This is a genomic window from Mycobacterium sp. NGS54 (genome assembly GCF_059812465.1).
In genome coordinates, this window is sequence record NZ_JCALCS010000002.1 from 570953 (window position 1) to 625541 (window position 54589).

Here is a 54589-nt window from a genome sequence, read left to right on the forward strand (position 1 = left end):
CTCGGTACCGTCTTTGGCCGACACAGCGATCGGGTCGATGTAGGCGACCAGCCGCTGCCTCGCGGTGCGCACCATCCGTTCGGCGACGACGGGCGAAGCCAACATGCACTCGAAGGCGTCGTTGTATCCGACGTAGCCGCGGACGTCATCTTTGGCGATTACGGTCGCCGTTCTGGGTTCGCCTCGCAGCAAAGCGATTTCGCCGATAATCGTCCCCGGTGACAGCTCGGTCACCGTCACCTGGCCGTCAGCGGCGAGGTGCCGGATCTCCACCCGGCCCGATGTGATGATGGAGAACGACAGCGCCTGTTCACCCTGGCGCATCAGAACCTCGCCGGCGGCGGCGCGCAGCGGCTTCAGGCGTGAGGCCAAGGCCGTAAGATCCTGCGCCGGCACGCCGGCGAACACGTCCAGCGCCGACAACTCCTCGACGCTGACAGCACTCATACCGGCCGGCACGGCGCGCCCAGAACCGGCTTCCCCGCAATCGGTCATCCCGAAGAACGGTACGCGGCCGGCCCCTAAACCGCCGGGGCAATTCGCTGGTGAGCGCAGTGACAAAAGTCCCTGTCGGGCCGGGACTTCGGCGGGTCCAACGCGAGACCAAAGCATCCCGGTAGACGTGCTCTTGGCCTCTACGACGCGGCCGGCGGCTTTGGTCGGATGGAACGATCCGGCTACCCGGGAGACGACGATGTACTCAGCGACATGGCGGCCTCATTGGCCACAGCGGCGGCCGACAGCGGCCGTGTATCAGTTGACCGATTGCCTGCACGAGGGTCATACGGCCCGGGTGGCGGCTCACCAGATCACTGCGACAGTTTCCGCGTGGCTCGCCGAGCTGGGCGCCCAAAGCCCGTTGGTCGGCGACCTCGAGCGCGCGGTGTGCGGCGGCGATTGGACCGCGGCGTACGCCATCGGCGAGTGCTTGTCCGTTCGGGTGGCGGTTGCCAGCTGACCGCGCCAGCAGAAACCTGTGATCGCGGGGACTTTCGACACTATTTCCGACGTAACGCCGGCAGCAGGATCGAGGGATTAACACTATGAACCAGCCACCCGCCCCAATGGAGACGCCCGACTTCGCCAAGATCGAGAGTCGCGCACCATCAGTGGCGCACATGTTCCTGAACCGCGTCGCCGCCACGCCGCACGCGGAGGCCTTTCGGTACCCACTGGACCACACCTGGGAGAGCGTGACCTGGCAGCAGGTCGGCGAACGCGTCTACCACATTGCCGGCGGGCTGATCTCGCTGGGCATCGCCCCGGAGGATCGCGTCGCGCTGGCATCGTCGACGCGCTACGAGTGGGTGCTGGTCGATTTCGCCATCATGTGCTCCGGCGCGGCGACCACCACCGTGTACCCGACGACGAACGCGGGCGACGTCTCCTACATCATCGCCAACTCTGGAAGCCGACTGGTGGTCGCCGAAGATCAGACTCAGGTCGACAAACTGCTCGAACACCGCACCGACCTGCCCGAGGTGAGCAAGGTCGTCATCATCGACGGCAACGGCGACGGCGACTGGGTGATCACGCTCGCCGAGCTGGAGCAGTTGGGCAAGCAGGTGCTGGCAGACTCACCGAATGCCATCAGGGAGCGCGTCGCGTCCGTCGGCCCGGCCCAGCTCGCCAGCCTCATCTACACCTCCGGAACCACCGGTCGGCCGAAGGGCGTGCGACTGACCCACGGGGCATGGACGTACACCGCCGCGGCCATCGACTCGCTCGGCATCCTCGGGCCCGATGACGTCAACTTCTTGTGGCTGCCCCTGGCACACGCCTTCGGCAAGGTGATGCTGGCGCTGCCCCTGCAGATCGGCTTCCCGACCGCGATCGACGGCCGTCCCGAGCGGATCGTCGACAACCTTGCGACGCTGCGTCCCACCATCATGGGGGCGGCGCCCCGCATCTTCGAGAAGGCGCACGCCCGCATCGAGGGCATGGTCGCCGAGCAGGGCAGGCTCAACAAGAAAATCTTCGACTGGGCGATCGGCGTCGGCACAAAGATGTCCCAAACCCGGCAAGCCGGCAAGAAACCTTCGTTGGCCTCGTTGCTCGCGTACAAGGTGGCCGACCGGATGGTGTTCTCCACCATCCGGGAACGGTTCGGTGGACGATTGCGGTTCTTCGTCTCCGCTGCCGCCGCCCTGGACCACGACGTCGCCCAGTGGTTCGACGCCGTCGGCATCATCGTGCTCGAGGGCTACGGGCTGACCGAGACCGCGGCCGCGTCATTTATCAATCGCCCCGGGGCCTACCGGTTCGGCACGGTCGGGTTGCCGTTCCCCGCGACGGAAGCCAAGATCGCCGACGACGGCGAAATCCTGCTCAAGGGGCCGGGTTTGATGACCTCCTATCATGATCTTCCCGACGCCACGGCCGAGGCGCTCGATTCGGACGGTTGGTTCCACACCGGTGACATCGGCGAAATCGACGGCGACGGCTTCCTGCGGATCACCGACCGCAAGAAGGACATGTTCAAGACCTCGCAGGGCAAGTACGTGGCGCCGTCGGCGATCGATGCGAAATTCAAGGGCCTCTGCCCGTACGCGAGCGAGCTCCTCGTTTATGGGGAGGGCAAGCCGTACTGCGTGGCGCTGGTCAGCCTCGACAGCGAGGCGATCACCGACTGGGCCACCAAACAGGGCCTCGCGGGTAAGTCGTTCGCCGAGATAGCACGCGACGAGCAGACACAGGGACTGATCGCCGGATACATCGATGCGCTCAACGTGGAACTCAATCGCTGGGAGCAGATCAAGAGATTCGCGATCCTCGACCGTGAACTCTCCGTCGAATCCGGCGATCTCACGCCGAGCCTGAAGCTTCGCCGCAAGGTGGTGATCGAGGAGTTCTCGGATCGCCTCTCGGCGCTCTACGAACAATCGTCAGCGTGAAAGACGGTGACCTAAGGCCCGAATTCCGGGGCTAACGACCCTCCCGCCGCCACGGTCGTCCTCCATACGGTTGCCAACATCAATGGTGCAAAAGGAGAGGGACGGCATGCGATCAGATCGCCTAAGGTGGTTGGCCGACACGGAAGGCCCGTTCGCCTCGGTCTATTTCGACGACACACACGACACCGCGGATGCCGTCAAGCAGCTGGAAGCGAGATGGAGCGATATCCGCAAGTATCTCGACGGCCTGGGGGCGGACACGGAAGTTCTCGGCACGGTCGAGCAGGCCGTACTGAACCATCGCCCGGCGATCGGTCGGCGCGGCCGCGCCGTGATCGCCACCCGAGACCGGGTGCTGATCAACGAGCCCCTTACCGAGCCACCACCGGCGCTGGTGGTTCGCCTGTCGGACTACCCGTACGTGGTGCCGTTGATCGAACTTGAGATGCGCCGGCCGACCTATGTTTTCGCCGCGGTCGACCACGTCGGCGCCGACGTCACCGTCTTTCAGGGCGGCGTGGCCAGCTCCACCACCATCGACGGCGGACATCCGGTGCACAAGCCGGCGACTGCCGGCTTCAACGGCTACGGCGACTTTCAGCACACCACCGACGAAGCCATCCGCATGAACTGCCGCGCGGTTGCCGACGAGATCACCCGGCTCGTGGACAAGGCGGACCCCGAGGTGGTGTTCGTGTGCGGCGAGGTCCGTGCGCGGGCGGACGTGGTTTCAGAATTGCCGCGGCGCGCGGCCCGCCGGGTGTCGGAGTTACACGGCGGGCCACGCAAGAGTGGTTTCGATGAGGAAGAGATCCGCCGGCTGACGCAAGAAGAGTTCGACAGGCTCCATCGCATCGAGACGGCCGAGATCGCGGACCAATTCGAAGCCGAAAAAGGGCGCGGCTCGGGCTTGGCGGCCCAGGGCGTCGCCGCCGTATGCGCCGCGCTGCGTGAGGGCGACGTCGACACACTGTTCGTCGGCGAGTTGGGCGACACGACCGTCGTTACCGGCAACGCGCCCACCATGGTCGCGCCGGATGCCGACGTGCTGTCCGACTTCGGCCAACCGGTGAAAGGCGTAGCACGGGCCGACGAGGCGTTGCCGTTCGCCGCGATCGCGGTGGGCGCGTCATTGGTACGGGCCAACGACCTGATCACACCGGCCGACGGGGTCGGCGCATTGTTGCGGTACGCCGCGACCGACGGGGCCAATCGCCGTGGTGCGTAACATACTTCGGGCGCAGCAGCCGCCGCTGCGCGACGAGGAGATCCAGGTGATCTCGGGACGGGCCTCGGTGGCTGGACGCCTGACGATCCCACAACACCCCACGGGCGTCGTCGTGTTCGCGCACGGCAGCGGAAGCAGCCGGCACAGCCCACGGAATCGATTCGTCGCCGAGGTTCTGAACGGGGCAGGGCTCGCCACGGTGCTCTTCGACCTGCTCACACCCGACGAAGAGCGCAACCGGGCCAACGTCTTCGACATCGGCTTGCTCGCCCGTCGTTTGGTTGACGTAACCGGCTGGCTGGCCGGCCAACCCGACACCGCGTCACTGCCGGTCGGTTACTTCGGCGCCAGCACCGGTGCCGGCGCAGCGCTCGCGGCCGCCGCCCATCCCGGCGTCAAGGTGGCGGCAGTCGTATCCCGCGGCGGACGACCCGACCTCGCCGGCGAGTCGCTGCGCGCCGTGCACTCCCCGACCCTGCTGATAGTGGGCGAACGCGACGAAATGGTCCTCAAGCTCAACCGGCTCGCACAAACGTTGATCCCGGCCGAGTGTCAGATCGCGGTCGTCCCCGGTGCCACCCATGTGTTCGAGGAACCCGGCGCCCTCGAGCAGGTGGCCGCTCTGGCGCGCGACTGGTTCACCGGCCATCTAACGACGGAGTAAGGGGCCGCTCAGCTCGCGGGCGTGATGAGCCCGTAGTGCCCGTCGTAGCGGTGATACAGGACGCTGCCGCGGTCGACGGCGGCGTCGACGAAGAACAGGAACGGCAGGCCGATCAGCCCGATCCGCCCGATCGCCTCGTCCACGGTGAGCCGCGGCGCGGGTTGGGGACTGATGCTCAGCGACATCTCGACCGGAGCCAGCTCGTCCGCGAGATCCGGATTGACCTGTGCGAGGCGGTATTCCGCGGGAGATTGGCGATACAGCACGCTGTCCTGACCGGTGCCCGCCTCGGTGAAGAGGTGGAAGTCGTAGTCGAGCAGCTCCATCTCGAACGCGGCCTCGTCGACGGTGCAGGTGGGCAGGCTGTATGACTTGTGCCGCATGACGCGGCGTTCGCCCTCGGGTCTCGGGAAGTAGTCCGGCCGGTGACTGGGCTCGGACTGATGCCGCCATTCGTGCGGGTCGGTCCCGGGAATGCGCCCGCGCCGGGCCTCCCAGTGTTCGGCGCCGCGTTCCAGCTGTCGACGCAGCCGCGCCTCGAGGCGATCGACGGCCTCTGCCGCGGTGATGCCGTCAACCTGCGCGCGCACCGGCCGGCCGTTGACGTCGAGGTTGGCTTGTGCGACCACCCGGCGGGCCACCGCGGGGTCGCCGTGCTGGGTCAGCCTCACCCGGGCGTGCAACACCGGCGCGTCGGTGAGGTGGCCGAGCTCACCAATCTTTTTGCGCGCGTAGTCCGCGGCACCGGGCAGCCGCCCGTGCGTCGTCACCTCGACGTCGAGGACGGTCGGGAAATCCTGTTTCTGTGCCATGATTCGCTTTCCTGGTCGCGGTCAGTGGTGCAGACCCGTGACCGGCTCGTGGGTGCTGGCCTGGATATCGGTTGAGGTCAAGGCGAACAGCTGATTCGACAGATCGGACAGCGCGCGGGCGATGGCCAGTTCGTCGCCGATCCGGGCCACCGGTTGGTCGGCGGGATCGAGTCGCGCCAAACCAATCCCGACGTAGTCCTTGCCCGCCCACGACAGCCGGGCCTTCGCCCGCGTGCGCTCTTCGTGCTCTTCGATCGATAGGTCGATTTGGCAGGTCTTGGTGCCGTCATCCTTGCCCGTCATCGCCGGTCTCCTTGTCTAGCCGGGTGTTTACCCACCTAGATGCGACCACCACCGGGCGCGACGAAGTAGGGGCGAAAGTCACCAGTGATCGACGGGCCGACGACGATTCAACAAATTGGTCGATAAACAAACCGTCGATATTAATCGACAATATTGTTGGTTGTAATCAACAATTCGTTGACTTATATCGAAGCGTCCATAAAGTAACGTTCGTGTCCGACCTCAGGCAGGCCGAGTAGATGCACGCGTCCCGGGGCCGCCGTTCTGCGCATCATTTGGGCGACGACCGGGAACGAGCCATTCTGGCCACCGCCGAGCGCCTGCTGCAGGAGCGGCCGCTGGCCGATTTCTCGGTCGACGACCTGGCCAAGGGCGCGGGCATCTCCCGTCCCACTTTCTACTTTTATTTCCAGTCGAAGAATGCCGTGTTGTTGTCGCTGCTCGACCAGATGAACGGCAAGGCGCACGTGGCGCTTACGGCGCTGGGCGGCAAGCTGTTCGGCGACCCCGCCGCGCTGTGGCGGGCGCGCATCGAGGCGTTCTTCGAGGTGTCGGGCTCGCACCGGGCGGTCGCCGTGGCGGGTGCCGCGGCGAAGGCCACCAACCCCGAGGTGCGGCAGCTGTGGTCGACGCTGATGCAGAAGTGGATTTCCCACACCACCGCGGCGATCAAGGCCGAGCGCCGGCGCGGCGCCGCCCCCGACACCTACCCGGCCGAGGATCTCTCCGTCGCGCTGAACATGTTGAGCGAGCGGGTGATGGCCGCGACGTTCACCGCCGAGGAGCCGGCGATCCCCGAGGACCGGGTGATCGACATGCTGGTGCACATCTGGCTGGCCAGCATTTACAAGGCCGACGCCGAGGCGTTGGCGACTAGCGGTTTTTGACGATCCGCCCGGCGCGGTCCAGGCTCTGGTCGATCAGCCGGTCGACGTCACCGAAGTAGGTCGGCGACGGGGCCTTGCCCGCCAATTCCGAGATCGCGCGCTGTTCGCCGTAAACGTCCGTCAGGCGCAGGTTTTCGGTCATCCGCGCCGAGAGCACCGCCAGCCCGGCCAGCAGTTCGCCGCACTGCGAGCCCGCGACGACGGTCCGCCGGGTCAGCGTGCGCAGGGTGTCCCATTCGGCGTGCCATGGGCCGTCGGGCCGTTCGTCGTTGGCCAACGCGGCGGCGGTGTGCAGCGTCGCCGCCAATTGCGGCGCCGCGACGGCGGCCCGCCGGATCAGGATGGACAGCACCGGGTTGCGCTTGTGCGGCATCGAGGACGACCCGCCGCGGTTTTCGGCCGCCGGCTCGCCCAGTTCGCCGATCTCCGGGCGGACCAGGGTGACGACGTCCGAGGCGATGCGGCCCCAGCCGTCGGTGCACCCGACGAAGGCGTCGCCGGCCGCGGTGACCGGCGTCCGCGTCGTGTGCCAGGGCGGCCGGTTGCTCAGCCCCAAAGACGTTGCGACGCTTTGCGCCAGGCGATCGGGGTCGGCCGACCCGCCGAGCAGCGCCGCCAGTTCGGTGGCCGCGGCCCGCGTTCCGGCGGCGCCGCCGATCTGGATCGGGGTGACCAGCCCGGCGAGCCGCTCGTAGGCGTCGACGACTCCGTCCAGCCACCCCGCCGCCTTGGCGCCGAACGTGGTGGGCGCCGCGTGCTGCGTGAGGGTGCGCGCCACCATGGGCGTGCCGCGGTGCGCGGCGGCGAGGTCGGACAGCGCCGAAATCTGTCGTGCGAGTTGGGCTACGAGCTCATCGGCGGCGGCCCGCACGCCCAGCATCAAGGCGGTGTCCAGCACATCCTGGCTGGTGAGGCCCCGGTGGATCCATGGTGCGACGGCCGGGGCGGCCCGCCCGCGCAGCAGGTCGACCAGGCCGATGACCGGGTTGCCGCCGTCCTCGGCACCGGCCGCGAGCGACTCGCGGTCGCCGTCGCGCAGCAGGGCCGCCAGGTCGGCTCCGGCGCAGTCGGCGGGCGCCAGGCCGGCGGCGGCCAGGGCCGCCAGCCAGGCGGATTCGACCGCGACCATCGCCTCCAGCAGCGCGGCGTCCGTCATGTGCGCGCCCGCCCGCTGGTCGCCGGGCCACAGCAGGTTGGTCATCGCCGATACTCCAAAAAGACGGTCTCGTTCGGGCCCTGCAGGTGGATGTCGAAACGGTATCCCGCGCAGCCGCTTTCGGGGATACACACCAGGCCGGCCAACGCCGGGTCGACGGCGTCGTGGGGCAGGTAGGCGCGGGTGAACAGCCGGTCCAGCAGGCCGCGCGCGAAGACGGAAAGCGCGAAGAACGGGGCGCCGCCGGGTTCATGCGGGCCGGGCGCCACCGTGGTGAAGCTGTAGTGCCCGGCCTCGTCGGTCGCGCACCGGCCCCACCCGGTGAACGACGTGTCGTCGCGCCGCAGCGAGCCGGCCAGTCGCGGGATGCGCCCGGCGCCGTCCGGCTGCCACAGTTCGACCAGCGCGTCGGGCACCGCGTGGCCGGCACCGTCGTAGACCGTGCCGTGCAGCCGGACCGCCTGCGGATGCCCGTCGGCGACCAGTCGGCCGTCACCGGGATACGGCAGCCCCAGCCCGAGAAAGGGGCCGACCGTTTGCCCTGGGGTGCACGCCAATTCAGCCATCGTCCGCGGTCCAGGTCCGGTGGGCACCGCAGACCACGATGTCCCAGCGGTAGCCCGTCGCGTACTCCGGCTGGGTGAGGTCGTGGTCGTAACGGGCGATCAGCCGCCCCCTGGCGGCGGGATCGAGGACCGATTGGAAGATCGGGTCCAGGTCGAACAGCGGGTCGCCCGGGAAGTACATCTGGGTGACGAAGGCGTTGGGTGAAAGCCGTTCCGAAGACCGAGAAGTGGATGTGCGCGGGGCGCCACGCGTTGCGGTGGTTGCGCCACGGGTACGGGCCGGGCTTGATGGTCAGGAACCGGAACGAGCCGTCGGGCCCGGTGAGGCAACGGCCGGCGCCGACGAAGTTCGGATCCAGCGGGGCCGGGTGCTGGTCGAGCCGGTGGCGGTAGCGGCCGGCGGCGTTGGCCTGCCAGATCTCGATCAGCTGCCCCGCCACCGGCTTACCCGAGTCGTCGAGCACCCGCCCGGCCACGACGATCCGCTGTCCGATCGGCTCACCGGGATGGCCCGCCGTCAGGTCGGCGTCGCGAGGGTCGACGTCCTGGGCGCCGAAGCACGGCGCGTAGCGTTCGAGCTCCTCCGGGTCGACGACGAGCGCGGGGCGTTTCGGATGGCGCAGGGCGCTGCTGCGATAGGGCGGATAGTCGAGGCGCGGACGGGCCGGATCCCCGAGCCGGGCGTCAACCGCGATCGCGGCCATCTCCGCCGTGATGTCGTGCTGGGACGCGACATCCTCGGCGGTCATGAGCCGTGAGGCTACTCCCGATCGCCCGCCTAGAGGGCGCGAACCAGCGAGGCCCTGCCCCTGGCGCGCAGCCGGTGCAGCGCGGAGCCGCGGTATTGCTCCATCTTCGCGGCCATCTTGTCGCCCAGCTCCTCGAGCTCGGCGTCGGTGATCTTGACCTCGGGCGGCGCGGGAATGAGGTCGCGCTCCTCCTCGTCCGCGTGGGCCTCCAGCACGGTCTTGAAGGAGTTCCACTCCTCGGTATAGCCGGGCGCGCTCTGCGGCGTCTTCAGCAACACGGAAAGCTGGTCGACCACCTGGCGGTGCTCGGCGTGGGCGACCGCGATCAGCTTGCTGGCGTCCTTGAGCGCCGGGTAGTACAAGTCGTCCTCGATGCGGAAGTGGATGTCGAGTTCGATCAGCATCTCGTCGAAAAGGTCATGGCGCTCTTCGCTGTTCACCGGGGCCTCGCTGACCTTGCGGCCGAGGCCCTTGATCACAACATGGTGCTCCTTCAAGACGTCATAGGCGTTCACTTCGCTACCTCCTCGGCGCGTACCTCAACCATTCCGTCGGCCAACCTGGCCTCGTAGCACGGCAGCGGCGCCGCCGCGGGACCGCGCAACACCTCGCCGGACTCGGCCGCGAACCACGAACCGTGCCAGGGGCACACCAACCGGCCGCGATCGACCCACCCGTCGGCCATCGGCGCGGCCAGGTGGGGGCAGAACTCGCCGAACGCCGACACCTCCCCCGGCTTGGTTTGGCACACAACCAATCCCACGCCGTCAACCTCCACGCGGACCGGCTTTCCGTTCAGCGAGCCGGCGGGCAGCACCGGCGTCCACTCGGTGGCGCGCAGCCGCTCACCCGACCGGTCGATGCCGATGCCGGACTCGAACACCAGGGACCCGCCGAGGTAGCTGCCGCCGAGGGTGATCGCGTAGCCGAGCGCGGTCAGCGTGATGCCGCGGCCGTGGCGGCCTTGGCGGCGGTCCCACCAGGATTGCGCGTAAAGCGCCGTGGCGGCGAGGTTCACCAGCCCGTGCACCAGCCCCACCCGGCGGTCCTCCTCGTGGGTGTGCTGCCAGTCGGTGGTGCCGGTGATCGCCGACCCGATGCTCGCCAGGATCCCCACCCCCAGCGCGCGGGAGGCGAACCGCGACGCGTCACGGACCTCGCTGGGCCGTTGGCCGGGCAGCAGGCTCAGCGCGTCCAGCGCGACCGTGGTGCCGAGCGCTCCGCTCGTCAGCGACGCGAGCGGCGGATGCACCGGATGCCCCAGCCAGACGCCGTGCAGGGCGTTGGTAACGGTGTCGCGGGCGCCGCCCAGCGCGTTGTAGCCGAAGCTGAGCAGGTGTTCGAGGCGATAGCTCGGCCGATCCAGCCACTCCTGACGCCCGATAGCTGACAGCACTCGCGGTCCGAGTTCCCGCAGCCGACCACCGGCCCCCCGGGACCGATCAACCATGACACCGCCCTTCCTCAGATAGGGAGATAATCGCCGATACCACCCGTGAAATCGGCGATTATCCCGGCGTTACGTCGCGCTCACGTTCGTGGTGAGCCCGACGTGACCCACCGTAGCGGCGTCACCTGGTTCGTCGGTTGTGTGACGCCTGTGAGTTAGCCACCAGGATGCTCCGAGGTCGCTGGCCATGGGGATTGACCGGGCGGGCGGTGTGCGGGATTCTATTTAGCAGAACGTATTTCTGCATAACAGAGGGCCGAGTGAGCGATCTTCGCAGCGTTTTCGACAACGTCCGGCGCGGGATGATCCCCGCCCACATCTACAACGACGGGCAGCTGTTCGCGCTGGAAAGGGAGCGCATCTTCGGCCGGGCGTGGACGTTCGTGGGCCACGAATCGGAGATCCCGCACGACGGCGACTACGTGGTGCGCCGGGTTCTCGACGACTCGTTCATCATCGCCCGCGACGCGAACGGCGACGTGCGGGCCCTGTTCAATATGTGCCTGCACCGCGGGATGCAGGTGTGCCGCGCGGAGCTGGGCAACGCTTCGAACTTCCGCTGCCCGTACCACGGGTGGTCGTATCGCAACGACGGCCGGCTGATCGGGCTGCCGTTTCACCGCGAGGCCTACGGCGGCGACAACGGGCTGGTCCGGGACGCCCAAAGCCTGCTTCCCGCACCGAGTTTCGCGAGCTACAACGGGATGCTGTTCATCAGCATGGACCCGGCGGCCGAACCGCTGGAGGATTACCTCGGCGACTTCCGGTTCTATTTGGACTTCTACACCAAGCAGAGCGCGGCCGGTGTGGAGGTGCGGGGGCCGCAGCGCTGGCGCATCAAGGCGAACTGGAAGATCGGCGCCGAGAACTTCGCCGGCGACATGTACCACACGCCGCACACGCACGCGTCGATCGTCGACATCGGCCTGTTCCGCGAGCCAAAAGCGCAGAAGCGCAAGGACGGAGCGACCTATTGGGCGCACCGCGGCGGCGGCACCACCTACAAGCTTCCGCCGGGCGACTTCGATCGGCGGATGCGCTACGTCGGCTACCCCGACGAGATGATCGGCCGCATCAAGCGGGCTTGGACGCCGGGGCAGCAGCGGGTGGTCGGCGAGGACGGCTTCATGATCTCGGCGGCCACCTGCTTTCCCAACCTCAGCTTCGTGCACAACTGGCCGAAGGTGCGCGACGGTGCGCAGGATGAAGTCTTGCCCTTCATCTCGATCCGGCTGTGGCAGCCGATCAGCGAGAACGAAACCGAGGTGTGTTCCTGGTTCGCGGTGGACGCCGCGGCGCCCGAACAGTTCAAGAAGGACTCGTACAAGGCCTATCTGATGTGCTTCGGGTCGACGGGCATGTTCGAGCAGGACGACGTGGAAAACTGGGTCTCGCTGACCAGCACCGCGGGCGGTTCGATGGCGCGGCGACTGCTGCTGAACAGCCGGATGGGGCTGCTCGGCGACGGCAGGCCCGTGGTTCAGGCGCTGCCCGCCGACGCTTTCCACGGGCCCGGGCGCGCCCAGGTCGGCTACAACGAGCACAACCAGCGCGAACTGCTCAAGCTGTGGGCGGACTACCTGCAATGAGAAATTCTTTACCCTTCAACGACATTCGGCACGTGGCGGCCCACCAGTTCCTGGTCGACGAGGCCTACCTGCTGGACGCCCAGCACTACGACGCGTGGCTGGACACCCTGACCGACGACATCCGCTACGTCATGCCGGTCCGGGTGACGACGGCGCGCGGCGCCGGGTTCGACACGTCCCCGGGGATGGCGCACTTCGACGAGGACAAGTATTCGCTCCGCCAGCGGGCCGCTCGCTTCGCCACCGAGCACGCCTGGACCGAGGACCCGCCGTCGCGGCTGCGCCACTTCATCACCAACGTGCGCGCCTTCGAGGGCGACGACGAGACGGAACTGAAGGTCGAGTCGGCCGAGCTGCTCTTCCGCAGCCGCGGGGACGTCAACGAGAGCGCGCTGGTGTCCTGTGGCCGCGAGGACTTGCTGCGCTGGTGTGACGATCGCTGGAAGCTGGCTCGGCGCAACATCTTTGTCGACGAGTCGGTGTTGCGGATGCAGAATCTGGCGGTGTTCTTGTGAGCGAACCGATCTCGATAGCCAACGAATTCACCGAAGTGCTGATCCAGCGGGTGGACACCCGCAACGGGTCGCGGCTGCTGATCAGCGCGCCCAAGACCGGGCGCTCAATCTCCCTCGACGCGCTCGAAATTGAGGCGCTGACCCGACAGAACACCCGTACGCTGGCGGCCATGGTAGGCAATCCCGATGGCCCGCTGCTGCCCGACGAGCAGGATCAACCGTGACGGCCTGGCTCGAGGGCAAGCGTGCGCTGGTGGTGGGCGCCGGTTCGGGGATCGGCCGCGCCGTGGTGGACGTGTTTCGCGCCGAGGGCGCCAAAGTCGCTGTGCTGGAATGGGACTCCGGCAAGTGTGAGCGGTTGCGGCGCGAGTTGCCCGACGCGCCGGTGGTCGACGGTGACGCCATCACCCGTGAGGCCAACGAGCGCGCCGTCGCCGCGGCGGTCGATGCGTTCGGCGGGCTGGACACCCTGGTCAACTGCGTCGGAATCTTCGACTTCTACAAGGGCATCGGCGACATCGACGCCGACGACCTCTCCCCCGCGTTCGACGAGATGTTCCGCACCAACGTGCTGAGCCACCTGCAGTCCGTCAAAGCCGCCCTGCCCGCGTTGCGGTCGGCCGGCGGGTCGTCGATCGTGTTGACCGAGTCGACGTCGTCGTACCATCCGGGGCGCGGCGGCGCGCTGTACGTGTCGTCGAAGTTCGCCGTTCGCGGGCTGATCGCCACGCTGGCTCACGAACTGGCACCGCGGATTCGGGTCAACGGGGTGGCCCCGGGCGGCACTCTCAACACCGACCTGCGCGGCCTCGCCAGCCTGGGGCTCGACGGTGTCCGCCTCGACGACACCCCCGACCGGGCGCGCGACATGGCGGCGCGCAGCCCGCTCGGCGTCGCGCTGACCGGCGTGGACCACGCGTGGAGCTTCGTGTTCCTGGCCTCCGACCGCTCCCGCGGCATCACCGGCGAAACCGTCCGCCCCGACGGCGGATTCGGATTGAGCGCACCGCGATGACGCGCCTCGACGAGCAACGCGAGCTGGTGGCGCAGGGCTGCCGGGTAGCGGCGGCGCGCGGTTTGGTCGACGGCATCCTGGGCCACCTGAGCCTGCGCGTCGACGACGAGCGCCTGCTCGTCCGCTGCCGAAGCGACACCGACCGCGGGGTGTCGTTCACGCGGCCCGGCGACATCCGGCTCGTCACATTCGACGGAACCGCCGGCGCCGCAGGCGAACTCGACGGCTACCGGGTGCCCAACGAGCTGTCCATCCACACCGAAACCCTGCTGTCCAACCCAGCACACCGGGCCGTCGCGCACCTGCACCCGCCCGCCGTCGTCGCCGCCGACCTCGCCGGCATCGCGCTGAGGCCGATCTACGGGGCCTTCGACATCCCCGGCGCCTGGCTCGCGCGCGGCGGCGTGCCCGTCTACGAACGCGCCGTGCTGATCCGAAACTCGGCGCTGGGCAAGGAAATGGTCGGGGCGATGGGTGGTCGGCCGGTGGTGATCCTGCGCGGGCACGGGATCACCAGCGCGGCCGACACCGTTCAGCGGGCGGTGCTGCAGGCGATCGGCGTCGACGCGCTGGCGCGGATGTCGCTGCGGGTGCGGGCGGCCGGCGGAACGCCGCGCGACATCGATGACGCCGACTGGGATGACTTGCCGGACTTAGGTTCTGGCTTCAACACCGATGCCGCGTGGCGGCACGAGGTCGCGCGCTTGGACAATCAGCCGGTTTGACCCGGCGAACCGTCGCTGCCCGCGGTGCCGGCCGTGCCGTCGCCTCCGTGCGTTGCCCCGATCCCGTGCGTGCCCGCGTCTCCGCCGTTGACCCCGCTGCCGCCGCCACCGCCGGTGCCGCCGCTGCCCACCGCGCCGTTGGTGCCCGCCTGGCCCAAAAGCCCACCGGTGCCACCGATGCCGACCGTGCCGGCGCCGCCGCCGTTGCCACCGTTCCCGCCGCCACCACCGTGGCCGCCATTGCCGCCACCACCGCCGAAGGTCGACGTGCCGCCGGAGGTCGCCGAGGTATCCCCGCCGTGGCCGCCGCCACCGCCAATTCCCCCGCCGCCGCCCGCACCGCCTTGGCCGCCAAACCCGGCGTTGCCGCCGGCGCCGCCGTCGCCGAAGAGGCCTCCGGCACCGCCGGTTCCGCCGGCACCGCCCGCACCGCCGGTTCCGCCCGTGCCACCGGAACCACCCGCGCCACCGTCGCCACCCGGAGCGCCAACGGCCTGCGCAGCATTGAGCCCGGTATTGGCCGAACCGGCGTCGCCGCCAACGCCGCCGATCCCGCCACCGGCTCCAATGCCGCCAACGCCGCCCATACCCCCTGCGCCGCCCGCCCCGCCGGTGCCGGCCATCATCCCGCCATGACCACCGTTACCGCCCGCGCCGCCGACGCCACCCGTGCCGCCCGACGCGCCCGTGGCGCCGCCGCCACCACCGCCACCGGCCCCGGAGAAGGCGGAGGTACTAGAACCGAGTGCCACGGCCCGCCCGCCTTCGCCGCCGGCGCCTCCCGCCCCGCCGGGGGCCGAAGCGTTGGTCCCGTTACCGCCCGCGCCTCCTTGTGCCGTCAGGCCAAAGGTGGCATTCCCGCCAACGCCGCCGGCACCCCCGTTGCCGCCCGCGCCTCCGGTGCCGCCATTGCCCGCGACTGCCTCAGCGACCGAGCTATTGCCCGCCAACGCGCTTCCGCCGGTGCCGCCGGTGCCGCCGGTGGCGCCGAGGCCGGCGTCGGCGCCGTCGCCACCGGTCAAGCCGAACGAAGAGCCGTCGCTGCTGTTGAAGATGTTGCCGCCGGTGCTGCCGGTTGCGCCCTGCCCGCTGACGATGGGGTTGACTCCGTTTGCCCCGGCCAGGCCGGTGCCGCCCTGACCACCGGCACCGCCGGCGCCGAATAGCATGGCGCTGCCGCCGTCGCCGCCTCGCCCGGGCATGCCGCCGCTGAAGCCCGCCGCGGCGGCGCCGCCCTGTCCGCCGCTGCCGCCGTTACCGCTCAGCCAGCCGCCGTTGCCGCCCCTGCCGCCCGCCTGGCCCGCCCCGCCCGCGCCGCCCGACCCGCCGTTGCCGAGCAGCCCCGCGCTGCCGCCGTTACCGCCCGCCTGGCCCGCCCCGCCCGAGCCGCCATTGCCGCCGTTGCCCCACAGCAGTCCGCCGGCCCCGCCGTTCGCGCCGCTTCCGGCGGCGCCGTTGGCGCCGTCGCCGATCAGCGGGCGCCCCAGCAATGCTTGTGCGGGCGCGTTCACCGCACCCATCACCGCCTGCTGCGCGTTGGTCGCCTCGGCGGACTCGTACGCGCCCGCGCCCCCGTTGAGAAGCTGCACGAACTGCTCGTGGAACGCCGCCGCCTGCGCGCCGACCGCCTGATAAGCCTGCGCGTGGCTGCCGAAGATCGCGGCGATGGCCTCTGACACCTCGTCGGCGGCGGCCGGCAACAACTCCGTCGTCGAGGCCGCCGCGGTGGCATTGGCCGCACTGAGCGCCGAGCGGATACCCGCCAAATCGGTAGCCGCGGCCGAGACCATCTCGGGCATCGCAATGAGGAAAGACATGGGAGGCTCCCATCGACAGAGGACGATTCGACTCGTACCCGGACGGGGCGAACCACCGCCGCGTGCAAACTGTATGCCCTTTCCTGCGGCTTATCGGTACTTTCCGCATTAACGAATGGCGCACCGAAGGTCACAGGTTCATCTCCGGCGCGCGCCGTGCCCGGATTGCGGTGACAGTGGCCTTAACGTGTGGCACGTGAGCGAACTGGACCGGCGGCGCTTCCTGGTCGCGGTGGCCGCGACAGTGGCCGTCACCGGGATCTCGTTGTGCTCGGAAGGCGGGCCCCGGGGGACGGTCGCCCGCGCCGAGGTCCCCGGACCCACGCCGACCCCCGCGGCCCCGGCGCTGCCGCCGTTGCTGTCGCCCCCGGACCGCGCATCGCGGGTCGCGCTGCCGGGCGGCGCGGCGCTGAGCAAGCTCCCCGGCAACGGTGACCTGCTGGCGTGGACGGTCGACGACGGCGTCGACACCGACGTGGTCCGGCTTTACACGGAATTCGCCCGGGACACCGGCGTGCGGCTCACCTATTTCGTCACCGGCTCCTTCCGCTCGTGGACCGATAACGCCGAGTTGCTTCGGCCGCTCGTCGAATCCGGGCAGATTCAGCTCGCCAACCACACGTGGTCGCATCCGGACCTGACGAAGCTTCCGGCAAACGAGGTCGCCGACGAGCTCGGCCGCACCGACCAGTTCCTGCGCAACACCTACGGTGTGGACGCCGCTCCGTACTTCCGGCCGCCGTACGGCCGCCACAACGCCGTGGTCGACGCGGTGGCCGCCGACATGGGCTACCAGGTGCCCACGCTGTGGTCCGGCGACCTGCGGGATTCCGCGGTGCTGACCGAAGACCAGATCGTCAAGATGGCCGACCTGTCCTTCACCCCGCAGAACATCGTGATCGGGCATCTCAACCACGCACCGATCACCCGCGTCTACGGGCAGCTGGTGGACATCATCCGGGCCCGCAGGCTGCGCACCGTGACGCTCAACGACGTCTTCCTGAAGCCGGAAATCCCGCATCGGCTTCAGCCGAGCTGATCGCCGATCTCCTTGGCCGCGTTGACAAGCGCGGCCACCACCGACGGGTAGCGGGCGCTGTCGAGCCGGTCCTGCGGGGCGGCGGCGTTGAGCGCGAGCCGCACGCCCGGCGCCCGCGTCGGGATCGGCACCGCGACCGAGGCGACGCCGTCCTCGCTCTCCTCCCGGTTGATGGCGTAGCCCCGCTCGCGGATGCGCGACAGCTCGGCCTCCAGCTGGGTGCGGCTGCCGATCGAATGCGCGGTGACCCGTTCCAGTTCCTCGTGCGGAAACAGTTGGCGCAGTTCGGTTTCCGACAGTTGGGCGAGCATCGCCTTGCCCGTCGAGGTGCAGTGCGCCGGCAGGGTGCGCCCCAGCCGGGATGCCACCCGGACCGCCGCCGGGCCCTCGACCGCGGCCACGAAGTGGACGTGGGCACCGTCGAGCATCCCGACATGGATCGTCTCCCGCAGCTGCTCGCCGAGGGCGCGCATGACCGGGGCGGCCGACCGCTGAATGTCGAGGCGGCCGAAGACCGCGAACGCGACGCCGGTGAGCGAGGGACCCGGCAGGTACGCCTTGGACACCGGGTCCTGGCGCACGAAGCCGCGGTAGGCCAGCATCGCCAGCAACCGGTGCGCGGTCGAGGGGGCGACACCCAGGTCCCGGGCCGCGTCGCTCAGCCGGATCTCGGGGCGCTCCCCCAAGAGCAGCAGCAGCTTCAGCGCGTTGTCGACCGACTCGATCGGATACTGCGGCGCGGGCGGGTCGGCGGCCGGCTGCCCCTTTTCCCGCATAGACAGTGACGGTACCCGCCGCTCACAGCGCGCTGAGGACGATCGCCCCGGCCAATCCCGCCCCGATCACCCCGACGGTTGCGGCGGCGACGGCCTTCCATCCGAAGCTGCGCGCGACCATCACCGCGCCCGGGATGCTGACCGCCGGCAGCGTGATCAACAGCGCGCCGAGCGTCCCCGACGAGACGCCGAGCAGCGCCAGCCCCTGCAGGATCGGGATCTCCCCGGCCGTCGGAATGACGAGGAGCGTGCCGACGACAGCGGCGAGCACGACAATCAGCAGGCCCGCGTGCGGGAGCCGGCCCAGGCCGAGCACCCAGCCCCGGAACGCGCCCAGCACCAGCACGATGACGGCATACTCCGGCAGCAGGATCACGGACAGCCTGAGCAGGGCTCGCGCAAACCTGCGCGCAGGCGCCTCGGGCGGGTGCCCATCCCCGGCCGCCGGGCCGGGCGCTGGGTCCCCGGTGCGGGTCACCAGCGCCACGGCCGCCCCGACAACGAGCACCGCGGCGATCCCGACCACCAGCCTGGTCAGCGTCCACTGCCACGGAGCGACGAAGAGCAAGAACACCAGCACCGCGGGGTTCAGCAACGGATTCCCGAGCCAGTACGCGATGGCGGCGACGCGCCCGACACCGTTGCGGCGCAACGTGACGGCCACCGGGGCGGCACAGCACGTGCACATCATCGACGGCATGCCGGCCGCCCCACCGGCCAGCGCGCTCGAAATCACGCCGCGCCGGTTCAACAGCCGCGGCAGCCACGACGGCGGCATCAGGGCCTGAATCGACGCGCTGATCAGCAGCGCCGCCAGCAGCGCCTGCCAAATCGAGAGGAAGTACGCGTGGAAGAAGGTCGTAGCGGCGTGCCAGGTCGGGCCGTCGCCGGCGCGGACCCCGCCGACGGCGAGGATGTTCAACCCCGACCAGTGGTGGGTCCGGTGGGCCCGCAGGGCCTTGGCCGTGTAGGGCATCCACTTGGCCCACAGCAGCCCGGTGACGAACACCGCGAGCGTCAACGCGACGCCAATGGCGACGCCCGTGCGGTCCCGACCGCGAATTGCGTTGACCCTCAACGACGCCGCCATGGTCAACGACGCTAGCTGACAAATCGCCCACGCGCGGACCGAGAGGGATCGCGCGCGCCACACCCCCGGTAGAGCACCCGGAAACGAAGTTTCCGGTTAGTCTCTGCATCGTGTACGGGGCTACCGAGACCGGATACAGCCGATACGTCGCCATCGGGGACAGCCAGACCGAGGGCCTGTGGGACGGTAACGACGCCGTCGGCTTCCTCGGATTCGCCGACCGGCTCGCGGCGATGATCGATTCCCTGTATCCGGGCCTGCACTACGCCAACCTGGCGATTCGCGGCAAGCTGGTGGCCGACGTGCTGCACGAGCAGGTCCCGCCCGCGCTGGCGATGCGGCCGGACCTGATCACCGTGTGCGTCGGGATGAACGACGTCATCCAGCCGGGAAACTCGTTCGGCCGCGCCCTGACCGACCTGGAGCGCATGTACGCGGCGCTCGCCGACTCGGGGGCGACGGTGGTGACCACCACCTTCCCGAACGTCGCGCAATTCCTGCCGCTGGGCCGGCTCGTGTCCGGGCGGCTCGCCCGCATCAACGACGCGATCGCGGTGGCCGCCGATCGATACGGCTTCCGGCTCGTCGACCTCTACGACGCGGCCTCGATGCGGGACCTGGACACCTGGGACGTCGACCGAGTGCACGCGTCCACCAAGGGGCACATGCTGTTCGCCGCCGCGGCCGCGGAGGCGCTCGATCTGCCTGGCAGCAACCATGATTGGGCCGAGGCGAGCGGCAGCGCCACGCGGCTGCCGTTCGGGTCGCGCACCTACGGACAGGTTCGCTGGGCGCAGGAGAAGTTCATGCCGTGGGTGTGGCGGCGGCTGCGCGGCATGTCGTCGGCTGACGGGCGGGTGCCCAAGCGGCCGCGGATGGAGCCCCTGACCGCGCCAAGTGCGGCGCGCTTCGTCCGCCGGTCAGGCATCCTTGACCCATGAACGTGGAGGCTCTGCTGCAGTCGATCCCACCGCTGCTCGTCTACCTGGTGGTCGGCGGTGTGGTCGGGGTCGAGAGCCTGGGCATCCCCCTTCCCGGTGAGATCGTCCTGGTCAGCGCGGCGCTGATGTCGTCGCACCACGACCTGGCCGTCAATCCGATCGGCGTCGGCGGCGCCGCGGTGATCGGCGCGGTAATCGGCGACTCGATCGGCTACTCGGTGGGGCGCCGGTACGGGTTGCCGCTCTTCGACCGCCTCGGCCGGCGGTTCCCCAAACACTTCGGCCCCGGGCACGTCGCCCTCGCCGAAAAGCTGTTCAACCGCTGGGGAGTTCGCGCGGTGTTCTTCGGCCGCTTCATCGCCCTGCTGCGAATCTTCGCCGGCCCCCTGGCCGGCGCGCTCAAGATGCCCTACCCGCGCTTCCTCGCGGCCAACGTCTCAGGCGGCATCTGCTGGGCGGGCGGCACCACCGCACTGGTGTACTTCGCCGGGATGGCCGCCGAACGGTGGCTGGAGCGGTTCTCCTGGATCGGGCTGGTGATCGCCGTCGTGTGCGGAATCGCCGCCGCGATCCTGCTGCGCGAACGCACGTCGCGGATGATCGCCGAGCTGGAGGAAGAGCACTACCGGAAAGCCGAAGCCACCGACGCCGCGTGAATCCACGGCTTTGCGCGTGCGTCCAGGGCGGAAAAGTCGCCCGGATCCCGCCATCAGCTCACACTGAAACCCCAGGATTCACACTCAATGCGCTGGGCAGCTTGAATTAGCCGACCGCCTCGCCGATCTCGGCCGGCTCCACCGGGCGGTGCTCCTTGATCAGGGAGACGCCCATCCTGCGGGCGCGCCGCGCGGCGTCCAGGTCACCCACGGCCGCGAGGATCATCGCGCCCTTCATCAGGATGTGCCAGGACGACGCGAAGTCCTCGACGTCGGCCAACCCGGCCGCGACGGCGCGGCGGCGCACGATGTCGCGGACGTGGTCGATGTGGGCGATGCACGCCTGCCCGGCAGGGTGACCCGCCCCCAGCTCCAGGAAAACGTTGATGAACGAGCAGCCCTCGTAACCGTCGCGCGACTGGAACCAGTCGTGCATGACGTCGAAGATCGCGAGCAACTGTTCCTCGGGCGTGCTGCCGCGCTGCCGGGACTGCTCCTCGATCAGGCCGTGCGTCCACACCTCCTCGCGGCGCTGTAACACGGCCAGGACCAGCGCGTCCTTGGTCGGGAAGTGGCGGTACAGGGTGGCCCGGGCGACGCCGGCCCGCACGATCACCTCGTCGGTGCCGACGGCGCGGATTCCACGCCGGCTGAACAGCTCATAAGCCGCGGTCAGGATGCGCTCGCGCGCCGAGCTGGTGACAGGAGTGACATCGTCGCTTGTCATACCAGGCCTTACCGTACTCTTAACGGCCCAATGTAGACAGACCGCCCTGTCTCGTTATACAAATGAGATTCGCGCACTTCGCGCACAGTCTGTCTTCAGACAGAAGGACGGGCACCCCGCCCGGCGCCCCCTCGCCGGTAGCTTAGGAGAGTCCATCATGAGCCCGATCACCGCGGAACAGATGTCCAGCCCCCCGCCGACGCTCAGCACGCGTCTGGTCCACGAGCTGGGTGACCCGCACAGCACGCTGCGGGCGACCACCGACCGCAACGGCGCGGCGGTGATCGTCAACGCCGGCGGAGAGATCGACGCCTGCAACGAGCACACCTGGCGCCGGCTGATCGGCGAGGCGGCCGGCATCGTCATCCCACCCGGCCCCTTCGTCATCGACGTCAGCGGCCTCGAATTCATGGGCTGCTGCGCATTCGCGGTGCTCGCCGACGAGGCGCGACGGTCCCGCGAGCGCGGCATCGAGTTGCGCCTGGTCAGTTGCGAGCCGTTCGTCGCCCGAATCGTCGACGCCTGCGGGCTGAACCGCCTGCTGCCGGTGTACCCCACCGCGGACGACGCGCTCGCGTCGACCACTCGCTGGTAAGCCCGCCTCGCAACGAGTCAATCGGCCGATAATCGGCTGAAATGAGCGGCCTTCCCACCTTCGGTGCGGAGGAAGAATTCCTCCTCGTCAACCCGCGAACCGGCGAACCGGCCCCGCGCAACACCGCGGTGGCCGAGGAGGCCGAGCGGCGGGGCGCGACCCTGCAGCTGGAGCTGAGCAGCTGCCAGGTCGAAACCAACTCCAGCGTGACGGCGACCAGCGCGGAACTCGGCGAGCAACTCACCCGGCTGCGGCGCGCCGCCGCCGACGCCGCCGAGACCACCGGAGTCCAACTGCTGGCCGCCGGCCTCCCGCCCGCCACGCCGCACGAGTTCCCCGTCACCGACACGCCCCGGTACCGGCGGATCGGCGCGGCGTACGGGATGGTCGCGCACGAGCAGGGCATCTGCGGGTGTCACGTCCACGTGCAGGTGCCCGACCGGGCGGCCGCCATCCGGGTCAGCAACTGGCTGCGGCCGTGGCTGCCGTCGTTGCTTGCGCTGTCGGCCAATTCGCGGGTGTATCGCAACGCCGACAGCGGCTACGCGAGCTGGCGCAGCGTGCTGTGGCGCCGCTGGCCGGTGGCCGGGCCGCCGCCGTTCTTCCCGGCGCCCGAGGACTACGACCGCACGGTGCGCATGCTCATCGACAGCGGGGTCATCCTCGATCACAAGATGGTCTATTGGGACGTGCGTGCGTCGGAGAACTTCCCGACCGTCGAGATCCGGGTGGCCGACGTGCCGGCGACGGTCGCCGAGACGGTGCTGCTGGCCACCCTGGTCCGGGCGGCGGTGATGACCGCGCTCGACGAGCGGGGCGCGGACGCCGAGCGCCTGCCGCCCGCGGCGCTGCGCGCCGCGTACTGGAAGGCCGCACACGACGGGCTCGCGGGAGACACGCTCGACCTGATCCACGGGCGCGGCGGCGCGGTGCCGGCGCGCGAGGTCCTGGGCGCGCTGGTGCGACGGGTGCGCCCGGCGCTGGACGCGCTCGGTGAATACGACCGCGTCACAACGGAACTCGACCGCGTCGTCGCGCAGGGCAACGGCGCGATGCGGCAGCTGCGGGCGTGGCAGAAGCGCCACGACGTGATGGACGTCGTGGCGGAAGCCGCCGCCGCCACGCTGAGTTGACCCGTCAGCCCACCGCGAGCAGGCGGTACAGGCCGATCAGCCCGACCACCACGATGGCCGAACGCAACGCGGTCGGCGAGAGCCGCCGCCCGTAGCGCGCCCCGACCAGTCCCCCGACCAGCGAGCCCGCCGCGATGAGCCCGGCGACCGGCCAGCTGATCCGGCCGAAGGCCACCAGCGAATAGCTCACCGCCGCAACGACGTTCACCACCAGCGTCAGCAGGTTCTTGGCGGCGTTCATGCGCTGCACCGACTCGGGCAGCAGCGCGCCCATGATGCCGACCAGCAGGATGCCCTGCGCGGCGGTGAAGTAGCCGCCGTAGACCCCGACCGCGAAGGTCCCGAACACCAGCACGGCCATCCGGGCCGGCGTGATGTGTTCGGCCGAGCGCCCCTGTTGTTCTGCGCGCTGGGCCGCCCACCGCTGCAGCCGCGGCCCGAGCACGACCAGCACCAGGGCCAGCACCAACAACACCGGCACGACGCGGGCGAACACCGTGGGAGGCAGGTGCAGCAACAGGAAGGCGCCCAGCACCGCGCCGGCCAGCGACGCCGGCAGCTGCCAGCGCAACCGGTCCCATTGCCCGGCCAGCTCGGCCCGATAGCCCCAGGTGCCCGACACGCTGCCCGCCACCAGGCCGACCGCGTTCGACATGGTGGCGGTGACCGGTGGATAGCCGAGGGCGACGAGCGTCGGGAAGGTGATCAGGGTGCCCGATCCGACGAGGGCGTTGATGGCGCCGGCGCCGAACCCGGCCACGGCGATCAAAACCATATGGGAGAGCAGCACTCCCGAAAAGCTTAGTCGCCCTTAGACGTGCGGCGCTTCGGGGCCGCGGTCGACGCCGGTGCGCAGCTTGACCGACGCCGAATAGGCGAGGCTGCGGAAACGCAGCACCGGATCGTCGGAGGGTTCGATGCCGTCGGTGACACGCATCGGGTCGAACACGACGATATCGCCGCCGTGCTCGCGCTGCGTGTCGAGGCCGTCGATCTCCAGGATGCCGACGGTGGCGATCTGCGTGCTCTCCCAGGCGGCGGACGGGTCGACCGTCGAGTCGTTGGGCCCGGCGATCTGGACACGGAAGTCGAACCGCACCGGCCCGCTCGCGAGGCGGGCATTCAGCTCGTCCGTCAGAAAGTCGGGGCCGTCGCCCTCGGCGGCCGGCCGCTTTTCCCCCACAACCGGAACCCAGTGGTAGCGAACAAATCTGGCGCTGCCGTCGGCAGCGACCCAGCGGAAGGCGTGCAGGCCGTGGTACTCGATGGTGGCGTAGCTGGTCGGGACCTTGTTGGCGTCGCGCAGCACGGGCAGCGCGCCGAACAGCCGCGGATGGGTCAGGAAGTACTTGGCCATCCGCAGCGGCGTCGTCGGGCTGGGCCGCATCGCCTTGAGCAGATCGACGAATCCGTCCGGCGTGCTGGAGACGAACAGCCGCGCGGTCTGCGTCGATACGTCGGTGGTGGACCCGTCGGGCAGCGTGAACTTCACCGCCATCCCCCGCACCCCGGGCGCGCCGTCACGCTGCGACGGGTTGCCCGACCCGTTGGAGAAGCGGATCAGCGCGGGCACCGTGGAGCCGTCGAAGTGCTTGGCGCGCGAAAGCCCCGCCGCCTCGGGGGCCGCGGTGAAGGTGCCGCGGTACAGCGTGCCTTTGGCATGCAGCGCGCGACAGCCCGGCTGTGCGCCGCCGGTGCCTCGAATCGCCGCGATCGCCTCGTCGGGAGTGACCATTCGCGAATCTTAAGGCGCTAGTCGGGCAAGCCGAAGAGTTTGACGACACCGTGATCGCGACCGGCGGTGTAGCCGCCGTCCACGGCGATGGCCTGGCCGCTGACGAACGAGGCGTCGGGCGAGAGCAGGAACGCCGCCATCGCCGCGACCTCCTCGGGCTGGCCGAACCGTTGCAGCGCGTGCTCCTCGGTGATCGAGGCCAGCGGGCCCTCCATCCCGGGCAGGCCGAAAACGTTTTGGGCCATGGGAGTTTCGATGAAGCCGGGGCAGATGGAGTTGGCGCGGATGCCGCTGGGCCCGTAGTCGAGCGCGATGTTCTTGGTGAGCAGCACGACGCCGCCCTTGGCCGCGTTATAAGAGCTGCCCCCGGCCGTGCCCTCCAGGCCCTCGATGCTGGCGACGGTGACGATCGAGCCCCGTTCGCCGTCGACGCGGGGTTGCTCGATCATCCTGGCCAGCGCCGCCTTGGCCACCAGGAACGTACCGGTGAGGTTGATCCCGATCACCCGCTCCCATTCCTTGCGGTCGAGCAGGTGCACGGGGCCACCGCCGGCGACGCCCGCCGCGTGGAACACGCCGTCGAGGCGGTCGGGCACGGCGGCCAGCACCGCGTCGATCGCGGCCTCGTCGGTGATGTCGGCGGTGACGAAGTGGAAGTCGGCCCCGAGGTCGGGCGGGGCGGCGATGTCGGCGCCGAAGACGGTGCCGCCCTCGGCGAGCAGGTGCCGCGCGGTGGCCAGCCCGATGCCGGACGCCGCCCCCGTCACGACGAAGGTGCGGGAGCGGGCGCGATCGGCGTTGACCATGGCAGTGATCGTGGCACACCGGCGCCCGGTGTGCGCCGACGGCGTCGCGCGTGAACCCAGGGCATCGCGTGTGAGCCTGGGGCGTCGCGTGTGATTCCACGGCGGGAAACCGGCCAGATTTCCGCCCCGTGCTCACACGCAAAGCCGCCAAGGCACACTCAACGTGTGGAACACACTCACGCCGACGGCACGCTCGCCGGGTTGGTCGAGCGACACGCCCGGCAGCGGCCCGACGACATCGCGATCCGCTACGGCGAGCGGCAGTGGACGTGGGCCCAGTGGGCATCCCGGATTCGGCGCGCGGCCGGGGCGCTGCAGGCCGCCGGCGTGCGGCGCGGCGACTGCGTCGCGTTCCTGGACAAGAACCACCCGGCGTGCCTGGAGATCCTGTTCGCCGCGGCGTCGATCGGCGCGGTGACGACCGTCGTCAACTGGCGGCTCAGGGGCGACGAGCTCGCCCACGTGCTCGAGGACAGCCGCCCGCGGTTGCTGTTCGTCGGCGCCGAACTGCGCCCCGCGGTCGAAGCCGCGGGCGTGGACCGCGTCGTGGTGATCGACGACGAGTACGAATCCCTGCTCGCCGCAGCGCCATCCGCGCAGGCCGCCGAGGTCGACGACGGCGACACGGCGCTGGTGATCTACAGCTCCGGCACCACCGGGCGACCCAAGGGTGTGCTGCTGAGCCAGCGCGCGCTGGCCAATCACGCGTCGAACCTCGCGCCGGCGTTCCCGTTCGCCGACGGGGACGCGAATCTCGTCGCCATGCCCCTGTTCCACGTCGGTGGGATCGGCTATGCGCTGTTCGGCATCGCGGCGGGGGTGCCGACGATCATGGCCCGCGAGCCCGACGCCGCGGCGTTGATCGGGGCGGTGCGCGCCGGCGCGACCCACGCGTTCTTCGTGCCGCCGGTGATCGCCCGGTTCCTGGAAGCCGGCGAGGCGGCCACCGCAGCGCTCGCCGGGCTGCGCTACATCGTGTACGGGGCCGCGCCGATGCCGCTGCCGCTGCTGAACCGGGCGCTGGAGACCTGGCCCGAGACCGGCTTCGTCCAGGTGTACGGGCAGACCGAGCTGTGCGGGGCCGTCACGGCGCTCGGCGACGACGACCATCGCGACCCCGACCGGCCCCACCTTCAGCTGTCGGCCGGAAAGGCGGTGCTGGGCACCGAGATTCGGGTGGTCGATGTCGAGACCGGCGACGTGCTGCCCGTCGGGCAGCCGGGCGAGATCTGGGTGCGCAGCAACCAGAACATGACCGGCTACCTGAATCGCCCGGAGGCGACCGCCGAGACGATCACCGACGACGACTGGGTGCGCACCGGCGACGTGGGCCGCCTGGACGCCGACGGCTACGTCTACATCGAGGACCGGCTCAGGGACATGATCATCACCGGCGGCGAGAACGTGTACGGGCCCGAGGTGGAAAGCGTGTTGATCGAGCACCCCGCCGTCGCCGACGCCGCGGTCATCGGCGTGCCCGACGACTTCTGGGGCGAATCGGTCAAGGCGATCGTCGTGGCCACCGAGCAGGTCGACGCGCAAGACATCATCGAGTTCTGCCGACGGCACCTGGCCGGCTACAAATGCCCGCGGACGGTGGACTTCGCGCCGTCACTGCCCCGCAACGCCAGCGGCAAGATCCTCAAAACCGCGCTGCGCGAACCGTATTGGCAAGACAGGGCTCGGAATGTTTGACGCGCGGCGACGCGAGTGCGCGATCACCGTGCTCGGCGGGCCCACGACGGTGATCGACATCGCGGGGCGCCGGATCGTGATGGACCCGACCTTCGACCCGCCCGGTGAGCATGCCTACCTGACCAAGCTCGCCGGGCCAGCGGTGGGCGCCGACACGCTGGGACCGGTGGACGCGGTGTTGATCAGCCACGACCAGCACCCCGACAACCTGGACGACGAGGGCCGCTGGATGGCGCTGGCCGCCCCGCTGGTGCTCACCAATCCCGGCGCCGCCGGCCGGCTGGGCCCGCCGGCGGTCGGGGTGCCGGCCTGGGAGTCGTATGAATTATCGGGTTCGCTTGCGGTGCAAGCGGTGCCGGCGGTCCACGGCCCGGCCGACGGGCAGCGCGACGCCGGCGGCCACGTCAATTGCGAGGTGACCGGGTTCGTGCTGTCGGGCCCCGGCGTGCCCACCGTGTACCTCAGCGGCGACAACGCCTCGATGAGCGCGGTCAAGCAGGTCGCCGACCGCGTCGGCGAGATCGACGTCGCGGTCCTGTTCGCGGGGGCGGCACGCGTGCCGGCGAAGGAGAACGGCCGGCCGTTGACGCTGACGTCGGCACGGGCGGCCGCCGCCGCCGAGGTGCTCGGCGCCAAGGTGGTGATCCCGGCCCACGTCGACGGCTGGGCGCACTTCAGCGAGGGCGTCGACGAATTCGCCGCGGCATTCGATCAGGCCGGGATCGGCGGTGTGCTGCGGGTCGCGGCCCACGGCGAGTGGATCGACCTATAGCCGTCCTTCGGCGCGCAGCTCCGGGTGCACCCAGTCCGGCGAGCGGCGCTCCTTGAACGCGCGGAAGCCGTCGCGGGCCTCGGTGTCGGTGAGGCTGGCGGTCATGCCGATCCGGTCGTACAGGCCGAGGTAGTTGTCGATGCTGGCCTTGATGACGCCGCGGGCGCGCGGCGCGGTCCGACACACCTGCGCCAGCAGGTCTTTGGCGGTGGCGAGCAGCTTGTCGTGGGGCACCACCCGGGTGACCAGGCCCCAGTCCAGGGCCTCGGTGGCGGTCAGCACGCGGCCGGTGAACATCAGGTCGCGGGTGCGCACTGGGCCGATCAGCCGGACCAGCATCTGGCTGTAGTAGGTGTCGGCGAAGCCGCGGAACAGCTCGGGGACCCGGAAGGTGGCCCGCTCGCTGACCACGGACAGGTCGCTGCACAACGCGATCTGCATGCCGCCGCCCTGGCACAGCCCGTTGACCGCGGAGACGACGGGTTTGGCCGACGTGCGCACCGCGTCGAACGGCGTGACGTCCATGCCCAGGGCCGAGCCGAAGGTGATCCAGTTGTCCGTGGCTCCCCCGCCGCCCATGTCGCCGCCGGGCGCGAAGACGTCCCCGGTTCCGGTGAGCAGCAGCCCGGCCAGGTCCGGGTCCTCGTTGACACGCCCTACGGCATAACGGATTCCGAAGTACATCGCGGGGGTCAAAGCGTTGCGCGCTTCGGGGCGGTCGATCGTGCATACCGCGATCGGCCCCTGGCGCTCGAAGGTCAGGTACGGGGTGCCCAGCCAGTCGCCGTCGGGAGGACGGGGGGTGTCGTCCGGTGTCGCCACGGGGCTCCTCTCACGCGTGCGCGCTTAACATCTCGCCCCCAGACTGTAACGCTCCTAGACGAACTGCATCGTGACGGTTCCGATGGTCTGCGAGGCGTCGGCGACCAGCGTCGCCAATTGGCCCTGCAGCGTGGTCGTGGCTTCGCCCACCGGCTTGTCGCAGAAGCGGCAGTGCGTCTTGAACTGTGGCTGGTCCTCCTCGTTCGGCCAGAATCGGCGTTCTCCAGCCATTGCGCCAGGGTCGTACATGACCGACTGGTGCGGGGCCTCCTTGAGGATCCGGCCCACGGGGTGGCGTTGCGGGCATTCGAGTTTCAGCACGCCGATGCCCTCTTGGTTGGCTGCCATCGTCCACCGTCCTTGTCTGTTGGTCTGTAGCGGCTGGGACTAGTCGATCACGATTTCGGTCGGAGTGGGCGGTGCGCGTTGTGGCACGGGCTCGCCCGGCGCACCGATCAATAAAAAGGTACGGATGTGCCATAAAACGTTGCGCAATCGATGCCGAATCGCTTAACTTGGTTGCTGGGGGGATTCAGGTCACATCCACGGGCACGATGTGGCGCTCATCCCAGCATGCTCAGGGAGGCGGTCGCAGAGCTTGCGCTCGGCCGGCCGGTACGAAGGGATAGCTCGTTGCCAGGATCAATAACGGCCGTGCGGCCAATCAGTCTTGTGCCCGTGGACAGCGCTCCGCGCACCGTGGAGGCGGACGATCGCGCCTGGGTCATGAAGGCGTTGTGCCGAGAATCAGATCCCGACGAAATGTTCGTGCGGGGCGCCGCACAACATAAGGCTGCGGTTATCTGCCGTCACTGCCCCGTGCTGCGGGAGTGCGCGGCCGAGGCGCTCGACAACAAACTCGAGTTCGGGATCTGGGGCGGGATGACCGAGCGCCAGCGCAGGGCCTTGCTGAAGCAGCATCCCGACGTCGTGTCTTGGACGGATTATTTCCGCCGGCGCAACGCCCGCTCCGCCGGATAGCCGGGGCGGTCGTTTTCCTCATTACGAAATTGTTACGGCTCTCGCGCTCTACCTGGACAGCGCGGGAAGAACGAGGGTGTCGATGACCTGCCGGAAGAAACCCGCGTCGACGGTTTGTCCGTTGAGCACCCGGAACAAGCTCGTCGCGGTGAGCACGTCGGCGACCAGGGACCAGTCGCGGTCCGCGGCGATTTCGCCGCGCTCCGCGGCGCGGGCCAGGATCGTCGACATTATGCGCCTGCCCTTTAGCAACAGCAGGTCCCCGAGGGCCTCGGCGAGCTGTGGGTCGTGGGTGGCTTCCAGGGCGACGCGGAGCACCAAATCGTTGGTGATCAACTCGCTGTCGTTGCGCACCGCGCGCTCGACGACGGCGTCCAAGTCACCGGCCAAGCTGCCGGTGTCGGGGACGTCATCGGTGCACAGATCGGGCCGCCAGTAGACGAGGACGTCGGTCATCAGCGCCGCTTTCGATGACCACCGCCGGTAAATCGCGGCCTTGCCGACGCCGGCGCACGCCGCGATGTCGTCCATGTTCGTGGCGTCGTACCCGTGCTCCGTCAGCGCGGCCAGGGCGGCGTTGAGGATCGCGGGATCGCGGGACCGGTCCAGCCGGCCCTCCGTGCGCTGGCGGAGCTTCGATTCCATTGCGCTACACCCCCGTCAGTTGCGGGACGGGCGCGGTGTCACCCTCCGGCTCCGGCTCAGCGGCCTGCCTCTTCCTCATGGCGAACGTGTCCAGCGGCCACCAGAACCAGCGGCCCAGCGCGGCGGCGATCGCCGGCGTCATGAACGCCCGCACGATAAACGTGTCGACGAGCAGGCCCAACCCGATCGCGGTGCCGAACTGCCCGATCACCACCAGGTCGCTGACGATCATCGACGCCATGGTCGCCGCGAATATCAGGCCGGCCGCGGTGACCACCCGGCCGGAGGCTCCCATGCCCCGGATGATGCCGGTGTTGAGGCCGGCCGGGATTTCCTCCTTGAGGCGAGAGACCAGCAGCAGGTTGTAGTCGGACCCGACGGCCAGCAGGATGATCACCGTCAGCGGTAGCACGATCCATTGCAGGCCCACCCCGAGGATGTCCTGCCAGAGCAGCACCGACAGACCGCACGCGGTGCCCAGCGACGCGAGCACGGTACCGACGATCACCAGGGATGCCACCAGGCTCCGGGTGATCAGCAGCATGATCGAGAAGATCAGGATCAGCGTCGCGATGCCGGCGATCGTCAGGTCGATCTTCACGCCGTCCTGCATGTCGCTGTACATCGAGGCGGTGCCGGCCAGCGAGACCTTCGCAGACTCCAGCGGAGTTCCCTTGACCGCGTCGGCGACCGCCTGCTTGATGCCCTGCACGTGGCGGATCCCATCGACCGAGGCGGGGTCGCCCTGGTGGGTGATGATGAACCGGACCGCCTTACCGTCGGGCGAGACGAACATTTTCAAACCGCGCTTGAAGTCGGGGTTTTGGAAGACTTCAGGCGGAAGGTAGAAGCTGTCGTCGTTCTTGGCTTCGTCGAAGTAGTTCCCCATCATCGTGGAGCCTTCGGCGTTCTCTTGCATATGGCGCTGGATGCCCGCCATGGAGCTGTGGGTGGACAGCATGAAGTCGCGCATTCTTTGCATCGACTCGATGGTCTTGGGAAAGTCGGCGAGCAGCTGTGGCATCAACCGGTCCAGGGCGTCGAAATCGACTGTGAGGCCGGCGAATTTGTCGGAAAGCTCGTCGATGCCGTCGAGCGCATCGAAGATGGAGCGCATGGACCAGCACATGGGAATGTCGAAACAGTGTCTCTCCCAATAGAAATAGCTGCGAATGGGCCTGAAGAAGTCGTCGAAGTCGGCGATGCGGTCCCGCAGCTCGTTGGTGGTGTTCACCAGGTCGTGCGTTCGGCCATCCAAGCTGTGGGTCGTGGCCGTCATCTGCTGCATGACGCCATACATGTGCTGCATGACGCTGATCGTTCGGCCCATCTCGTCGGCCTGCTCGAGCATCGACGCCATGCTGTCGTTCATGAATTTCGCGGTTTGCAGGGTGCTGGAACTGTTCATGGCGATAACGAAGGGGATCGAACTGTGCTCGATCGGCGCCCCGAGCGGGCGGGTGATGGTTTGCACCCGCCCGATGCCGCGCTCATGGAAGACGCTTTTGGCGATCCTGTCGATGATCAGCATGTCCGCCGGATCGCGCAGATCATGGTCGGCCTCGACCATCAGTAATTCCGGATTCATGCGCGCCGGGCTGAAGTGCCGCTCGGCCGCCGTCTGCGCGACGTTCGCCGCGATGTCCGGCGGGGTGAACTTCCTGTCGTTGTAAGTCGGGACGTAGGTCGTCAGGCTGACGAAACCGATAATCGCGACAAAGGACGCCACGACGATGATGGGTACCGGCCACCTCGTCACCATCGTGCCGACTTTGCGCCAACCTCGTTCCGACACTTGACGTTTCGGATCGAAGAAACCGAACCTGGACGCGACCGCGAGTAACGCGGGAGCCAGCGTCAGGCCCGCCAGCATCGTCACCACCAGGGCGATGGCGCACGGGATGCCCATCGTCTGGAAGTACGGAAGCTTGGTCGCGGTCAGGCACAAGCAGGCGCCCACGATCGTCAGACCCGACCCCAGGATGACGTGCACCACGCCGTTGTAGGCGCTGTAGTACGCCTGCTCTCGATCCTCGCCACGGGATCGGGCTTCGTGATAGCGGCCCAACAGGAAGATGAAATAGTCGGTTCCCGTGGCGATGGTCAGCATCGTGACCATGCTGACGGCGTACGGGGTCAGACCGATGATGTCCAGGTTCCCGGCCGTCGCCACGATGCCTTCCGCGGCATAGAGCTCGAAGCGGACCAGGATCAACGCCAAAATCGCGTTCTTCAGCGAGCGATAGATGATCAGCAGCATCACGAAGATGACGCCGATCGTGACCATCGTCATCAGTTCCATGCTGTTGTGCGCGGCGATCAGCGTGTCGGTATTGAGCGCGGTGTTACCGGCCACGTAGGCCTTGACCCCCGGCGGCGGCGGGACGCTTTTGACGATCTTGCGGACCTCGGCGACCGACCTGTGGGCGGGCGTGGTGCCCTGCGCGCCGTCGAGGAAGACCTGCACGTAGGCGGCTTTACCGTCCGGACTCTGGGAGCCGGCGGCGGTCAGCGGGTCACTCCAGAAATCCTGCAGGAACTGGACATGCTTGCTGGTCTTGAGCTTGGCGACGATCTTGTTGTAGAACTCGTGCGCGCTGTCGCCGAGTTTGTCGTCGCCTTCCAGCACGACCATCGCCGTGGAGTCGGTGTCGAACTCCTGGAACTTGTGGCCGATTTTCATCATGTCTTTGAACGCGGTCGCGTCCCGAGGGGTCATGGGCACCGAGTGCCTGCCCGCGACGTCGCCGAGCGAGGGCGTGAACAACGTGGTGCCGAGCGCGACGAGCAGCCAGAGCAGGATGATCGGCACCGCCAGGACGCGGATCATCCGGGCGATGCGGGAGCGAGAGCCAGGTTCGTTACTCATACGGATTTCACCAGGCAGTAGATGAAGGGTTCGTATTCGTCGATGGTGCGGTCGTCGCGGACTTGGCCGTCGACGACGACCCGACATCGGATGTTGCGCAGGCCTTTGTCACCTTGGGCGACGATGTTGGCCGACATCGACGGCAGGGTCGTCACGATCGTGTACGACCATGGCAGCGGGGCGTGCTCGACCAGATGGGGTTGCCCGTTCTCGTCGAGGTAGTTGGCGCTGACGCTGCCCCCCGTTGGCGACGTGACCTCGTAGGTGATGTGTTTCGGGTTGAACGGTTTCGTGTCGTCGGCGTTGGCGTCGTGGCTGGAGGCGTGTGCGGTGGCTCCGAAACTGGCGCGGACCCGAAGCACGACATAGGAACCGAGCGCGACGACGACGACGAGAAGTAGCGGGATCCACACCTTCTTGAAGAGTCGATACACCCGCCATCTCCTCCCTACCGCCACCGCCGAAGTCGACACGCCGAGCCGCACCCACGCGGAACGCCAGTTCCATGCTCGGTCGGTCAGGACATTACCGCATCGCCGAGCGCGCCGCCCGAGAAGGTCGGTGGGCACTGCGGCTGTCGGTACTGGGATGCCCGGCCGGCTTGAATCCTTTGACTACTGCGGTATTTCGCGCGATGTCCCGGCGGCGCACAAGAACCGCGCAAGAATCACGCAAGGTATCAGCGACATCGTTGCGGTGACTGCTCCCGACCACCTACCGCTCGCGGGAAAGGAACCGAAATGCTCGCAAGTTCGCGCCACCCCACCGGCGGCCACGAAGCCCTAGGGCGGACATGGCGACGGCGCGCAGGCCTCATCGCGTTGACCGCGGTTCTGGCGGCCGGCTGCTCGTCGAACGATGCGACCGCATCGCACCAAGCGCCGGGTAACCCCGCGACATCCGTGCCGACCGCGGCTACCGAGATGGCGGCTCACGGTGTCGAGAAATCGATCGGCGACGTGCCATGGTCGCAAGTCGGTCCGGGCTGGATGCTCGCCACGTGGAGCCCGGCCGCGAGCGTGCCTCCCGGCGTGTCGCCACCTCCGGGCTCGCCGGCGCCCGACACGGTCCCCGTCACCCTGTACCTCGTCGACCCGGTGGGCGGTCGCTACGCGATCACCACCTTCCCACCGAAGGCTGGACCCCATGGGGTCGAGTGGTCGGGCGACGGCAGCCACGCCCTTTGGGCCTCCGCGGGTCCCGAAAAATCGACGGTGATCACCGAGCTCGACCTGCACAACGGCACCCGCACCACGTTCACCGTTAACGACTCGTCTGTCGCCACTCGCTTCACGCGCCCCGACGGCAAGGCGCTGCTGCTGACAGTGGGCAAAAAACTGATGCGGGTCGACCTGGCCGGCAATCCGCAGCTGACCTATCCGACCGACAAGCTCTCAAGTGCCTTCAACGGTCAGTACCTCTCAACCCCGGACGGCACGCAGCTGGTGCTGGGTACCGCCTCCGGCCTTGCTCTGATGGGTAACGACGGAACAGTCGGTAAGGAGCTGTCGTCTACGGGAGGAAGCTGCTCACCGGTGCGATGGTGGGACACCGGCGCGAAAACCGTCCTCGCCAACTGCACTGCGGCAAACCAGCGCGGACGGCTCTGGCTGGTCCCCATCGACGGTTCGGCCCCGACCGCGCTGACCGCGCCGATAACGGACCCGGCGTCGCACGACACCGGCGACATAAGCGCATGGCAACTGCCGGCCGGCACCTATGTCCAGTACGCGGGCGGATGCGGCGCCATCCACCTCGGCAAGCTCAACCCCGATGGCACGGTGTCCAAGGTGGCGGTGCCCAACGTCGATCCGAGTCACAGCATCTACGTGATCGGCGTCCATGGCGGCAACCTCGACCTCAAAGCCACGGTCGCCGGTTGCGGACCCGCCCAGTCGCTGCTCGAGTACGACCCCGCCGCCGGCACCACCAACGTTCTGCTGGGACCGCCGCTCAACGGCGGCGCGGTCATCAGCGCGGTGCCTTACCCGGGCGAGAAGTAGCGTGCGACCGCACCAGCGGCTGTGGCGGCGACGCGCAAACGCCACGATCGTCGCCCTTGCCGTTGCCGTCATCGGCGTCACCGCGTGCCACTCGTCGCCGCGGTCGACGCCGGCGCCCCAACAAACCGTGCTGCCGCTGGGCGGTCTCAACCACCCCGCCGGCGTCGCGGTGGATACCAACGGCGCGGTGTATGTCGCCGACAGCGGCAACCAACGAGTGGTGAAGTTGACCCCCGGGTCGAACAGCCCGACGGTGCTGCCGTTCACCGGGCTCAACTACCCCGACAGCGTGGCGGTGGACAAAGCCGGCGCCGTCTACGTCACCGACGACCACAACAACCGGGTGGTGAAGCTGCCGGCCGGGTCCCACACCCAGACGGTGTTGCCGTTCACGGGCCTCAACGGCCCGGACGGCGTGGCGGTGGATTCGGCCGTCGCCGTGTACGTCGCCGACTACCTCAATGCTCGGGTGGTCGAGTTGGCCGCCGGGTCGACCACCCAGACGGTGCTGCCATTCACCCACCTCGCTCTCCCGCGCGGTGTCGCGGTGGACGGCGCGGGCACCGTCTACGTCGCCGACTTCGGCAGCAAGCGGGTGGTGAAGCTGCCGGCCGGGGCGACCACCCAGGCCGTACTGCCATTCGACGGCCTCCAAGGCCCGATCGGGGTGGCGGTGGACACCGCCGGAAGGGTTTCTGTCACAGACTATTTCAACAACGCCGCGGCGACGTTGGCGGCCGGATCGTGCACCCAGACGGCGCTGCCGTTCACCGGCCTCACCGGCCCCGAGGGTACGGCGGTCGACTCCGCCGGAAATGTGTATGTGGCCGACGGCCAAAACAACAGAGTCGTGAAGCTCTCGTCGGCGCGGTCACCGGCGCCGCCGGCGTGCCGGCAGACGGTGCTGCCGTTCACCGGCCTCGACGATCTCTGGGCCGTGGCGGTGGACACCGCCGGCAATGTCTATGTCGTCAATAACACCTCGGGCAACCACCACAACCGGGTCATCAAGCTGGCGGCCGGGTCCAACACCCAAACCGACCTGAGGTTCACCGGCCTCGGCTTCCCCGAGAGCGTGGCGGTCGACACGGCCGGCAGCACCTACGTCGTCGACAACAAAACCAATCGAGTGTTGAAGTTGGCGCCAGACTCCAATACCCCGACCGTGCTGCCGTTTTCCGGTGTCGGCCCGCGCGATGTCGCGGTCGACGCCGCGGGCGATGTATTCGTCACCGACTACCGCAAGAATCGGGTGCTGAAGTTGGCCGCCGGGTCTAACACGCCAACTGTCCTGCCGTTCACCGGCATCGGCGACCCTGGCGGGCTTGCGGTAGACACCGCCGGCAATGTCTACGTCGTCGACTTCGACAAGGTCATGAAGCTGGCGGCCGGGTCGAACACGCCAACGGTCCTGCCGTTCACCGGCTTCAGCCGAGTCGGCGGCCCGCACGGCGTAGCGGTGGACAAGGCGGGCGCCGTCTACGTCGCCGACTCCGCCAACAAGCGCATCGTGAAGCTCGCGGCCGGGTCGAACACCCAAACTGTGCTGCCGTTCGCCGGCCTCGGCGAGCCTTGGGGGGTGGCGGTGGACACGTCCGGCGCCGTCTACGTCACCGACCGCGATAACGCCGAGGTGGTGAAGCTGGCGGCGGGCTGATGTGTCAAGCAAGAAACACGCAAGGCGCCCACCGCAGCCTTGGCGTGACTGACCACAACAGCCGCGCCATCGCGCATCCCAGCCCGGACATGTTCGGCGGAAAGGAAAGCAAATATGAAGAACGCAATAATCGCGGCGCTATCCATCGCGACCGCCGCGACAGCGCTCGTGCTGCTCGCCGTTGCCACCATCGGCGTCACCGGATGCAGCAAGACGCCGCCGACTTACCGGGTTACCGCCACGGTGCCCGTCGGCAAGTGGGCGTCGGGGGTGGCGGTGGACCCGGGTACCCACACCGCCTACGTCACCAACGTCGACGACAGCACGGTGGCGCTGATCGACGGCTCGACGCACACCGTCGCCGCCACCGTGCCCGTCGGCAAGAGTCAGGACCCGGTCGGGGTGGCGGTGGATCCGGGCACCCACACCGTCTACGTCATCAGCGCCTATAACAAGGTGACGGTGATCGACGGGTCGACGCGCACCGTCAGTGCCACCGTGCCCGTCGGCGACCACCCGACCGGGGTGGCGGTAGACCCGGGCAGCCACACCGTCTATGTCGCCAACAGCGGCCCCGCGCTGCCGGTGTCGGTGATCGACGCCTCGACGCGCACGGTCGTCGGCACTGTGCCCGTCGGCACGCACCCGGTCGGGGTGGCGGTGGATCCGGGCAGCCACACTGTCTACGTCGCCAACCAATTCGACAACACGGTAACCGTGATCGACGCCTCGACGCGCACGGTCACCGCCACCGTGCCCGTCGGCAACCGCCCGGGCGAGCTGGCGGTGGACTCGGGCACCCACGCCGTCTACGTCGCCAACGAAAGCGACGGGACCGTGTCGGTGATCGACGCCTCAACGCACACGGTCAGCGCCACCGTGCCCGTCGGCAAGCAGCCGGACGGGGTGGCGGTGGATCCGGGCAGCCGCACCGTCTACGTCGCCAACAACCGCGACAACACGGTGTCGGTGATCGACGCCTCGACGTGCACCGTCACCGCCACCGTGCCCGTCGGCAAGCACCCGGGCGGGGTGGCGGTGGACCCTGGCACCCACACCGTCTACGTCACCAACGGCGGCGACAACACGGTGTCGGTGATCGAACCTCGATAGTGGTTGCGGCCAAGGGCTCGCCGGCGCAACGGATTGTCTTGTCCGCCAAGGATCGTGGGTGTACCAAGAATTGGACGGATCCAACCAATCACAGAGTGCACAAGCCGTGTTCGTGCAGGTCAGCAGGGTGGTCCCGGCTGGGATCGAACCAGCGACCTTCCGCGTGTGAAGCGGACGCTCTTCCACTGAGCCACGGGACCCGGCGCCGAGGGGCGGACGACGTCGAAGGGTAGCACGAATCGCAGAGCGCCGAACTCGCCGCGTGCGTCGCCGGCCGCGCTAGCCTAGAGCCGCAACGTAACCAAGAGATTTGTGCGTGCCCGCTCAGGTGGACTATCGTCGTCCTTCGCGACGGGCGACGATCTCGCCCGTTGCGCGCGGACGTAGCGCAGTTGGTAGCGCATCACCTTGCCAAGGTGAGGGTCGCGGGTTCGAATCCCGTCGTCCGCTCGAAGGTGCAAGTGGCATCAATCCCCAGCGGTGGAGTGGCCGAGTGGTGAGGCAACGGCCTGCAAAGCCGTGCACACGGGTTCGATTCCCGTCTCCACCTCCAAGTTTTGTCCCCAGGCGCGATTAGCTCAGCGGGAGAGCGCTTCCCTGACACGGAAGAGGTCACTGGTTCAATCCCAGTATCGCGCACCAGAGTTCTTGCAGCTCAGATACTGTAGTTAGAACTACTCATCAGTGGTCATGCAATAAGCATGCAATAGCTCCTCGGGGTAACCGTATATAAGGAGACACAAATGACCACAGCAGAAGCCGTCTCGTACGACCAGCTCACCGAGGACCAGCGCGAGCTAATCGACACCCTCGTACGCACCCAGGTCGAGCGGAACCGGATGAACGCACGACTGGCCCACGTCCCGCTCCCCCGGGGTTGGGACACTGACGAGGAATGGAGTGACAGCGGGCGGGAAATCTACGGGCCCCCGCTAGACGGCGTCCAGCCCTACGTGCAGCAGTATCCGGACGGCACGTTTGGCGACGAGATGGTGTACGTCTCGGTTCCCAAAAAGGTCGCGCCGGGGATGGGGTGGGAGCTGTTCCCCGATGAGGCGTTGGAGCTGGCCCAAAAGTTGATCCGTGCGTGCGACGAGATTAGGCGCGTCGCGCCTTAGCGACATGAAAACGACCCGCCAAATGGGGAGTGAGGCGGGTCGCTAAAAACATGATAGTCCCAACGGCGTTCGTCCCGTTCTGGGTCTTTCAATCACGGCACCGGCAGGGGGGTTGGCCAGATATGCCCGTGCCTTTTGCACCCACTCGGCGTCTTTAATGTCGTCAATGCGTCCGACACGATAGTTGCACCTCCGGCATAGCATTCCCCGCACACACCGCCGACAGCCCTTCCTCGGGCCACCGCAGTGGGAGTGGTCGTGGTCGACTTCGAGGATTTTCCCCTCAGCAGGGGGATCTTCGCAGATCGCACACAAACCGTCCTGCGCTGCGATTAACGCGTCACGCTCATCCGCGTCAATTCCGTACTTTGCCTTCAAGTTGTTCCCGGCATAACCATTTTCCGATGAAGGTTTTTTGTAATGGTCCTGGCACATTCCCCGCGCGTAGTGGGGATTGTCGCATCCTTCGATATCGCAGCCCTGGTAATTATGCCGGCGAATCGGAACATCCATTCTTCCCTCTCGCATACGGGCGTAGTGGGTGCCGCAAAACTTCCCCGACCAGGCCGTACGGTCGCAACCCTTCGCTTGGCACAGACTCGGCGGGCATTTCCCTTTGGCCCGAAGCGACAGGTTGTAACAGCTCTTGCACAGGTCTTTTGCATAAAACGGACGATCGCAGTTCTGTTTACCGCAAGTCCTAATCGCTTTTGAATTACGCACGCTATTGTCCGTTCGATGGTTAATTGTGATTCTGCCGAAAAACCCTGGCGCGCACAGTTGGGGAAACCCGGCTTTGCATCGGTGTCAGCCCTCGCGCCCTTGAAGGGGACCACCCCCAGGCAATAGGACGGCTTTGCCAACACTCGATCAACCGGCCGAATTAGTGGACTGACCTGCATGGATAGCTGGATGCCTAATTTGCCCCGATAACGAAACTAGTTGGGGTTATCTGTGCCACCTGTCTCAGGAGTGGCGACCTTCTGACCTGTGCCTTTGGGGTCTCGTATGGGGTGAAACCCATTGTCGCTGGTCAGGGCATTGCGAATATCGTTAGCTGAGGTTCGGTCAGGTGATGCACCGTTAAGGGCTGACGCGTTAGCTGAGGATATTCGTCTTGGTGACCACGACGCCGAGATGCGCGAAAACGACCACTCCGTCCCTATCGATGTGCCTAAGCTATTCGGCGTCTTAGCAGCGCTTACGCAAGGAACAACGATGTTTCGTGTGCTAATAGGAGCGGTCATGGCAGCCGCTATTGCTGTCCCCTCGACCGCAGGCGCCAGCCTGGGACCGATCCCACATCCAAATGATGTACCGCGGCCGCTGGCCAACTGCCCGCCCGGCTACTACGAGAACAGCTACGGAACCTGTGTCGAAAGGCCCGACCAGAACCCAAACAATCCGACCGCTGTTTGTTGCGATGGCAGCGAATCCCACAGCCAACATAGGAGCGGGACCTGTTCTCACCACGGTGGCGTCTGCCGGTGGAACGGACTGCGTCCGGGCTTCTCCGACAAACCTGACGAATCGCTCAGCGCCCGGTCTCATGGCCTGGACTAACCTCGCCTACGCGCTTCTTCCAGCCATTTCTCAACATCTTCACGCCGGTACTTCACCCGTCTACCCAGCCTGAATGATTTGGGGCCGGTACCGGAGTATCGGAGGTATCGCAGCGTGCCGATCGGGATCTTGGTGATCGCGGAGACTTCGGCCGTCCCAAGGATTTCGTCGAACCCGTGGACAGGCAATGAGGCCGACTGACTCTCGATCGACCTCGCAACCCCGGCCGCGGGATTCCGCGTCATCGTGCTTTGGGCGATGGATAGCAGCGCGTAGGTGCTCGCTAGCTTCCACGGCGAGACATGGGCCTCATCGATCCGATTCGCCGCTTGGACCGCCTTGTCGTACCAGTTCACCAGTGACCCTCCTTATCGCGGATGCCGTCGACATGCGCCAGTCTGACGACGTTTCGAAGCACGTACGTGTCGGCCACAAGCCATAGACTGAGCGCGGCAGATTGGAGCCGCATGATTACCGCGCGCGAGCTGGCCGCCGAATGCGACGTCGATGTGAGCGACGTGCTGACGGCGCTCACCGAGATGCACGAACTAACGCTCGGACCTGATAGTGGTGTGCGAGAACACGCTGCCAACCAAATACGTGAACGATTTCGCAATCAGAAGCACCGCGAAGTAGGGAGCACCCCGGCAACGGGCTTGGCACGAGATGAGCAACTGCAACGGCTACGTGACAAGCTCGCGAGTAATACGGGCCATCCTTCAACGCCAACTGTCAACTTCTCCGTGACACCATCGCGCCGGCCACGCAAGAAGGAGCGCGGATGGCGCCCAGGCGACGCTCCTCTCCCGAAGGTAGTCAAAGCACTAGCAGACCAGATCGTCGAATGGAATTACGCCCCGAAACGCCCCACTGGTGTGATCTTCGCCGACGAACTCGCCACGGCGCGCCAACGACAAACCGAATGGGCCAAGCAATGTTTTGAGCAAGGAGTACTACTCAGCGACGAGATAATCGTCGGCTGGGTCAGGGCCTTCCCAGACATGGTGCTGCCGCCCCGCGAGGTAATCCGACTTGCTGCTGCGGGCCTGACGCCACAGGGCGCCAAGCTCCGCCTATGGTACGGGCGGTGCAGGGATGACCGGCCAATGTTGTTGGACCAGATTCGCATGGGCGACATCTCGGTCGAACAGGCGGTGGCCGATGTGATGGAGTACGAGCGCGGACAGGGCGGTTAGGCGACCGAACGCCAGACCTTAGCTCAGACCTGAGAGAGCAAGTTCTAGTCGACGGCCGGCGGGGCACTAACCGTCGGGATATACATCGGTTCAGTCCAGCGGTCGTGTGTGACACCGTCCACGGTCACGCGCCACCGGTACAACTGGCCGGCGTCGAGCTTTATCCCAGTTTGGAATAAGAGCAGTATCTGCGCCTTTGGTCGGATGACATTGGCAGGGATCTCGAAGCCTCGCAACTCGGTAGACCCCAGCGGATCGAAACTCGCGACTCGCACCGGGAGCCGTTTTGCTTGGTCGTCGGCCGCATTTGGCGCACCTGCAAGTTCTACGAGCGTTCCGTCACTGGTTTCGAGCGAGAGCTCAACCGCGGGGCTGTAACCAACGAAGTTCGGAGCGAAGGTGACGGTTGCCCAGGCGACAAACGGTGCAGTCAATCCAGTATCCGGATTCACGCCGAAAATGGTGATTCCTGCGCCAACTAGGGTCACCTTGCCGTGTTGTTCAACTCCGTAGTCAGCGAGGACAATCCGGACGTGAGCAGACTCCGCGGCTTCACTCATGCACTCAGTCGTCGTGCAGAGCCGACCAACAAATCCTCATCATCGAGCGTGACCTCTTCGGTCGAACTGAAGGTATGGGCGAACACCAGTCGACCGTTTAGCTCAGCGGGAGTTGGGATCGTCGCTGAGATGATTCGGCCCACCTCGTCTGCCGTAGCGGATCGGTAGTAACCGCTGTCAAGAATTTCGCTCGTAAGGTGCCCCTGTTGGTACCAGATTCCGTCAGTATCAAGTATTTCCGCCTTGGCGAAAAAGAACTCTTGCGACCCGCGGGGTGCATCTGTGTCCACACGGATAAGGCTGTCGAGTCCGTCTGTGTAGTACTGCATGGGTCTCGGCCTTCCTTCCCTAGACTCTCAGGTTAGAGGACGGGGGTATCGGGTGGTATGGGTACTTGAGCGTAGGAATGATCCCGCAGTTGCCGGTAATACGACCGCAATGCCCACGGAGTGTCCCGGTGACGTATCGCTTCGTACCACTCGTGCGTGAACACGGTGGCTTGTAGCGAGGCCGGGGTATGTATCTGCAGCTCAAAGCGGTCCCCGTTGGGCGATGCTAGGCGCTCGTTTCTGCCCCTGTAGCCCGTTGCCTCCCATCCGGTGCATTGAACGACGTGCAGGTAGCCAGCAGTAGTCAGCGCCTCGCATATGAGGGTTCCCGCATGCCAGTAGTCTTCATCGGAGATCACCGCGGTATAGCGAAGTACGTCGAAAATCCTCGCAATAACCGTTACGGCGTCGTCGGATCGCTTCCGGATGAGAAGCATCTTGTCCGTGAGTGAGCTCTCGGTCTTGATACAAGAGTCGAGAAGAGCCATTGCTCCCCCGCGAGCCTCGACGATGTCCCGTACCTCGGGCGTGACTGTCAGCTCGGCAGCTTGCGCCGCCGCTATCGCATTTCTGGCCACTGCGCGCGCATTGGCATGCCACTGTTCATCCCCCTCGCCTTCCGCGGTAGTCACTACAGATGACCCCGCACCGGCGAGCGCACCATCCACCGAACATGCGCAAAGCGGGCTGGATCACCGACGGGGCACACGGTGATCAGGTTACGACGGGCCGCCCGACGGAGAGATAGGTGCGGACCGACAAACTATTCAGACACGGATGGTGGAGCGGAGGGGCGGTTAGTCACCGGCCTCAGTCTGCTCCGCAAGTACCCGGTATACCGTCGCTCGACTGACGCCCAGCGTCGTGGCGATAGTGCTCACCGCCTCTCCGCTAGCTTGCATCCGCCGCGCTAAATCCGACTTTGACTTGTCGAGCGCCTTGGGACGCCCAATGTGCTGACCCCGCGCCCGACGTGCCTCACGAGCAGCCGACCGACGCTCCCGACCAAGCTCTAACTCAAGCTCAGCCAGGCTGGCCAAAACCCCGGCTACCATCCGACCTGTGGCATTCGCCGTGTCGATCCCCTCACGAAGTGAACGGAGCACGATATCCCGCTGCCCCAGGTCACGAATGGTCGCCATCACCTCGGCAGCGTTGCGCCCAAGCCGGTCGATCCCGACCACAACGATTGCGTCGCCCGGTCGGGCGTAATCCAGCAGTGCGGCGAGTCCGGGCCGCTGCTCGCGCGTTGACGTTCCCGACAGCTTGTCACTGTAGACGCGCTTCGGGTCAATCCCGGCCGCGGTGAGCGCATCAAGCTGTTGATCGAGCGACTGGTGGCCGGTCGAGACTCGGGCGTAACCGATCTGAACACCCGTTGGGGCGGTAGCAGTGGTCATACCTCAATTGTGTCTCAAAAGTCTCAGAAGCGCAAGTATTGAGACCCTAGTTTTGAGGCAACTTTTGCGACACCACCACATGGGACTTCCCGCCGCCCAACGACACCTAGGGAGATCGTCTCATTACTTTAGATTTGAGACACGCGTGGACCCCTAAGGGGGCGCGCGACGGCGTAGCCGCACATGCTTCGATTAATTCGTGAGCCTTTGTCTTAGACACGTGACCGATGCGTGTCTCGCGCAACGCCTTGAAAAGTTTGTCAGCGAACACGACTGTCTTGTCTGCGGCAAGACGCCCGCACGTACGAGTGCGCCGTTCGCGGTTCCAATTGAGCAGCTCATGGATGTTTTGACCGAAACGGTGCACCACTTTTATGCAGACGCGACCTCCGTGCTGCCGTGGGACAGCGAGGACGGTTCGCTTGTTGGACCGCAGATGGACACGTGGGAGGTCGTTTCCGACCTGGCTGACGGCGCGTTCGAGGACGCTTACAACGATGACATCATCGAGCTGATCAGCTCAAATATTGGATACGGAATCTCGTGGACTTCGTGGTTTGCGGACGCTGACACAAGCGGCGTGGAATATGCCTGGAACCAGTTCATGCAAACTGCGATGCACCAGTCTCGAATGGTTGTCGGACTCGGCTCACCCGCCGATCCGCCGGGCCGGCTGGCCGACTTCCTAAATTCGGTCCTTCTGTACGTGACGTCGGACTTAGGCCTCGTCAAGCAGGTGCCTGCCGGGACAGAGTTCTACCGCGGCCGCTTGTGCGAGGACGCGACAGACATCAAGCGGCACAGTCATGACCTCGGGCCGGCTCCGCCGGAAAGGGCGAAGGCCGCGAATCGGATGTCGCCCGCAGGCGTCGCCCTCTTCTATGCGTCCGGCGACCCACAAACGGCGTTGGCCGAAATCGCTGGTCACGGTGTTGAGCCTCTAGCTGTCATCGGGAAGTTCACAAACGCACGTGAACTTCGAATCTTGGATCTGACGATGTCGCCCAGAGCAATATCTCCGTTTTGCCTAGAGAAGCGTGATCACGCACGGATGGGCCGGTTTCTCTCATCTTTTGTCAGTTACATCACCGCGCCGGTGATCCCTGACGACCGACAGCATGTGGAGTACGCCCCAACGCAGCTGTTGACCGAGTATCTGCGATGGGTGTCCGAGCCGAAGCTCAACGGGATCGCGCTACCGAGCGCACAGACCAAGAAACGTACCTACGTCCTCTTCTTCGGTCGGTCGGACTGCGCCACGCTTGGCGACCCAGCTAATGATGAAGTGAGTGACCCCTTCGACCTAGACGCCAAGCCTGTGCTCGTGCTTGATCCGGAAGCGGTTACTACGTATCTGGTCCAGCGCCAGTACTCAGGCATCGAGGCTGGGCCGTTCAGCCGGGCCGCGCCGCCTTGGCCGGGCGGGCAAGAGAGCCGGTGAACAATTGCGGCGTGGTCGTAGTAGATGGCGATCCACACGACGGGCGCCGCGGAGGTCGAACTGTGGTGCCTACGGAATGGGGTGTACTTCTACAACGATGTTGGTTCCTGCTGGTGACGCACTAAGGCTGGCTGACGTCGCTTGGCCGGTGCCGTCCCATGCCCACTCACTTGCTGCAGGCGCGTACAGACCAAGCCGAGTGAGTTCGTCGGCCAGTGGTTGGCATGTTCGTAACGTGCAGAGGGCTATCTCAAAGACAAATGCCGAAGGCATGGATCGGCCAAACCAAGTGTTCTCGCCGGATTCCATGTACTGACGGAGTTGCTCGGCAGCCCTGTTTCGGTTGGGCAAGCCGTCATTGTGTGTGCCGCCAAGACTATTGGCCGCTACACGCAGAACACTCTCAACGGAGTATTGAACATCATTCAACGTGAGGCCGATGGGGTGAGCTAGGAAATCCGTCCGCGTTAGTTCGAGCACTTGATCCCCCGGTACGGAAGGTTCGCCACTCATTAGACCGCCGCGCATGGCTGCGCCGACGGTTACGCGCTCAATCTCGGGATGGGCGGTATGCATCGCTGCCCATGCCGCGTCTGACTCGGCCGAGGGTCGATGTGGCTGCGGCTCGACGACCCGGAACTTGGCCTCCAATGAGGTCGCAGCACAGGCATCGTCAAGAAGGTTTTCGAGCAAGATTTGACGTAGGAGTCCAGAGACTCTGAGCAATTGGTACTCGGTGGGGTTGTTGTCAAGCTTCTGCCTGATGTCGATGAGCGTCTCTACGAACAGTTGCTCAACCTTCACGGCTTGGTCCTTGGGCGACACATCAGAATTCGAATAATGGCAACTACAAGCATGTCATTCGGTGTGTCGCCGGTAAAGCGATTTAGGCGTCCGATGTGGCGGCTGTCTGTCTATCCTGATTGCGCAGATGAACACGCTTGTTTTCGGCGAATCTTCCAGCGCCCGCGGATACCGTTTTGCGCGGAAACAGGCTTCGCGGATCACAAGATTGAGGGTCTCTAAGTGTCGGCAAGCTCATCGCGGCGCAAGCACAACTCGTCATCCTCGGGAGGTGGCGCTGTTGTCTTGCTTTTGGCGCTAGGGTTCTGCACATTGGCGTGGCCTTACTGGCTCGGTACCTATCTCGCCGTACACATGGGTGCTGACAACCCGTCCGCCGCCCGATCAGTCGTCGGGTGGGTCTTCGAAGTCCTTTGGCTTGGATTCTTGGCCGCGGCGCTTGTGGGTTGGATCGTTAGCAAGTCTCGGCGAAACGCCCCGAAGTCCAACACCGACGTTGCATGGCCGCAACCACCTATCCGCCCACCTGTTGGTATTCCGCCAGCAGCGATGGGTCGGCGCCGCCAACCATCCATTCCCTGCGTTCGTCTCACTCGCACGGTCACGCCTTTTCCGACCACTAACGTCACGTTCACAGTTGTGGACCTCGAAACAACCGGGTTGGACCCCGATATTGACCGAATCGTTGAGGTTGGGCTGGTCAAGTTCTCCGCAGACGGGAGAACAATCGATGAGTTCGCGACGCTGGTAAATAATCCTGGCTCGAGCCCCGAAGCCGTCGCCATCCACCACATCCGTGATGCCGATCTGGTGGGTGCACCGCGGATCGAAGTCGTGCTCCCGGAGGTGTTCGCGTTCATGTCCGGGACTGTCCTTGTCGGCCATAACTTCTCATTCGAGGACGGGTTTTTGTCCGCGGCCGCACTACGGGCGGGAATTCCCCTGCCCCGTGTAATCGGTGTCTGCACGCTCGATACATGCCGCAATCACCTCGACGGCAGGGCCTTCAGCTTGCCGGCGATGTACAAAACTGCGACCGGTGAATGGGCCCACGACAGGCACACAGCGTTGGGTGACGCGCGGGCTGTGAAAGAAGTTCTGCTGTGGCTTCTACGCAAAGCCCCCTCTGCTATGTACTTCACCCGAGACCCGCGCGGTGGTCCGCCCTTGGTAGTACCTGAGACCTGTCAGATCCGTTGTCGCCCAGTGCCCCTCGTACGCGCCTCGATGGACGATCTTCTGGCATCGTTTCCGCAGTCACCGAAGCCCCGCAAGGGAAACGCACAAGCCGTCCAAGACTACAAACGGCTACTCAACACATCGGTCGAAGACAGCCGACTGACTATGCAAGAGGCTTCTGATTTGACTCGATTAGCCATGGCGACAGGTCTGACCGGCACGCAACTTCGGCAGCTTCATCGACAGGCTTGGGACACTGCCTTCGCGAACGAGAAGGATGTGCCCTGGTCTGCTTTGACACCGGTACGGCGTAGGGAGATGTATCTACTGGCCGACGCTCTCGGACTCGCCGACCTCGCGAAGAAGCTCAACGCGGTCATTGCCGAATGCTCAGAGCCAGAACCGCCTCCCGAGGCAAGGTACTTGCGCGGGCTTCGAATCGCCATCGTGGGCGATGACACGGAGATCGTCGCGCTACGCGCACGTGCCGAATCCTATGGGGCGAAGCTGGCGGTGAATGTCACGAAAACCGTTCAGTGGCTCGCCACTACGACGCCTGACGTCCAAGAATCTCGACATGCGTCCGCGCGCAAACTGGGCATCCCGATCCTCAGCCCCGGAGATGCGTTAGCTCGGCTGAACGAAGCAATCCACGAAGCAGAGCTGAAAGCTTACGAGCGCCAACGGGAATTAGATGAGTTCGAAGCTATGCGGCGCCAACGCGAGATCGAAGCAGACACCTACTGGCGGCCCGTCTGGCGGAAGTCCGAACTTGTCGGAATGGTGAGCTGAGCTTCGGAATGGCTAACCATGTAGGAGCCCGGCTCAGCAATGAGCACCTCTGATAGTCGGTTCCCAAGCTGAGATTGCGGGTCGATACGCCGACCTTCCGCACGTGGGTGCTACCTTGGCCGGACAAAATGCGAGTAGTTCCCCTACCCAAAATGCGGTCTAGCGCGTGTCGTTTACAGGTGATGAGGTCCTTCTGCGGTACCGTGAACCACTAATCGTCTAGTCCCCTTTTGCCTTTTGGCAGGTACGCGGCCTAAATCGCTGTCGCGATTCCCTCTCCGTTGCGTCTACCTGGCGCTCATGATTCCCCGGCATGCCTCGTCGCTAAGGTCTGCCGGGACAAGACTTCACTGTTTCAACCGCAGTGAAGGACGTACCGCCGGGTTCGTCCACCAAGCCGGGATTCCCCGGCTTTTTTTGTGCCCCCGTAACGGTCGGCACCGTCCCCACCGTCACACAGGAGGTTCCTATGACCCACGACGCTGCCATGCTTTTGGCGGTTGTGGCCATAAAGTATGCACCGCTGTTCTCCACGGCGGTGCTGTGCCCAAGCGAGCGGCCAATGCGGCGACTCATCGTCCTGATAGCGGTTGTGCTAGCCGCGCTCTGGCTCAAGTAGCTTGCGTTGAAGCTCCGCTCCGTCCCGATCGGGATATCTGAAATGTTGTAGCACCCACACCCCGCGCGATTTCTTGTCGCGCATAAGCCGGGAAGCCTTGCGCCTCGCTGTTGTCGGTTCGTGTATCGACAAGCGGGGCTTTTTCATGCCCAAATTACGACGCTATTGGGCTGGCGACTGAGTATCACGATGATGGGGCCGCCGGAGCTGTTCCATTCGCGTCTGGCGGGACTTCTGGCAGCTCAAAGTCCGGTTCTACGTCACTTGCCAGCGTCGGAGGAGTCATCGGCCACTGATTCATACGACTACCTGTCCTAGCTTGGCTCCTGCGAACCACTGCGTTGTCCGCTCGAACGCGGTCTGTGTTCCGTAGCCACCCGAGATCGTCAACCCTGCACCCGACAGGTACACGGGAACTACCTGCGATCCCGCCTGGCAGTAGGTCGGAGGCGAAGTCCAGAACACACCGGTCGGGCCGACCTGCTGGGTCTGGTAGTTGACCGCCGAGATGTTGCCGAAAGTCCCTGGCGTCGCCTGGATCGCGTAGACCGCGTTGACCGAGTTGCCGGGCGGGCCGCCGATCGAGTCGATCACCCCGTCCACGGAGATGGCCACCGCCACCCCACCGTAGATGTTGTACGTCCCGTTGGACGCCAGGAACGGCAGCGCGATCGTGAACTGATACCAGCCCTCGTCCCTGACCGTAATTTGGGATTGCGAAGCGTCCCAAGTGAAGTCGGGCGTCATCCGGTCTACGGTGTCGTAGAAGTTGGCCGGGATGCCAGAGGCGCCCGAAGGGAAGCTGACCCCGGTCGTGTTGATCCGGCACACCTTGAACCCCGACCCAACCTTCTGAGTCGGCGGGTTGTCCGAGAGCTTCCAGTATCCGACGACGCCCGGTGTCGATTCCCCAGATCCGCGCGCGGCGGAATACATCCGTTGCCCGCCGTAGGTGTTTGCGGTGTTGATCTTCCCGAGCGCGTCGTGAAACTCCGCGTCCAACGGAATCCCGTTGGCTTTCAACAGGTAGTAGTCCAACCCGCTGGCGGTCCCGCAGTCGAGGGAGTAGGTGACGCCCCACGCCGGGGTTATCGTCCACGTTTTCAACAGTGTGCCGACCCCAGAGGTGTAGCCCCACAACTCAATTCGGTCGAAATAGAACCGAAGCTCACCGTAGTTTTGAGGGTTGGAGATGGAATCCACCCGGAAGAGCAGTGAGTTGCCGCAGATGTCCGATCCGCCCGAGAGAGGCGACTCCATGAGGGTGCTCAACAAGAACCGAATGCTTTGGTAGGCCGTCGTGGTCTGTTCGTCGTTGCGGATGCCGGTGCAGACGCGGGCGGAGTTGCCCGAGTCGATCCACGTGTATCCCTGCTCCGTGACGCCGACCGATGCCGACGCGCTGCCGCTCAGCGTCCATGGACTACCCCATCCCAGCGTGATTGGTTCGGGGGCTGGGCCGCCGACAACAGCGGCAGGGGGTCTCGGCTGTAGCCGGGCCAACAGGTCCGCGATCTGCTGTTGGGCGCTGCCGACGGTTCCGGTGAGCTGCCCCAGCGCGTTTTGGATGTCGGTCGAGGCCACCTGGACGCCGCTGTTAACGGCCCCCGTGATGCCCTGCTGGGCCGAGCTCAAGAGTCCGGAAAACGCAGTCTGCACCTGTGAGCCAACAGCCCCCAGCTCGGCCGACGTACCGGCCACCGCGCTTTCTATAGCGGTCCCAATGTCGATGGCATTCGACTTCGCCGTATCAACGACCACGCCCAACTGCGTAGCCCCCGCAACGATGTCGTTCTCGACGGTGGCCCCGGCCTGTTCGATCGCGCTTGTGAGGGCGGTGTGCGCCGTCTGCCCGGCCTGCATCACATCAGCCACGCCGCCATCGGGCGCCGGGGCGATGATGGTGGCGGCATGGACTATGTGCTCGACGATCTGCGGCAGCGACAGAATCGCCCCATCGGCCTGCTTGACCAGATGGGTCAGGCCGTCCTCGACGAAATTAATGCCCCCTTCGGCGTCCCGGGTGAGCCCGCTGCCGACTGCACTCAAGCCGCCCTCTGCGTCACGGACCAGGGCGGGGATCGAGCCGGGTATCTGCTGTATCAGGGCGAGCGGATCGGGCAGATGTAGCGCGTTCAGCACGGTTTTCCAGCCATTGACGATTTCCATGACAACGCCGTCTATCGTGGCGCTCAAATCGGATGCCCACGCCTGGATATCGGAAATCCCACCACCCACAACACCCGTCAGGGCGTGGGTTAGTTCGCCGAGTGCCGGCACCTGGGAGATTGCGCCCAAGGCCTCTTCGACCGTACTAAAGCCGGGGATCAGGTCGAATAGTTTTACCGCTACCGCTTCGATGATGGCTAAAGCGAGAGACACGCCATTTCGCAGGCCATCGAAGACAAGGGCAAGGATCTGGCCTAAAACTTCATTGGCCTCGATCTCGGCCTGCTTGAGGACGATGACAGCCTCTTGGGTGAGGCTCGACAGCTGGGAAATGCCGGAAGTTATCTCCCCGCCAACCCCGGAAATGCCGCTTACGACGGCGTCCCATCCCGAGGTGACAAGGGAATCAATCCCGGCTTCAATCGGGTGGCTCACGCACTACCTTCTAAATTGGTGATCAATGCCCCAAAGTCCACTGGTGATCCGCGACGAATCACTTTGCTGGGCGGGTTCTCATGCTTGGGCACTGCAACATTCGCCACATTCGCAACATCCCTCGCATCTTCCAGTGAATATTCGGCCGAAGCCGTTGCCGCAGCAGCGATGACGGAGCAGACTTAACGCCATGAGCATCCGTTTGCCTTTAGCGACGACGGCAGCTGGCGCGCTGATGATCGTCAACGTCGGTGGCTTTGCCAGCCCGGCCTCCGCCATCCCGAATTCACCCAACTGCCAGAGCCAGCCGTGGGGATTCCTGGGAACGCAGACAAGACAAATATGCGACGGGCCGATTCGGCCTGACGGTTCGTGGATGCGGACGCGGATCATCGGGGTTCCGGCCCACTACGAGAATCCAAGTAGCAGTTGCTACAGCGGTAGCTACAGCTCGCACTGCACCTACTACCCGGGTGGGTACATTCCGGACTACTACGCGGACAACGAGACGTACCCGGTTGGACCCGATACGGTGCTCCCGGATGAGCCGGGGCATCTGGGCTAATTGCAATTTGGTCTGACTGGACCAAACGGTTTGGTCTGACTGGACCAAATCGCAACGCGCTGACCTGCGGTTTCCATTTTGGCCCTTATAGAATCTCTTGGATAGACTTAACTCGCACTTGATCAAGTAAGGTCATTGAGGGTATGCGCTTCCGAAGTTGGCTTGCGATTGGTCGGGTGGGGTAATCAATCGCTGACATACCCATAATGGTGTCCATTCTCAATGCTGAGCCAGTTTCCCGGTTTGGTCAGTATGGTTCCACCGGACAAACTATATTCATGGCTTAGATTTGATCTGAAGGCTTCTATCGGCATTTACCGAAGAGAAGCGCTTCGCGCGGCAGGGAGGAGAGGATTGGTCACAATGCAAATTCAAGGATCATAAACAAGTGGTCGCGCAGCTCTTCGCGTTCCACCACCGTAACGTCCGCTATCTCGCTAGCCACCATATCGACAACTTGCAAATGGCGACCCCGCCACTCCCTAGCGATCTGAGCACGATGACATTCCCGAGAATGCGGATCGTCGTCTAGGTGAGCAAGGATTAACCGAATGACCAATAGCGCTTGATGATCGGTGAGTTCGACGCCGGCCTGATCTTGTAGGTATTGCTTAGTTGCGCAGGTCAGCACAATCAACCTCCATGAATTGACTACTGTCAATTGTACTGGTAAGTGCCGCTGATTTTCTGCGTCGAGTCGCGTTCCGCTGCGCGTTATCCTTGCGGTTCTTACGTTTCTGTTCGTGGAATTCGCAATGACTTTCCGCGTTACCTAAGCCGCCGCATATCAGGTGGGGAGGAACCACCAAACATTGAGCACACGACTCCATGCTCAACCAGTCCAGCCGTACGGCCTCTTTGATCGCGTTGCTGATGTTGCTCGGATCTGATCGGCCTAGGACCTTGCCGATCTCTCCCGGCTCAAACTGCGCATGCCCGTTAGCTTCGTGTCGTGCGTAGGCCAGGAATGCCACCCTCTGCCATAGAGGCGCGTTCCAGCGGTCATCGACGGCCCGTAGTGCCCAGCCGTGTTGAAAATGCCTCGCCCAACTGTTGGGTTTCATCGACACTCCGCAAGCTCACTCGGCGCGACTCAAAGCCGCGCAGAATCCTTGACGATTACAGTGCCGTACATCAGCTGTATTCCATCAACGGGTCATTTTCGACGGTTCCAAGTTCTTTTACCAAAAGTGCGCGGACAACTCCCTGACGCGTCATTGCTTCGCCCGTTGCGCGCTGACGCAGGCGGGCATCAAGCCATGCCGGCAGGGTTACAAAGATGGCTTCCATTACCGCTCCACTAAGGCAAAATTCGCAGATAGCGAACTCGAAGAATAGGAATAGAGCTATTAATATCTATGTCCTAATATGAGTATACAGGAGGGTTATCGAATTGGGTTTGATGTTTCATCCGCCCACGGAGCTACTGGCTTTTTGATCATCGGCCCACCACTCGAGGTCTTCAAGGTCGTAGAAGACCCGCGCGCTGCCCAATGTGTAGCTCTTTGGGCCAATGCCCTGGTGGCGCCACCATCTGAGTGTTGCTTGCGGGAGGTTTAGGAATTCCGCAGCCTGTACCGTGGTCAAACGCCTACTCATGCGCCCTCGCTTGCTCGTTGATGGCCATGGGCAGCCATCGTCCACAAACAAGTATCCGGGGTTTTGCCGCTTAGTTCTCGTCAGCGGCTTAGCGGTTGGAGTAGCGATTACGTAAAGGCACTCGTCCACGGGCAATGAACCAGCTCTATGCGCCAGATTCAGGCTTAGATTCGCGTATCACGGCGGCGTTCATGGCGGCGTCGATTGCGCACGCATTTAGCCAAAGCTTCCTGACGAGAAGCCACTGCTCGCGGGTGATCTTGGCCTTCTTTACAGTGCCGTCCTTACTCTCCTCCACGACCAACCACCTCCCCATCCATGTCGCTCGGATCTTCACGAAAGATCGCGCTGAGTCGCGCTATCTTGCTTGGCGACCACTCCGAAAACGGCGGCAG

The 54589-nt window shown here is 66.0% G+C and carries 57 protein-coding genes, 4 tRNA genes and 2 pseudogenes (2 of these 63 cut by a window edge); 30 read left to right on the forward strand and 33 right to left on the reverse strand.

Annotated features, from left to right (window positions below; genetic code table 11):
* Positions 1 to 495 carry the 5' portion of an acetyltransferase Pat gene (pat, locus tag AC5Y5E_RS07335; protein WP_499902321.1) on the reverse strand. Its footprint begins 537 nt before the window's first position, so the window shows 495 of its 1032 coding nt (coding positions 1-495); the start codon lies at positions 493 to 495; its stop codon lies off the left edge, out of view.
* Positions 496 to 694: 199 nt separating this feature from the next.
* On the opposite strand from pat, the gene AC5Y5E_RS07340 reads away from it, so the two are divergent.
* The 4 genes and pseudogenes from AC5Y5E_RS07340 to AC5Y5E_RS07355 all read left to right on the forward strand — a co-directional run.
* Positions 695 to 958 (forward strand): Rv2628 protein family, encoded by a 264-nt coding sequence (locus tag AC5Y5E_RS07340; protein WP_499902322.1) that lies wholly within the window; start codon positions 695 to 697, stop codon positions 956 to 958.
* 85 nt (positions 959 to 1043) lie between these two features.
* Positions 1044 to 2894 (forward strand): AMP-dependent synthetase/ligase, encoded by a 1851-nt coding sequence (locus AC5Y5E_RS07345; RefSeq protein ID WP_499902323.1) that lies wholly within the window; start codon positions 1044 to 1046, stop codon positions 2892 to 2894.
* Between the two features lie 106 nt (positions 2895 to 3000).
* Entirely contained in the window at positions 3001 to 4122 is a 1122-nt protein-coding gene (locus AC5Y5E_RS07350; RefSeq protein WP_499902324.1) for an Rv2629 family ribosome hibernation factor, read from the forward strand.
* Between the two features lie 10 nt (positions 4123 to 4132).
* A pseudogene (locus AC5Y5E_RS07355) lies at positions 4133 to 4786 on the forward strand (dienelactone hydrolase family protein); the annotation flags it as partial.
* Positions 4787 to 4794: 8 nt separating this feature from the next.
* Here AC5Y5E_RS07355 and AC5Y5E_RS07360 read toward each other — a convergent pair.
* Complete coding sequence (locus AC5Y5E_RS07360) at positions 4795 to 5598, reverse strand: ribosome hibernation promotion factor (RefSeq protein ID WP_499902325.1); 804 nt, start codon at positions 5596 to 5598, stop codon at positions 4795 to 4797.
* 21 nt (positions 5599 to 5619) lie between these two features.
* The gene (locus tag AC5Y5E_RS07365; protein ID WP_499902326.1) at positions 5620 to 5901 is read right to left on the reverse strand and encodes a DUF1876 domain-containing protein; all 282 of its coding nucleotides are present in this window, start codon (positions 5899 to 5901) and stop codon (positions 5620 to 5622) included.
* Between the two features lie 239 nt (positions 5902 to 6140).
* Between AC5Y5E_RS07365 and AC5Y5E_RS07370 the strand changes: the two genes are divergently transcribed.
* Entirely contained in the window at positions 6141 to 6788 is a 648-nt protein-coding gene (locus AC5Y5E_RS07370) for a TetR/AcrR family transcriptional regulator (RefSeq protein ID WP_499902327.1), read from the forward strand.
* On the opposite strand, the gene AC5Y5E_RS07375 is transcribed toward AC5Y5E_RS07370, so the two are convergent.
* The 5 genes and pseudogenes from AC5Y5E_RS07375 to AC5Y5E_RS07395 form a co-directional block, all read right to left on the reverse strand.
* Positions 6775 to 7989, reverse strand: a complete 1215-nt coding sequence (locus AC5Y5E_RS07375) for a lyase family protein (RefSeq protein ID WP_499902328.1) — start codon at positions 7987 to 7989, stop codon at positions 6775 to 6777. The two genes, AC5Y5E_RS07370 and AC5Y5E_RS07375, sit on opposite strands and share 14 nt — an antisense overlap.
* Positions 7986 to 8510, reverse strand: a complete 525-nt coding sequence (gene pcaG / locus AC5Y5E_RS07380) for a protocatechuate 3,4-dioxygenase subunit alpha (protein WP_499902329.1) — start codon at positions 8508 to 8510, stop codon at positions 7986 to 7988. The genes AC5Y5E_RS07375 and pcaG overlap by 4 nt, the downstream gene beginning before the upstream one ends.
* Positions 8503 to 9259, reverse strand: a pseudogene (gene pcaH / locus AC5Y5E_RS07385) (protocatechuate 3,4-dioxygenase subunit beta). The gene pcaG and the pseudogene pcaH overlap by 8 nt, the downstream one beginning before the upstream one ends.
* A 29-nt stretch (positions 9260 to 9288) precedes the next feature.
* The gene (locus tag AC5Y5E_RS07390) at positions 9289 to 9774 is read right to left on the reverse strand and encodes a hemerythrin domain-containing protein (protein WP_499902330.1); all 486 of its coding nucleotides are present in this window, start codon (positions 9772 to 9774) and stop codon (positions 9289 to 9291) included.
* On the reverse strand, positions 9771 to 10709 hold the full coding sequence (locus AC5Y5E_RS07395; RefSeq protein ID WP_499902331.1) for a Rieske (2Fe-2S) protein: 939 nt from the start codon (positions 10707 to 10709) through the stop codon (positions 9771 to 9773). Before AC5Y5E_RS07395 ends, AC5Y5E_RS07390 begins: the two co-directional genes overlap by 4 nt.
* A 302-nt stretch (positions 10710 to 11011) precedes the next feature.
* Here AC5Y5E_RS07395 and AC5Y5E_RS07400 point away from each other — a divergent pair, with 302 nt between their 5' ends.
* The 5 genes from AC5Y5E_RS07400 to phtC are packed head-to-tail and all read left to right on the forward strand — an operon-like array spanning position 11012 to position 14553.
* The gene (locus tag AC5Y5E_RS07400; RefSeq protein WP_499902628.1) at positions 11012 to 12298 is read left to right on the forward strand and encodes an aromatic ring-hydroxylating dioxygenase subunit alpha; all 1287 of its coding nucleotides are present in this window, start codon (positions 11012 to 11014) and stop codon (positions 12296 to 12298) included.
* A complete protein-coding gene (locus AC5Y5E_RS07405; RefSeq protein WP_499902332.1) occupies positions 12295 to 12813 on the forward strand; it encodes a 3-phenylpropionate/cinnamic acid dioxygenase subunit beta in 519 nt (172 codons plus the stop codon). Before AC5Y5E_RS07400 ends, AC5Y5E_RS07405 begins: the two co-directional genes overlap by 4 nt.
* Positions 12810 to 13037, forward strand: a complete 228-nt coding sequence (locus tag AC5Y5E_RS07410) for a dihydrodiol dehydrogenase (RefSeq protein ID WP_499902333.1) — start codon at positions 12810 to 12812, stop codon at positions 13035 to 13037. The genes AC5Y5E_RS07405 and AC5Y5E_RS07410 overlap by 4 nt, the downstream gene beginning before the upstream one ends.
* Positions 13034 to 13828 (forward strand): 3-(cis-5,6-dihydroxycyclohexa-1,3-dien-1-yl)propanoate dehydrogenase, encoded by a 795-nt coding sequence (hcaB, locus tag AC5Y5E_RS07415; protein ID WP_499902334.1) that lies wholly within the window; start codon positions 13034 to 13036, stop codon positions 13826 to 13828. The genes AC5Y5E_RS07410 and hcaB overlap by 4 nt, the downstream gene beginning before the upstream one ends.
* Positions 13825 to 14553 (forward strand): 3,4-dihydroxyphthalate decarboxylase, encoded by a 729-nt coding sequence (gene phtC, locus AC5Y5E_RS07420; RefSeq protein ID WP_499902335.1) that lies wholly within the window; start codon positions 13825 to 13827, stop codon positions 14551 to 14553. Before hcaB ends, phtC begins: the two co-directional genes overlap by 4 nt.
* Here phtC and AC5Y5E_RS07425 read toward each other — a convergent pair.
* Positions 14541 to 16370 (reverse strand): PE family protein, encoded by a 1830-nt coding sequence (locus tag AC5Y5E_RS07425; protein WP_499902337.1) that lies wholly within the window; start codon positions 16368 to 16370, stop codon positions 14541 to 14543. The genes phtC and AC5Y5E_RS07425 overlap by 13 nt on opposite strands.
* 205 nt (positions 16371 to 16575) lie before the next feature.
* Between AC5Y5E_RS07425 and AC5Y5E_RS07430 the strand changes: the two genes are divergently transcribed.
* Positions 16576 to 17409 carry a polysaccharide deacetylase family protein gene (locus AC5Y5E_RS07430; protein WP_499902629.1) on the forward strand — a complete coding sequence of 278 codons (834 nt, stop codon included), beginning with the start codon at positions 16576 to 16578 and terminating at the stop codon, positions 17407 to 17409.
* On the opposite strand, the gene AC5Y5E_RS07435 is transcribed toward AC5Y5E_RS07430, so the two are convergent.
* Both AC5Y5E_RS07435 and AC5Y5E_RS07440 read right to left on the reverse strand, forming a co-directional pair.
* Positions 17397 to 18185: an IclR family transcriptional regulator gene (locus tag AC5Y5E_RS07435; protein ID WP_499902338.1), complete on the reverse strand. Its 789-nt coding sequence runs from the start codon at positions 18183 to 18185 to the stop codon at positions 17397 to 17399. The genes AC5Y5E_RS07430 and AC5Y5E_RS07435 overlap by 13 nt on opposite strands.
* A 22-nt stretch (positions 18186 to 18207) precedes the next feature.
* The gene (locus tag AC5Y5E_RS07440; RefSeq protein WP_499902339.1) at positions 18208 to 19275 is read right to left on the reverse strand and encodes a permease; all 1068 of its coding nucleotides are present in this window, start codon (positions 19273 to 19275) and stop codon (positions 18208 to 18210) included.
* A 110-nt stretch (positions 19276 to 19385) separates the two neighbouring features.
* Between AC5Y5E_RS07440 and AC5Y5E_RS07445 the strand changes: the two genes are divergently transcribed.
* Both AC5Y5E_RS07445 and AC5Y5E_RS07450 read left to right on the forward strand, forming a co-directional pair.
* Positions 19386 to 20216: an SGNH/GDSL hydrolase family protein gene (locus AC5Y5E_RS07445; RefSeq protein WP_499902340.1), complete on the forward strand. Its 831-nt coding sequence runs from the start codon at positions 19386 to 19388 to the stop codon at positions 20214 to 20216.
* Positions 20213 to 20872, forward strand: coding sequence for a DedA family protein (locus tag AC5Y5E_RS07450; RefSeq protein ID WP_499883580.1), 660 nt, complete (start codon positions 20213 to 20215; stop codon positions 20870 to 20872). Before AC5Y5E_RS07445 ends, AC5Y5E_RS07450 begins: the two co-directional genes overlap by 4 nt.
* A 106-nt stretch (positions 20873 to 20978) precedes the next feature.
* On the opposite strand, the gene AC5Y5E_RS07455 is transcribed toward AC5Y5E_RS07450, so the two are convergent.
* Positions 20979 to 21599 carry a TetR/AcrR family transcriptional regulator gene (locus AC5Y5E_RS07455; protein ID WP_499902341.1) on the reverse strand — a complete coding sequence of 207 codons (621 nt, stop codon included), beginning with the start codon at positions 21597 to 21599 and terminating at the stop codon, positions 20979 to 20981.
* 157 nt (positions 21600 to 21756) lie between these two features.
* Between AC5Y5E_RS07455 and AC5Y5E_RS07460 the strand changes: the two genes are divergently transcribed.
* Positions 21757 to 22194: an anti-sigma factor antagonist gene (locus tag AC5Y5E_RS07460; RefSeq protein ID WP_499902342.1), complete on the forward strand. Its 438-nt coding sequence runs from the start codon at positions 21757 to 21759 to the stop codon at positions 22192 to 22194.
* A gap of 41 nt (positions 22195 to 22235) precedes the next feature.
* Complete coding sequence (locus AC5Y5E_RS07465; RefSeq protein WP_499902343.1) at positions 22236 to 23327, forward strand: glutamate--cysteine ligase; 1092 nt, start codon at positions 22236 to 22238, stop codon at positions 23325 to 23327.
* Positions 23328 to 23331: 4 nt separating this feature from the next.
* Here the strand turns inward: AC5Y5E_RS07465 and AC5Y5E_RS07470 are convergent, their stop codons facing one another.
* Genes AC5Y5E_RS07470 through AC5Y5E_RS07480 form a run of 3 tightly spaced genes read right to left on the reverse strand, consistent with a single transcriptional unit; the run spans position 23332 to position 25868 of the window.
* Positions 23332 to 24102: a sulfite exporter TauE/SafE family protein gene (locus tag AC5Y5E_RS07470; RefSeq protein WP_499902630.1), complete on the reverse strand. Its 771-nt coding sequence runs from the start codon at positions 24100 to 24102 to the stop codon at positions 23332 to 23334.
* A gap of 36 nt (positions 24103 to 24138) precedes the next feature.
* Complete coding sequence (locus AC5Y5E_RS07475) at positions 24139 to 25062, reverse strand: catalase family peroxidase (RefSeq protein ID WP_499902344.1); 924 nt, start codon at positions 25060 to 25062, stop codon at positions 24139 to 24141.
* A 17-nt stretch (positions 25063 to 25079) separates the two neighbouring features.
* Positions 25080 to 25868: an SDR family NAD(P)-dependent oxidoreductase gene (locus AC5Y5E_RS07480; protein ID WP_499902345.1), complete on the reverse strand. Its 789-nt coding sequence runs from the start codon at positions 25866 to 25868 to the stop codon at positions 25080 to 25082.
* Between the two features lie 165 nt (positions 25869 to 26033).
* Between AC5Y5E_RS07480 and AC5Y5E_RS07485 the strand changes: the two genes are divergently transcribed.
* Positions 26034 to 27563 carry a long-chain-fatty-acid--CoA ligase gene (locus tag AC5Y5E_RS07485; protein ID WP_499902346.1) on the forward strand — a complete coding sequence of 510 codons (1530 nt, stop codon included), beginning with the start codon at positions 26034 to 26036 and terminating at the stop codon, positions 27561 to 27563.
* Positions 27556 to 28335, forward strand: coding sequence for an MBL fold metallo-hydrolase (locus AC5Y5E_RS07490; RefSeq protein WP_499902347.1), 780 nt, complete (start codon positions 27556 to 27558; stop codon positions 28333 to 28335). The genes AC5Y5E_RS07485 and AC5Y5E_RS07490 overlap by 8 nt, the downstream gene beginning before the upstream one ends.
* On the opposite strand, the gene AC5Y5E_RS07495 is transcribed toward AC5Y5E_RS07490, so the two are convergent.
* Together AC5Y5E_RS07495 and AC5Y5E_RS07500 are read right to left on the reverse strand one after the other, a co-directional pair.
* Complete coding sequence (locus tag AC5Y5E_RS07495; RefSeq protein WP_499902348.1) at positions 28330 to 29157, reverse strand: enoyl-CoA hydratase/isomerase family protein; 828 nt, start codon at positions 29155 to 29157, stop codon at positions 28330 to 28332. The two genes, AC5Y5E_RS07490 and AC5Y5E_RS07495, sit on opposite strands and share 6 nt — an antisense overlap.
* 54 nt (positions 29158 to 29211) lie before the next feature.
* A complete protein-coding gene (locus AC5Y5E_RS07500) occupies positions 29212 to 29505 on the reverse strand; it encodes a hypothetical protein (protein ID WP_499902349.1) in 294 nt (97 codons plus the stop codon).
* Between the two features lie 297 nt (positions 29506 to 29802).
* Between AC5Y5E_RS07500 and AC5Y5E_RS07505 the strand changes: the two genes are divergently transcribed.
* On the forward strand, positions 29803 to 30138 hold the full coding sequence (locus tag AC5Y5E_RS07505; RefSeq protein ID WP_499902631.1) for a WhiB family transcriptional regulator: 336 nt from the start codon (positions 29803 to 29805) through the stop codon (positions 30136 to 30138).
* 48 nt (positions 30139 to 30186) lie between these two features.
* On the opposite strand, the gene AC5Y5E_RS07510 is transcribed toward AC5Y5E_RS07505, so the two are convergent.
* The 3 genes from AC5Y5E_RS07510 to AC5Y5E_RS07520 are packed head-to-tail and all read right to left on the reverse strand — an operon-like array spanning position 30187 to position 34086.
* Positions 30187 to 30783, reverse strand: a complete 597-nt coding sequence (locus tag AC5Y5E_RS07510) for a TetR/AcrR family transcriptional regulator (RefSeq protein ID WP_499902350.1) — start codon at positions 30781 to 30783, stop codon at positions 30187 to 30189.
* Between the two features lie 4 nt (positions 30784 to 30787).
* A complete protein-coding gene (locus AC5Y5E_RS07515; RefSeq protein ID WP_499902351.1) occupies positions 30788 to 33652 on the reverse strand; it encodes an MMPL/RND family transporter in 2865 nt (954 codons plus the stop codon).
* Positions 33649 to 34086, reverse strand: coding sequence for an MmpS family transport accessory protein (locus AC5Y5E_RS07520; RefSeq protein ID WP_499902352.1), 438 nt, complete (start codon positions 34084 to 34086; stop codon positions 33649 to 33651). The genes AC5Y5E_RS07515 and AC5Y5E_RS07520 overlap by 4 nt, the downstream gene beginning before the upstream one ends.
* 306 nt (positions 34087 to 34392) lie before the next feature.
* On the opposite strand from AC5Y5E_RS07520, the gene AC5Y5E_RS07525 reads away from it, so the two are divergent.
* From AC5Y5E_RS07525 to AC5Y5E_RS07535, 3 genes are all read left to right on the forward strand, one after another.
* Positions 34393 to 35655: a hypothetical protein gene (locus AC5Y5E_RS07525; protein WP_499902353.1), complete on the forward strand. Its 1263-nt coding sequence runs from the start codon at positions 34393 to 34395 to the stop codon at positions 35653 to 35655.
* A gap of 1 nt (position 35656) precedes the next feature.
* The gene (locus AC5Y5E_RS07530; protein ID WP_499902354.1) at positions 35657 to 37312 is read left to right on the forward strand and encodes an NHL repeat-containing protein; all 1656 of its coding nucleotides are present in this window, start codon (positions 35657 to 35659) and stop codon (positions 37310 to 37312) included.
* A gap of 114 nt (positions 37313 to 37426) precedes the next feature.
* Entirely contained in the window at positions 37427 to 38425 is a 999-nt protein-coding gene (locus AC5Y5E_RS07535; RefSeq protein ID WP_499902355.1) for a YVTN family beta-propeller repeat protein, read from the forward strand.
* Between the two features lie 128 nt (positions 38426 to 38553).
* Here AC5Y5E_RS07535 and AC5Y5E_RS07540 read toward each other — a convergent pair.
* Positions 38554 to 38625, reverse strand: a tRNA-Val gene (locus tag AC5Y5E_RS07540).
* Positions 38626 to 38802: 177 nt separating this feature from the next.
* Here AC5Y5E_RS07540 and AC5Y5E_RS07545 point away from each other — a divergent pair.
* The 4 genes from AC5Y5E_RS07545 (at position 38803) to AC5Y5E_RS07560 (ending at position 39543) form a co-directional block, all read left to right on the forward strand.
* Positions 38803 to 38875: transfer RNA gene (locus tag AC5Y5E_RS07545), tRNA-Gly, on the forward strand.
* A 29-nt stretch (positions 38876 to 38904) separates the two neighbouring features.
* A tRNA-Cys gene (locus tag AC5Y5E_RS07550) sits at positions 38905 to 38978 on the forward strand.
* A gap of 14 nt (positions 38979 to 38992) precedes the next feature.
* Positions 38993 to 39067 (forward strand) — tRNA-Val (locus AC5Y5E_RS07555).
* Between the two features lie 101 nt (positions 39068 to 39168).
* Positions 39169 to 39543 carry a hypothetical protein gene (locus AC5Y5E_RS07560; protein ID WP_499902356.1) on the forward strand — a complete coding sequence of 125 codons (375 nt, stop codon included), beginning with the start codon at positions 39169 to 39171 and terminating at the stop codon, positions 39541 to 39543.
* 42 nt (positions 39544 to 39585) lie between these two features.
* Here AC5Y5E_RS07560 and AC5Y5E_RS07565 read toward each other — a convergent pair whose 3' ends face one another.
* Positions 39586 to 40071 carry an endonuclease domain-containing protein gene (locus AC5Y5E_RS07565; protein ID WP_499902357.1) on the reverse strand — a complete coding sequence of 162 codons (486 nt, stop codon included), beginning with the start codon at positions 40069 to 40071 and terminating at the stop codon, positions 39586 to 39588.
* A gap of 717 nt (positions 40072 to 40788) precedes the next feature.
* On the opposite strand from AC5Y5E_RS07565, the gene AC5Y5E_RS07570 reads away from it, so the two are divergent.
* Entirely contained in the window at positions 40789 to 41106 is a 318-nt protein-coding gene (locus AC5Y5E_RS07570) for a DUF3761 domain-containing protein (protein ID WP_499902358.1), read from the forward strand.
* Here AC5Y5E_RS07570 and AC5Y5E_RS07575 read toward each other — a convergent pair.
* Complete coding sequence (locus tag AC5Y5E_RS07575; RefSeq protein ID WP_499902359.1) at positions 41103 to 41462, reverse strand: helix-turn-helix transcriptional regulator; 360 nt, start codon at positions 41460 to 41462, stop codon at positions 41103 to 41105. The genes AC5Y5E_RS07570 and AC5Y5E_RS07575 overlap by 4 nt on opposite strands.
* 111 nt (positions 41463 to 41573) lie before the next feature.
* On the opposite strand from AC5Y5E_RS07575, the gene AC5Y5E_RS07580 reads away from it, so the two are divergent.
* Positions 41574 to 42302, forward strand: a complete 729-nt coding sequence (locus AC5Y5E_RS07580) for a hypothetical protein (protein ID WP_499902360.1) — start codon at positions 41574 to 41576, stop codon at positions 42300 to 42302.
* 44 nt (positions 42303 to 42346) lie between these two features.
* On the opposite strand, the gene AC5Y5E_RS07585 is transcribed toward AC5Y5E_RS07580, so the two are convergent.
* The 4 genes from AC5Y5E_RS07585 to AC5Y5E_RS07600 form a co-directional block, all read right to left on the reverse strand.
* Entirely contained in the window at positions 42347 to 42862 is a 516-nt protein-coding gene (locus AC5Y5E_RS07585; RefSeq protein WP_499902361.1) for a hypothetical protein, read from the reverse strand.
* The gene (locus AC5Y5E_RS07590) at positions 42859 to 43191 is read right to left on the reverse strand and encodes a hypothetical protein (protein WP_499902362.1); all 333 of its coding nucleotides are present in this window, start codon (positions 43189 to 43191) and stop codon (positions 42859 to 42861) included. Before AC5Y5E_RS07590 ends, AC5Y5E_RS07585 begins: the two co-directional genes overlap by 4 nt.
* Before the next feature lie 32 nt (positions 43192 to 43223).
* Positions 43224 to 43769 (reverse strand): hypothetical protein, encoded by a 546-nt coding sequence (locus tag AC5Y5E_RS07595; RefSeq protein WP_499902363.1) that lies wholly within the window; start codon positions 43767 to 43769, stop codon positions 43224 to 43226.
* 219 nt (positions 43770 to 43988) lie between these two features.
* On the reverse strand, positions 43989 to 44591 hold the full coding sequence (locus AC5Y5E_RS07600; protein WP_499902364.1) for a recombinase family protein: 603 nt from the start codon (positions 44589 to 44591) through the stop codon (positions 43989 to 43991).
* A gap of 220 nt (positions 44592 to 44811) precedes the next feature.
* Here AC5Y5E_RS07600 and AC5Y5E_RS07605 point away from each other — a divergent pair, with 220 nt between their 5' ends.
* Positions 44812 to 46032: a HEPN-associated N-terminal domain-containing protein gene (locus AC5Y5E_RS07605; RefSeq protein ID WP_499902365.1), complete on the forward strand. Its 1221-nt coding sequence runs from the start codon at positions 44812 to 44814 to the stop codon at positions 46030 to 46032.
* A gap of 69 nt (positions 46033 to 46101) precedes the next feature.
* On the opposite strand, the gene AC5Y5E_RS07610 is transcribed toward AC5Y5E_RS07605, so the two are convergent.
* The gene (locus AC5Y5E_RS07610) at positions 46102 to 46836 is read right to left on the reverse strand and encodes a hypothetical protein (RefSeq protein ID WP_499902366.1); all 735 of its coding nucleotides are present in this window, start codon (positions 46834 to 46836) and stop codon (positions 46102 to 46104) included.
* Between the two features lie 639 nt (positions 46837 to 47475).
* Between AC5Y5E_RS07610 and AC5Y5E_RS07615 the strand changes: the two genes are divergently transcribed.
* Complete coding sequence (locus AC5Y5E_RS07615; protein WP_499902367.1) at positions 47476 to 48807, forward strand: exonuclease domain-containing protein; 1332 nt, start codon at positions 47476 to 47478, stop codon at positions 48805 to 48807.
* A 916-nt stretch (positions 48808 to 49723) separates the two neighbouring features.
* Here AC5Y5E_RS07615 and AC5Y5E_RS07620 read toward each other — a convergent pair.
* Positions 49724 to 52030 (reverse strand): DUF7257 domain-containing protein, encoded by a 2307-nt coding sequence (locus tag AC5Y5E_RS07620; protein ID WP_499902368.1) that lies wholly within the window; start codon positions 52028 to 52030, stop codon positions 49724 to 49726.
* A 190-nt stretch (positions 52031 to 52220) separates the two neighbouring features.
* Between AC5Y5E_RS07620 and AC5Y5E_RS07625 the strand changes: the two genes are divergently transcribed.
* Positions 52221 to 52595: a CDGP domain-containing protein gene (locus tag AC5Y5E_RS07625; RefSeq protein WP_499902369.1), complete on the forward strand. Its 375-nt coding sequence runs from the start codon at positions 52221 to 52223 to the stop codon at positions 52593 to 52595.
* 358 nt (positions 52596 to 52953) lie between these two features.
* Here AC5Y5E_RS07625 and AC5Y5E_RS07630 read toward each other — a convergent pair whose 3' ends face one another.
* The 4 genes from AC5Y5E_RS07630 to AC5Y5E_RS07645 form a co-directional block, all read right to left on the reverse strand.
* Positions 52954 to 53226 carry a hypothetical protein gene (locus AC5Y5E_RS07630; RefSeq protein WP_499902370.1) on the reverse strand — a complete coding sequence of 91 codons (273 nt, stop codon included), beginning with the start codon at positions 53224 to 53226 and terminating at the stop codon, positions 52954 to 52956.
* Between the two features lie 503 nt (positions 53227 to 53729).
* Positions 53730 to 53885: a hypothetical protein gene (locus AC5Y5E_RS07635; protein WP_499902371.1), complete on the reverse strand. Its 156-nt coding sequence runs from the start codon at positions 53883 to 53885 to the stop codon at positions 53730 to 53732.
* A 117-nt stretch (positions 53886 to 54002) separates the two neighbouring features.
* Positions 54003 to 54194 (reverse strand): helix-turn-helix transcriptional regulator, encoded by a 192-nt coding sequence (locus tag AC5Y5E_RS07640; protein ID WP_499902372.1) that lies wholly within the window; start codon positions 54192 to 54194, stop codon positions 54003 to 54005.
* Between the two features lie 284 nt (positions 54195 to 54478).
* Positions 54479 to 54589, reverse strand: the 3' portion of a protein-coding gene (locus AC5Y5E_RS07645) for a hypothetical protein (protein ID WP_499902373.1). The gene runs 39 nt beyond the window's last position; only the last 111 of its 150 coding nucleotides appear in the window; its start codon lies beyond the right edge, outside the window; it ends in the stop codon at positions 54479 to 54481.

Coding starts and splice junctions, on each gene's coding strand:
- AC5Y5E_RS07360 (WP_499902325.1), bottom strand. CDS start 5,598: ATGGCACAGAAACAGGATTTCCCGACCGTCCTCGACGTCGAGGTGACG.
- AC5Y5E_RS07510 (WP_499902350.1), bottom strand. CDS start 30,783: ATGGAATCGAAGCTCCGCCAGCGCACGGAGGGCCGGCTGGACCGGTCC.
- AC5Y5E_RS07565 (WP_499902357.1), bottom strand. CDS start 40,071: ATGCGAGAGGGAAGAATGGATGTTCCGATTCGCCGGCATAATTACCAG.
- AC5Y5E_RS07515 (WP_499902351.1), bottom strand. CDS start 33,652: ATGAGTAACGAACCTGGCTCTCGCTCCCGCATCGCCCGGATGATCCGC.
- AC5Y5E_RS07560 (WP_499902356.1), top strand. CDS start 39,169: ATGACCACAGCAGAAGCCGTCTCGTACGACCAGCTCACCGAGGACCAG.
- AC5Y5E_RS07375 (WP_499902328.1), bottom strand. CDS start 7,989: ATGACCAACCTGCTGTGGCCCGGCGACCAGCGGGCGGGCGCGCACATG.
- AC5Y5E_RS07600 (WP_499902364.1), bottom strand. CDS start 44,591: ATGACCACTGCTACCGCCCCAACGGGTGTTCAGATCGGTTACGCCCGA.
- AC5Y5E_RS07455 (WP_499902341.1), bottom strand. CDS start 21,599: ATGACAAGCGACGATGTCACTCCTGTCACCAGCTCGGCGCGCGAGCGC.
- AC5Y5E_RS07590 (WP_499902362.1), bottom strand. CDS start 43,191: ATGCAGTACTACACAGACGGACTCGACAGCCTTATCCGTGTGGACACA.
- AC5Y5E_RS07405 (WP_499902332.1), top strand. CDS start 12,295: ATGAGAAATTCTTTACCCTTCAACGACATTCGGCACGTGGCGGCCCAC.
- AC5Y5E_RS07425 (WP_499902337.1), bottom strand. CDS start 16,370: ATGTCTTTCCTCATTGCGATGCCCGAGATGGTCTCGGCCGCGGCTACC.
- AC5Y5E_RS07460 (WP_499902342.1), top strand. CDS start 21,757: ATGAGCCCGATCACCGCGGAACAGATGTCCAGCCCCCCGCCGACGCTC.
- AC5Y5E_RS07440 (WP_499902339.1), bottom strand. CDS start 19,275: ATGGCGGCGTCGTTGAGGGTCAACGCAATTCGCGGTCGGGACCGCACG.
- AC5Y5E_RS07365 (WP_499902326.1), bottom strand. CDS start 5,901: ATGACGGGCAAGGATGACGGCACCAAGACCTGCCAAATCGACCTATCG.
- AC5Y5E_RS07395 (WP_499902331.1), bottom strand. CDS start 10,709: ATGGTTGATCGGTCCCGGGGGGCCGGTGGTCGGCTGCGGGAACTCGGA.
- AC5Y5E_RS07490 (WP_499902347.1), top strand. CDS start 27,556: ATGTTTGACGCGCGGCGACGCGAGTGCGCGATCACCGTGCTCGGCGGG.
- AC5Y5E_RS07475 (WP_499902344.1), bottom strand. CDS start 25,062: ATGGTCACTCCCGACGAGGCGATCGCGGCGATTCGAGGCACCGGCGGC.
- phtC (WP_499902335.1), top strand. CDS start 13,825: ATGACGCGCCTCGACGAGCAACGCGAGCTGGTGGCGCAGGGCTGCCGG.
- AC5Y5E_RS07465 (WP_499902343.1), top strand. CDS start 22,236: ATGAGCGGCCTTCCCACCTTCGGTGCGGAGGAAGAATTCCTCCTCGTC.
- AC5Y5E_RS07570 (WP_499902358.1), top strand. CDS start 40,789: ATGGCAGCCGCTATTGCTGTCCCCTCGACCGCAGGCGCCAGCCTGGGA.
- AC5Y5E_RS07535 (WP_499902355.1), top strand. CDS start 37,427: ATGAAGAACGCAATAATCGCGGCGCTATCCATCGCGACCGCCGCGACA.
- AC5Y5E_RS07625 (WP_499902369.1), top strand. CDS start 52,221: ATGAGCATCCGTTTGCCTTTAGCGACGACGGCAGCTGGCGCGCTGATG.
- AC5Y5E_RS07400 (WP_499902628.1), top strand. CDS start 11,012: ATGATCCCCGCCCACATCTACAACGACGGGCAGCTGTTCGCGCTGGAA.
- AC5Y5E_RS07350 (WP_499902324.1), top strand. CDS start 3,001: ATGCGATCAGATCGCCTAAGGTGGTTGGCCGACACGGAAGGCCCGTTC.
- AC5Y5E_RS07580 (WP_499902360.1), top strand. CDS start 41,574: ATGATTACCGCGCGCGAGCTGGCCGCCGAATGCGACGTCGATGTGAGC.
- AC5Y5E_RS07635 (WP_499902371.1), bottom strand. CDS start 53,885: ATGGAAGCCATCTTTGTAACCCTGCCGGCATGGCTTGATGCCCGCCTG.
- AC5Y5E_RS07345 (WP_499902323.1), top strand. CDS start 1,044: ATGAACCAGCCACCCGCCCCAATGGAGACGCCCGACTTCGCCAAGATC.
- AC5Y5E_RS07450 (WP_499883580.1), top strand. CDS start 20,213: ATGAACGTGGAGGCTCTGCTGCAGTCGATCCCACCGCTGCTCGTCTAC.
- AC5Y5E_RS07525 (WP_499902353.1), top strand. CDS start 34,393: ATGCTCGCAAGTTCGCGCCACCCCACCGGCGGCCACGAAGCCCTAGGG.
- AC5Y5E_RS07585 (WP_499902361.1), bottom strand. CDS start 42,862: ATGAGTGAAGCCGCGGAGTCTGCTCACGTCCGGATTGTCCTCGCTGAC.
- AC5Y5E_RS07500 (WP_499902349.1), bottom strand. CDS start 29,505: ATGGCAGCCAACCAAGAGGGCATCGGCGTGCTGAAACTCGAATGCCCG.
- AC5Y5E_RS07640 (WP_499902372.1), bottom strand. CDS start 54,194: ATGAGTAGGCGTTTGACCACGGTACAGGCTGCGGAATTCCTAAACCTC.
- AC5Y5E_RS07435 (WP_499902338.1), bottom strand. CDS start 18,185: ATGCGGGAAAAGGGGCAGCCGGCCGCCGACCCGCCCGCGCCGCAGTAT.
- AC5Y5E_RS07370 (WP_499902327.1), top strand. CDS start 6,141: ATGCACGCGTCCCGGGGCCGCCGTTCTGCGCATCATTTGGGCGACGAC.
- AC5Y5E_RS07480 (WP_499902345.1), bottom strand. CDS start 25,868: ATGGTCAACGCCGATCGCGCCCGCTCCCGCACCTTCGTCGTGACGGGG.
- AC5Y5E_RS07340 (WP_499902322.1), top strand. CDS start 695: ATGTACTCAGCGACATGGCGGCCTCATTGGCCACAGCGGCGGCCGACA.
- AC5Y5E_RS07470 (WP_499902630.1), bottom strand. CDS start 24,102: ATGGTTTTGATCGCCGTGGCCGGGTTCGGCGCCGGCGCCATCAACGCC.
- pcaG (WP_499902329.1), bottom strand. CDS start 8,510: ATGGCTGAATTGGCGTGCACCCCAGGGCAAACGGTCGGCCCCTTTCTC.